50 protein-coding genes, 1 tRNA gene, 1 pseudogene and 1 riboswitch (2 of these 53 running past the window's edge) are annotated in these 57,671 nt (G+C 67.4%); of the genes and pseudogenes, 31 read left to right on the top strand and 21 right to left on the bottom strand.

Annotated features, from left to right (window positions below; translation table 11 throughout):
- From IPP91_08215 to IPP91_08235, 5 genes are all read right to left on the bottom strand, one after another.
- On the bottom strand, window positions 1-1,457 hold the 5' portion of the coding sequence (locus IPP91_08215) for a DUF3482 domain-containing protein (protein ID MBL0142052.1). Its footprint begins 67 nt before the window's first position; 1,457 of the gene's 1,524 nt are visible here — the first part of the coding sequence; the start codon lies at window positions 1,455-1,457; the stop codon falls past the left edge of the window.
- Window positions 1,458-1,461: 4 nt separating this feature from the next.
- Window positions 1,462-2,946, bottom strand: a complete 1,485-nt coding sequence (locus IPP91_08220; GenBank protein MBL0142053.1) for a DUF2868 domain-containing protein — start codon at window positions 2,944-2,946, stop codon at window positions 1,462-1,464.
- Between the two features lie 65 nt (window positions 2,947-3,011).
- Window positions 3,012-4,226 carry a multidrug effflux MFS transporter gene (locus IPP91_08225; protein MBL0142054.1) on the bottom strand — a complete coding sequence of 405 codons (1,215 nt, stop codon included), beginning with the start codon at window positions 4,224-4,226 and terminating at the stop codon, window positions 3,012-3,014.
- On the bottom strand, window positions 4,223-6,118 hold the full coding sequence (locus tag IPP91_08230; protein ID MBL0142055.1) for a hypothetical protein: 1,896 nt from the start codon (window positions 6,116-6,118) through the stop codon (window positions 4,223-4,225). The genes IPP91_08225 and IPP91_08230 overlap by 4 nt, the downstream gene beginning before the upstream one ends.
- A 10-nt stretch (window positions 6,119-6,128) precedes the next feature.
- Window positions 6,129-6,668, bottom strand: coding sequence for an ATP-binding protein (locus tag IPP91_08235; protein MBL0142056.1), 540 nt, complete (start codon window positions 6,666-6,668; stop codon window positions 6,129-6,131).
- On the opposite strand from IPP91_08235, the gene IPP91_08240 reads away from it, so the two are divergent.
- The 3 genes and pseudogenes from IPP91_08240 (at window position 6,619) to IPP91_08250 (ending at window position 8,534) form a co-directional block, all read left to right on the top strand.
- Window positions 6,619-7,044, top strand: coding sequence for a transcriptional regulator (locus IPP91_08240; GenBank protein MBL0142057.1), 426 nt, complete (start codon window positions 6,619-6,621; stop codon window positions 7,042-7,044). The genes IPP91_08235 and IPP91_08240 overlap by 50 nt on opposite strands.
- A gap of 26 nt (window positions 7,045-7,070) precedes the next feature.
- A pseudogene (locus IPP91_08245) lies at window positions 7,071-7,223 on the top strand (transposase).
- Window positions 7,224-7,280: 57 nt separating this feature from the next.
- Window positions 7,281-8,534, top strand: coding sequence for an IS256 family transposase (locus IPP91_08250; GenBank protein MBL0142058.1), 1,254 nt, complete (start codon window positions 7,281-7,283; stop codon window positions 8,532-8,534).
- A 380-nt stretch (window positions 8,535-8,914) separates the two neighbouring features.
- Here the strand turns inward: IPP91_08250 and IPP91_08255 are convergent, their stop codons facing one another.
- From IPP91_08255 to IPP91_08280, 6 genes are all read right to left on the bottom strand, one after another.
- Window positions 8,915-9,484, bottom strand: a complete 570-nt coding sequence (locus tag IPP91_08255) for a hypothetical protein (protein ID MBL0142059.1) — start codon at window positions 9,482-9,484, stop codon at window positions 8,915-8,917.
- A gap of 336 nt (window positions 9,485-9,820) precedes the next feature.
- Window positions 9,821-10,198 (bottom strand): discoidin domain-containing protein, encoded by a 378-nt coding sequence (locus IPP91_08260; protein ID MBL0142060.1) that lies wholly within the window; start codon window positions 10,196-10,198, stop codon window positions 9,821-9,823.
- 74 nt (window positions 10,199-10,272) lie between these two features.
- A protein-coding gene (locus IPP91_08265; protein MBL0142061.1) for an IS3 family transposase occupies window positions 10,273-11,438 on the bottom strand; the annotation gives its coding sequence in 2 pieces (ribosomal slippage) (window positions 10,273-11,168 and window positions 11,168-11,438; 1,167 coding nt in all).
- A gap of 111 nt (window positions 11,439-11,549) precedes the next feature.
- On the bottom strand, window positions 11,550-13,049 hold the full coding sequence (locus tag IPP91_08270; protein ID MBL0142062.1) for a YifB family Mg chelatase-like AAA ATPase: 1,500 nt from the start codon (window positions 13,047-13,049) through the stop codon (window positions 11,550-11,552).
- A gap of 296 nt (window positions 13,050-13,345) precedes the next feature.
- On the bottom strand, window positions 13,346-15,040 hold the full coding sequence (locus tag IPP91_08275) for an MCP four helix bundle domain-containing protein (protein ID MBL0142063.1): 1,695 nt from the start codon (window positions 15,038-15,040) through the stop codon (window positions 13,346-13,348).
- A 498-nt stretch (window positions 15,041-15,538) separates the two neighbouring features.
- Window positions 15,539-15,781, bottom strand: coding sequence for an accessory factor UbiK family protein (locus IPP91_08280; protein ID MBL0142064.1), 243 nt, complete (start codon window positions 15,779-15,781; stop codon window positions 15,539-15,541).
- A gap of 213 nt (window positions 15,782-15,994) precedes the next feature.
- Here IPP91_08280 and IPP91_08285 point away from each other — a divergent pair, with 213 nt between their 5' ends.
- The 9 genes from IPP91_08285 (at window position 15,995) to IPP91_08325 (ending at window position 25,158) form a co-directional block, all read left to right on the top strand.
- Window positions 15,995-16,819 (top strand): hypothetical protein, encoded by an 825-nt coding sequence (locus tag IPP91_08285; GenBank protein MBL0142065.1) that lies wholly within the window; start codon window positions 15,995-15,997, stop codon window positions 16,817-16,819.
- A 49-nt stretch (window positions 16,820-16,868) separates the two neighbouring features.
- Entirely contained in the window at window positions 16,869-17,207 is a 339-nt protein-coding gene (gene glnK / locus IPP91_08290; protein MBL0142066.1) for a P-II family nitrogen regulator, read from the top strand.
- A 19-nt stretch (window positions 17,208-17,226) separates the two neighbouring features.
- Complete coding sequence (gene amt / locus IPP91_08295) at window positions 17,227-18,768, top strand: ammonium transporter (GenBank protein MBL0142067.1); 1,542 nt, start codon at window positions 17,227-17,229, stop codon at window positions 18,766-18,768.
- Window positions 18,769-18,973: 205 nt separating this feature from the next.
- Entirely contained in the window at window positions 18,974-19,861 is an 888-nt protein-coding gene (gene hemC, locus IPP91_08300; GenBank protein ID MBL0142068.1) for a hydroxymethylbilane synthase, read from the top strand.
- Entirely contained in the window at window positions 19,858-20,628 is a 771-nt protein-coding gene (locus IPP91_08305) for a uroporphyrinogen-III synthase (protein MBL0142069.1), read from the top strand. The genes hemC and IPP91_08305 overlap by 4 nt, the downstream gene beginning before the upstream one ends.
- A complete protein-coding gene (locus IPP91_08310) occupies window positions 20,625-21,680 on the top strand; it encodes a uroporphyrinogen-III C-methyltransferase (protein MBL0142070.1) in 1,056 nt (351 codons plus the stop codon). Before IPP91_08305 ends, IPP91_08310 begins: the two co-directional genes overlap by 4 nt.
- Window positions 21,681-21,686: 6 nt before the next feature.
- Window positions 21,687-22,859, top strand: a complete 1,173-nt coding sequence (locus IPP91_08315) for a heme biosynthesis protein HemY (protein MBL0142071.1) — start codon at window positions 21,687-21,689, stop codon at window positions 22,857-22,859.
- A 44-nt stretch (window positions 22,860-22,903) separates the two neighbouring features.
- Complete coding sequence (locus tag IPP91_08320) at window positions 22,904-23,482, top strand: CBS domain-containing protein (protein MBL0142072.1); 579 nt, start codon at window positions 22,904-22,906, stop codon at window positions 23,480-23,482.
- Window positions 23,479-25,158, top strand: a complete 1,680-nt coding sequence (locus tag IPP91_08325; GenBank protein ID MBL0142073.1) for an AMP-binding protein — start codon at window positions 23,479-23,481, stop codon at window positions 25,156-25,158. Before IPP91_08320 ends, IPP91_08325 begins: the two co-directional genes overlap by 4 nt.
- Before the next feature lie 23 nt (window positions 25,159-25,181).
- Here the strand turns inward: IPP91_08325 and IPP91_08330 are convergent, their stop codons facing one another.
- Entirely contained in the window at window positions 25,182-26,225 is a 1,044-nt protein-coding gene (locus tag IPP91_08330) for a CDP-6-deoxy-delta-3,4-glucoseen reductase (GenBank protein MBL0142074.1), read from the bottom strand.
- 88 nt (window positions 26,226-26,313) lie between these two features.
- Complete coding sequence (locus IPP91_08335) at window positions 26,314-26,700, bottom strand: FxsA family protein (protein ID MBL0142075.1); 387 nt, start codon at window positions 26,698-26,700, stop codon at window positions 26,314-26,316.
- A gap of 71 nt (window positions 26,701-26,771) precedes the next feature.
- On the opposite strand from IPP91_08335, the gene IPP91_08340 reads away from it, so the two are divergent.
- The 8 genes from IPP91_08340 (at window position 26,772) to IPP91_08375 (ending at window position 32,539) form a co-directional block, all read left to right on the top strand.
- Window positions 26,772-27,101, top strand: coding sequence for a divalent-cation tolerance protein CutA (locus IPP91_08340; protein MBL0142076.1), 330 nt, complete (start codon window positions 26,772-26,774; stop codon window positions 27,099-27,101).
- 8 nt (window positions 27,102-27,109) lie between these two features.
- Window positions 27,110-27,631, top strand: a complete 522-nt coding sequence (locus tag IPP91_08345) for a protein-disulfide reductase DsbD N-terminal domain-containing protein (protein ID MBL0142077.1) — start codon at window positions 27,110-27,112, stop codon at window positions 27,629-27,631.
- Entirely contained in the window at window positions 27,628-28,173 is a 546-nt protein-coding gene (locus IPP91_08350; protein ID MBL0142078.1) for a TlpA family protein disulfide reductase, read from the top strand. The genes IPP91_08345 and IPP91_08350 overlap by 4 nt, the downstream gene beginning before the upstream one ends.
- Before the next feature lie 192 nt (window positions 28,174-28,365).
- Window positions 28,366-28,815, top strand: a complete 450-nt coding sequence (gene aroQ, locus IPP91_08355; protein MBL0142079.1) for a type II 3-dehydroquinate dehydratase — start codon at window positions 28,366-28,368, stop codon at window positions 28,813-28,815.
- Between the two features lie 24 nt (window positions 28,816-28,839).
- Complete coding sequence (locus IPP91_08360) at window positions 28,840-29,289, top strand: acetyl-CoA carboxylase biotin carboxyl carrier protein (GenBank protein MBL0142080.1); 450 nt, start codon at window positions 28,840-28,842, stop codon at window positions 29,287-29,289.
- Window positions 29,290-29,309: 20 nt separating this feature from the next.
- Complete coding sequence (gene accC / locus IPP91_08365) at window positions 29,310-30,674, top strand: acetyl-CoA carboxylase biotin carboxylase subunit (GenBank protein MBL0142081.1); 1,365 nt, start codon at window positions 29,310-29,312, stop codon at window positions 30,672-30,674.
- 12 nt (window positions 30,675-30,686) lie between these two features.
- On the top strand, window positions 30,687-31,583 hold the full coding sequence (gene prmA / locus IPP91_08370; GenBank protein ID MBL0142082.1) for a 50S ribosomal protein L11 methyltransferase: 897 nt from the start codon (window positions 30,687-30,689) through the stop codon (window positions 31,581-31,583).
- 2 nt (window positions 31,584-31,585) lie between these two features.
- Complete coding sequence (locus IPP91_08375; GenBank protein ID MBL0142083.1) at window positions 31,586-32,539, top strand: zinc-ribbon domain-containing protein; 954 nt, start codon at window positions 31,586-31,588, stop codon at window positions 32,537-32,539.
- Here the strand turns inward: IPP91_08375 and IPP91_08380 are convergent.
- Entirely contained in the window at window positions 32,536-34,725 is a 2,190-nt protein-coding gene (locus tag IPP91_08380; GenBank protein MBL0142084.1) for a DUF1631 domain-containing protein, read from the bottom strand. The genes IPP91_08375 and IPP91_08380 overlap by 4 nt on opposite strands.
- A 45-nt stretch (window positions 34,726-34,770) precedes the next feature.
- Window positions 34,771-34,865: riboswitch (cyclic di-GMP riboswitch) on the bottom strand.
- A 194-nt stretch (window positions 34,866-35,059) separates the two neighbouring features.
- Here IPP91_08380 and IPP91_08385 point away from each other — a divergent pair.
- Genes IPP91_08385 through IPP91_08395 form a run of 3 tightly spaced genes read left to right on the top strand, consistent with a single transcriptional unit; the run spans window position 35,060 to window position 37,345 of the window.
- Window positions 35,060-35,995, top strand: a complete 936-nt coding sequence (locus tag IPP91_08385; GenBank protein ID MBL0142085.1) for a carbohydrate kinase family protein — start codon at window positions 35,060-35,062, stop codon at window positions 35,993-35,995.
- A gap of 44 nt (window positions 35,996-36,039) precedes the next feature.
- A complete protein-coding gene (locus IPP91_08390) occupies window positions 36,040-36,501 on the top strand; it encodes a glycine zipper 2TM domain-containing protein (protein ID MBL0142086.1) in 462 nt (153 codons plus the stop codon).
- A gap of 34 nt (window positions 36,502-36,535) precedes the next feature.
- Complete coding sequence (locus IPP91_08395; GenBank protein ID MBL0142087.1) at window positions 36,536-37,345, top strand: 1-acyl-sn-glycerol-3-phosphate acyltransferase; 810 nt, start codon at window positions 36,536-36,538, stop codon at window positions 37,343-37,345.
- On the opposite strand, the gene IPP91_08400 is transcribed toward IPP91_08395, so the two are convergent.
- Together IPP91_08400 and IPP91_08405 are read right to left on the bottom strand one after the other, a co-directional pair.
- Window positions 37,272-38,093: a symmetrical bis(5'-nucleosyl)-tetraphosphatase gene (locus tag IPP91_08400; GenBank protein ID MBL0142088.1), complete on the bottom strand. Its 822-nt coding sequence runs from the start codon at window positions 38,091-38,093 to the stop codon at window positions 37,272-37,274. The two genes, IPP91_08395 and IPP91_08400, sit on opposite strands and share 74 nt — an antisense overlap.
- Window positions 38,094-38,157: 64 nt before the next feature.
- A complete protein-coding gene (locus IPP91_08405) occupies window positions 38,158-38,703 on the bottom strand; it encodes a cytochrome c5 family protein (protein MBL0142089.1) in 546 nt (181 codons plus the stop codon).
- Window positions 38,704-38,833: 130 nt separating this feature from the next.
- On the opposite strand from IPP91_08405, the gene IPP91_08410 reads away from it, so the two are divergent.
- The 3 genes from IPP91_08410 to IPP91_08420 all read left to right on the top strand — a co-directional run bounded on the left by IPP91_08410 (window position 38,834) and on the right by IPP91_08420 (window position 41,175).
- Window positions 38,834-38,910: transfer RNA gene (locus IPP91_08410), tRNA-Arg, on the top strand.
- A 37-nt stretch (window positions 38,911-38,947) separates the two neighbouring features.
- Complete coding sequence (locus IPP91_08415; GenBank protein MBL0142090.1) at window positions 38,948-40,171, top strand: O-antigen ligase family protein; 1,224 nt, start codon at window positions 38,948-38,950, stop codon at window positions 40,169-40,171.
- Window positions 40,168-41,175 carry a glycosyltransferase family 9 protein gene (locus IPP91_08420; GenBank protein MBL0142091.1) on the top strand — a complete coding sequence of 336 codons (1,008 nt, stop codon included), beginning with the start codon at window positions 40,168-40,170 and terminating at the stop codon, window positions 41,173-41,175. Before IPP91_08415 ends, IPP91_08420 begins: the two co-directional genes overlap by 4 nt.
- Here IPP91_08420 and IPP91_08425 read toward each other — a convergent pair.
- The 5 genes from IPP91_08425 to IPP91_08445 all read right to left on the bottom strand — a co-directional run bounded on the left by IPP91_08425 (window position 41,172) and on the right by IPP91_08445 (window position 47,970).
- Entirely contained in the window at window positions 41,172-43,040 is a 1,869-nt protein-coding gene (locus IPP91_08425) for a polysaccharide biosynthesis protein (GenBank protein ID MBL0142092.1), read from the bottom strand. The two genes, IPP91_08420 and IPP91_08425, sit on opposite strands and share 4 nt — an antisense overlap.
- 99 nt (window positions 43,041-43,139) lie before the next feature.
- Window positions 43,140-44,117, bottom strand: a complete 978-nt coding sequence (locus IPP91_08430) for a glycosyltransferase family 4 protein (GenBank protein MBL0142093.1) — start codon at window positions 44,115-44,117, stop codon at window positions 43,140-43,142.
- Entirely contained in the window at window positions 44,114-45,013 is a 900-nt protein-coding gene (locus IPP91_08435) for an NAD-dependent epimerase/dehydratase family protein (GenBank protein MBL0142094.1), read from the bottom strand. Before IPP91_08435 ends, IPP91_08430 begins: the two co-directional genes overlap by 4 nt.
- A gap of 72 nt (window positions 45,014-45,085) precedes the next feature.
- Complete coding sequence (locus IPP91_08440; protein MBL0142095.1) at window positions 45,086-46,420, bottom strand: hypothetical protein; 1,335 nt, start codon at window positions 46,418-46,420, stop codon at window positions 45,086-45,088.
- 179 nt (window positions 46,421-46,599) lie between these two features.
- Window positions 46,600-47,970 (bottom strand): hypothetical protein, encoded by a 1,371-nt coding sequence (locus IPP91_08445; GenBank protein ID MBL0142096.1) that lies wholly within the window; start codon window positions 47,968-47,970, stop codon window positions 46,600-46,602.
- A 328-nt stretch (window positions 47,971-48,298) separates the two neighbouring features.
- Here IPP91_08445 and gltB point away from each other — a divergent pair, with 328 nt between their 5' ends.
- The 5 genes from gltB to IPP91_08470 all read left to right on the top strand — a co-directional run.
- The gene (gene gltB, locus IPP91_08450; GenBank protein MBL0142097.1) at window positions 48,299-52,951 is read left to right on the top strand and encodes a glutamate synthase large subunit; all 4,653 of its coding nucleotides are present in this window, start codon (window positions 48,299-48,301) and stop codon (window positions 52,949-52,951) included.
- An 11-nt stretch (window positions 52,952-52,962) separates the two neighbouring features.
- The gene (locus IPP91_08455) at window positions 52,963-54,408 is read left to right on the top strand and encodes a glutamate synthase subunit beta (protein MBL0142098.1); all 1,446 of its coding nucleotides are present in this window, start codon (window positions 52,963-52,965) and stop codon (window positions 54,406-54,408) included.
- A 47-nt stretch (window positions 54,409-54,455) separates the two neighbouring features.
- On the top strand, window positions 54,456-55,265 hold the full coding sequence (locus IPP91_08460; protein MBL0142099.1) for an alpha/beta hydrolase: 810 nt from the start codon (window positions 54,456-54,458) through the stop codon (window positions 55,263-55,265).
- A 45-nt stretch (window positions 55,266-55,310) separates the two neighbouring features.
- Window positions 55,311-56,366 (top strand): uroporphyrinogen decarboxylase, encoded by a 1,056-nt coding sequence (locus IPP91_08465; protein MBL0142100.1) that lies wholly within the window; start codon window positions 55,311-55,313, stop codon window positions 56,364-56,366.
- 259 nt (window positions 56,367-56,625) lie between these two features.
- Window positions 56,626-57,671 carry the 5' portion of a primosomal protein N' gene (locus IPP91_08470; protein ID MBL0142101.1) on the top strand. The gene runs 940 nt beyond the window's last position, so the window shows 1,046 of its 1,986 coding nt (coding positions 1-1,046); the start codon lies at window positions 56,626-56,628; the stop codon falls past the right edge of the window.

Consider the following 57,671-nt stretch of genomic DNA (forward strand, 5'->3'; position numbering starts at 1 on the left):
AGCGCGCCGGGATAGAGCCTCTCGAGGATCCCGGCCGCCGCGTCCGACAGGAGCGAGCGCAGATCGGTCCGCACCTGGGCCTCGTCCGGCGAGGTGCGGGCGTTCTCCCAAAGCGCTTCGAACGCAGGACGGTGCGCGTCGAACGCGCGCGCCACCTCGTCCTTCCAGAAGGCAGGCGCTTCTGCCTGGGCATAGGCGCCCCGCCCGCGCCCGAAATGCGCGACCGCCAGGTAGCGCAGCAAGGCCGAACGCACGAGGCCGTTCAGGAACTCCGGGCTCCATGCAACCGACGTGCCCTCGATGCCCCGCACGAGATTGTGGCCCCTCGCGATGCCCGCGCCGCCCACGGCACCGGCGATCGCCCCGGCCACGATCCCGGCGCCGAGCGTGAGTCCGCCCGCGGCAAGATCGGCGACGAGCCCGGTGAGCGCGCCGGAAACGATGCCGCCGATAGCGGCCGCCTTGCCCTCGCTGGCCGGCGCCGTGACGGCGTAGTTTTCGCGAATCCGCTCGAGCACCGTCGATGCCGCTTCTCCGTGCAGTCCGTGCAATTCGATCAACCGTGTCGTGGCGGCGCGGATGTTTTCGTCAGCCCGCTCGGCCAGTGCGGCCATGGCCTGCTCGCGCTCGCCCTCGGCCACGTCGCGGCCGAATCCCAGCGCCCTCAGCACTCGCCCGGCGCGATCGGCGTGCGTCGCGGGACCCGCCGCCTCGCGATCGAAGAGCGCCGCCACGAGTTGCCCGGCGAGCACGTCCATCGACTGCCCGAACCGCTGCGCACCCCGCGCCTGCCACGCAGCGAGCAACCTGCCGAATGCCGCCTCCTTGTGGGGTGGAAGCAGCGGCGCGACACGGCGCAGCAGCGTGGCCTCCTGCACCCAGCAGCGGGCGAACGCGTCGAGGGTCAGCACATCGCGCACCACGGCGAACGGGGCAACGCTCGTGCGCCAGCGGTCCTCATCCGCCTTTTCCTCGCCGGCGGCGCGCGGCGGCCCCACCTGGTTCAGGAGCAGCATCACCGGCTTGCCGATCCACGTGAGGATCTGCATCTCGGGCGCGAAGTACCCGGCATCGCGCGGGTCCTCCGCTGCGTTGACGACGTAGAGCACCACGTCCGCGCAATCGCGCGCCACGCGAACCGCCTGCTGGCTGCACCAGAGCGGCCGGTTGCGGTAGCGATCCCACACCTCGCGCATCATCCAGCCGATCGGGTTGTCCGCCGCCCGCAGGCGCGCCGCGAGACGAACCGAATCCCCGAAGCCCGGCGTGTCCCACAGGCGCAGCACGTCGCCCTGCGGGGTCTCGAGCAGGACGTGTGCCTCGGCCACATCGGTGACATGCGGCGCGTCGCGCACCTCGCCCACGTCCCGGCCCAGGAGCGTGCGCGCGAGGGTGGTCTTTCCCGCGTTGGTGTGCGAGACGAGGCTCAGCTCGACGGTGGAGGCAAGCGTCGTCATGGCATCACGCGGACGATGCCGCCCCGGAGCGCAGGGAATCGAGATCGCGTTCCGCTGCCGCGAGATCGGGCGTCTCCAGGTCGACGAAGACGGCGCGCAACCCGCGCGTGGCCGCGAGCCCCGACCACGCCTGCCGCCGCTCTTCGAGCCGTGCCTTCGCCTCCTCGAGCTCGCCCAGCCGGCGGCGATAGGACGACTCGTCCACGATCATGGCCAGGGCGCCCTTCGTTCGCGCCTGCAGCGCCTCGAGGAAGACGCCGTGATTTTCCGTCTCCGGCGTGGCCGCCAGGTTGAAGAGCGCGATCACGAGATCCGGGGCCGGCGATTCGCCTTCCCCAGACGGCCAGGGCCCATCCTCCTCGCCGAACGCGATGGGCCGCACGGAATGTACCCGCGCGTCGTCGCCGTAAAGATGCGCCGCGAGGCACTGCAGGCCATCGGCGGCGGACTGGGCGGGCGTGTACCCGTAGGCCACGACGCGAATCCGCGCCGGCGACTCGCGCCAGCCCGCCAGCACGCGGCGGAAGTAGGGCTCGTCGAGGCTGACCGGAAAGCGCATCGAGAGCGAGCGCTCGCGCCACCATGCAGCGGCGGCCAGGAGGAGCCGCGGGGCGACAACGACCAGCGCGACGGTGACGGTGTAGAGAACGATCCATCGCCCGGCGTTCTCGCCGGCACCCACCCCGTCCCAGCGTAGCGCGGCGAGCTGCTCCACGTCCGGCAGCGGCAGGCCGACGAGCCACGCCGCGGGCCCGAGGAAGACCGCAAGGATCGCGTGCACCGCGTTCGCGTCGAGGAAGGTACTTTCCCAGCCGGCACGGTATTCGAACGCCAGGCCGCGCACATACAGCCCGGCGATCGCGCCGAGCGCGAGTAGGGCGGCGCAAAGATGCAGGACGCGCCCCGCGCGCGCCGAGACGAGGGGAGCGGCGCGTTGAACCCAATCGAGGGCGAATGCGGCGAGCGTGCCGCCGAGCGGACCCGGGACGCGGGCGGCGAGCGTCGTTCGCACCCCGGCCACGAGCTGGCGCAATCCCCCGGGGCTTGCGCCGGCACGGTGCGTTTCGCCCATCGCCCACCGGGCGAGTAGCCCGGCATAGACCGCCAGGTTCCAGGCGACGAGGCCGAGCAGCGGGAACGCGAGGATGTTCACGTGCCGCCTGTCGATGACATGTTCCATGGCAATCCCGAGGACGAGGGCCGCGAGCGGCAGCGCCACGCCGATCCACGGCCGCCAGCGCAGCGCAACGACGGCCCGGTGCGCGCGCGGCGAGCGCTCGGCGAGCCGGGCGGCGAGGAGCTCCGCGCGCTTGGCGAGGAACGCCTCCGCCGTGGGCCGCTCGCCCCGATCCGCCGCCTGCCAGCGCACGAGTTCGGCGGCGGCTCGCGCCGCATAGCCGCGATCCTCGGACGAGAGCGCCTGGCCCGCCGTGTCCGCGGCCTCGACGGCGCGGACGAACAGCACCTCCCGCGCGGCGGCTTCGTTCACGGCGGCTCCCGGGAGATGTCCGGCATCGTCATGCCACGATTATGTCCGACGCTCGCCGGGCGCGTTCAGGGCCGCTGTCGGCGCATGCCCGCGTAATACGCGCGCCAGCAGGCGAAGCCCGCCAGCATCATCACCGCCATCGCGACTGCCATCCAACGCGTGTCGTGGAAGACGGCCGGCGCGATGATCCCCGCCGTGATCGTGTTGATCATTCCCGAGACGAAGCCCTGCAATGAGACCGCCATGCCGCGCCGCGTGGGGAAGAGATCGAGCGTGGTGAGGGTGATCGTCGGCATCGCCATTGCCGAGCCGATCGCGTAGAAGAAGATCGGCATCACCGCCCACGGGATCGACGGTGCGAAGGCGAACGAATAGGCGACGTTCGCGGCCGCCGAGACCCCCATGAAGGTGTAGGCGCGGCGCAGCACCTGCGCGCGCGAAAGCTTGCCGGCGGCGCGCCCGGAGAGCTGCGAGCCCACCACGATGCCGGCAATCGACGGGATGAACAGCCACGCGTACTCGGTGGGCGCGAGGCCCAGGTGCGTCGAGAGGAACATCGGCGCCGAAAGGATGTAGAGAAAGAACGCGTTGAAGTTGAAGCCCATCGCGAGCGAAAGCAGCAGGAACGGCCGGCTTGCCCCGACTTCGCGGTAACCGTGCAACAACGCCCTCGGATGGAAGGAATGGCGGTACTCCTCGGCAAGCGTCTCCCGGAGAAACCGGGCAGCAACGAATGCCAGAATCGCGCCCACGGCGGCCAGGAACCAGAAGATCGACTGCCAGCCGAAGGCCGAAAACAGCAGGCCCCCGATGATGGGCGCGACCACGGGCGCGAGGCTGAAGAACACCGTCACCATCGACATGAGGCGCTGCGCGTCCTCGTCCTGGTAGACATCGCGAATCATGGCGCGGCCCACGACGATGCCTGCGCCCGTCGAGATGCCCTGCAGCATCCGCCAGCCGATGAGCGCTTGCACGCTGGTGGAGAGCGCGGCGCCGACGGAAGCGATCGTGAAGGCCGCGAGCCCGATCACGATCACCGGCTTGCGCCCGAAGCTGTCGGAGAGCGCGCCGTGGAAGAGGAACATGAAACCGAAGGCGAGCAGGTACGCCGAGAGCGTCTGCTGCATCTCGATCGGCGTCGCGGAGAGCGCCTTCTGCATGCCGCCGAACGCGGGCAGGTAGGTGTCCACGGCGAAGGGGCCGAGGGTGGCGAGCGCGCCCAGCATCGCCGCAAAGGCGATACGGAAGGATCGCGAATGGCGATCGGGATGACTCATCGCGACCACTCCGGAAGGGCGCAGCGGGCACTGCGGCGCGCAAGAACGGGCTCGAAGTCCGACGCGGCCTGTTTCATCATTTCCGAATCCTCCGCGTGGCAGGCGAGGCACGCGCCGACGGTGAGGATGCGCTTCTGTTCCTCGATGGAGAATGGTCGCGCCCCTTCGCGGGTCGAAACCATGCCGGTTCGCGCCTGCAGGAAGCCTGTCCACGCATCCTCGGGCAACCCGTCGTGCGCGGACGGCTTCTGCGCCGGCACGAACTGCCAGCGCCCGGTGTTGCCGGTTACCACGTACCGCAACGCGCCCTTTCCGAATCCCAGCGCCACGGAGTCGCTGTGGCACGACTTGCAGGACCGCACCTCGCGCCGGATGGTGTGCGCGAAGAGCTTCGCGTACAGGCGCCGGAAGAGGACATCGGGAGGCTTTCCGGCCTCCCGGTTGCGATCGAAGGTCATGATCATGCCCGGCACGAAGGTGTCGATCGCGCCTCGCGCGCGACCCTCGGCCAGCACGCCCAGCGTGGGCAGCGTCGCCTCGAAGGGTCCCGAAGTCTCGTTCCAGGTTCCCTTGACCCACTTCTGCGCAGCGTGATCGAAGCCTTCGTCTTTCGGGTCGAACGTCGTGTGGCACGAGGTGCAGCGCGGTGCCCAGGCCGCGTGGCAGCTCGCGCACGAGAGCCGCTCATGGCCCTTGTTCTCGGTGCAGGCGGCAAGCGGCGGCTTCAACTCGAGCGGCTGGCCGGTACGCTTGCGCAGCAGGCGCGCGCCCCCGCTTTCGTTCACGGCCAGGTTCACGATCGGGTCGCCGTCGCGCGTCGTGCCCATGCGGCTGCCTGGCGACAGCGTCCATTTCCTCAGCGCCATCAGCTTTCGCGATTCCGGGTCCATCGACTCCGCAGCCACCGACGCGTGCTTGCGGGCATGGCAGTCCTCGCAGCCGACGCGCAACTGCTGGCTCTTCCTCGCGACCACTGCGCCTGCCCCCATCACCTCGTTGGCCGTGTGGCAGTCGATGCACTCCATTCCGCGTTCGTGATGGATGTCCGGGACGATCTTCTCGACGAAGCGCCCGTCGGCGAGCTTGCGAAATAATGGGGACAGACCCCTGGGGTCTGTCCCCTTTATTCCTGTTGGCGCCTTGCCGTCCGGCGTGTGCCTCTCGTGCCAGCCCTCGTAACCCAGCGCGATGCGGCCGGAGCGGCTGTGGCAGCCGAAGCAGTGGTCGTTTCGCGGATTGAGCGTGAGGCCCGGGTGCGATGAGGGTGCCGCCACGCGCGACTGGCTCGGGATCTTCGCGTAGCCGGCAAGCGCTTTCGCAGCCTCGGCGCCGTATTCGAGGTGGCACGCGATGCAGCCGCCCCCCTGTGATTCCTCAGTAACCGGGCCCCAGTCCGTCTTCGCCTGGCCGAGGTGGCAGCCGACGCAAAGTTCGCGCAGGTGGCTGTCGGCAACGCCGTGCCCGAGGTTCTTCGCGTCCGGCAAGGGGGCGCCTTCCCGGGCGGACTCGCCAAGAACCGCGCGGTTGACCGCGATCACGCCGGACATCGTGGCCATGATCGAGCGCTCCACGCGCGGAACGATGGCTTCATGGCATCCGGCCTGCCCGCAGGTTCGCGCCGCATCGGCGAGGTTGCCGGGCACCAGCACCATCCCGGCGTGCGCGATCGCCTTGTCGAGCGTTCGCTTGTCGCCCGCATGGCACGACGCGCAGCCGATGGTCGCTGGTGCGTGCGGGCCTTCGAGGCCGGTCACGTTGCCATGGCAGATGATGCAGCCTTCGCCGAACCCGGGCGCAACGCCGATTCGCCCGGCATCGCCGCGCATCAGCAGGATCGTGCCTGCGACCATGCCCACGAGGGCGGCAATCAACAGGGAAGTCTTCAGGCGCACGGCTGCTAGTTTAGCGGGTCGGCCCCGTCGGGACCTGCCGCAGGCGGTACTGCAGCGCCTCGGCGACGTGGGCGGCCTCGAGGCGAGGTTCGGCAGCGAGGTCGGCAATCGTCCTCGACACCTTGAGCACGCGATGGAACGCGCGCGCCGAGAGGGATAGCCGCGACGCCGCGTCGCGAAGCAGTTTCCGCGCAGCCGGCTCCGGAACGCAGTGCCTCTCGATCTCGCCGCCGGACAGGAGCGCATTCGGCTTGCCCTGGCGATCGAGCTGCGCGGCCCGGGCTGCCCCCACCCGCGCGTACACAGGCGCCGACGATTCGCCGCACGGGGCATCCGCAAGTTCCCGCTCGCGAAGCGCCGGTACCTCGACGTGCAGGTCGATGCGGTCGAGGAGCGGCCCGGAGATCCGTGCGCGATAGCGCGCAATCCGGTCCGGCGTGCACGCGCATTGACCCGAGAAGTGGCCGAGATAGCCGCAGGGACAGGGAGGCGTTGCCTTTTTGCCATTTCTGCGAGTTTCGCTCAAGTGCCTGATACAAAAGGACTTCAACCCTGAGCCTCAGACACTCGGTCAGCACCTGCGGAAGCGACGCCAAGAACTCGGGCTCACCCAAGCGGAGGTTGCCTCCAAGCTCGGCGTGAGCCCGTTTACGGTCTTGAACCTCGAAAATGACCGCAGGAAACCAACCATCGCCGTCGTGGCCGCCCTTGTTCACTGGCTTGGATACGACCCGCTACCCGCCCCAACGACCCTCCGAGAGCGCATGCACGCCGCAAGGAGGGAGAACGGCTGGACCGTCCGCGAGGCTGCTATTCGGCTGGGCGTTGATCCCGCTACATGGGGCAGCTGGGAGCGGAGCAGCCGCGTTCCCTGGAAGAACTACGAGGATCGCCTCAAGGCCTTCCTCTCTGTGTACCAATCGTGAAGCCGGTTCGCAATCCAGTCTTCACGGCGGGCGGGCCGAGCGAGAACGCCTTCATCGAGAGCTTCAACGAGAAACTCCGCGACGAGTGCCTGAACGACCACTACTTTACGAATCTTGAGCACGCCCGGGCGGTGATCAGCGCCTGGCGCCGGGACTACAACGAGAACAGGCCCCACAGTTGAGCCTGTCAGGAATTTTGTGTGTGAGGCATGACATGGCGATCCAAAGGAGCCGTTATGCCGAGAAGGAAGAAGGAGTTGCCGGCGACGCCGGCTGTTGCGGTCAGCCCCGAGCTGCTTGACCAGCTGGTGACCGGGCCGATGAACCCGCAGGAGTTCGAGTCGCTGTTCCGGGGCCTGAAGAAGGCGATCGTCGAGCGGGCCTTGGGCGCGGAGCTGACCCATCACCTGGGCTACTCGAAGGGCGAGACGCCGCCCGCGGAGCAGGCCAACCATCGCAACGGGACCACGCTCAAGACGGTGCTCACCGACGAGGGGCCGCTGGACCTGGCCATTCCGCGCGACCGCGACGGGTCGTTCGAGCCGCAGCTCATCGCCAAGGGCGAGCGGCGCTTCACGGGCTTCGACGACAAGATCATCGCGATGTACGCGCGCGGCATGACGGTGCGCGAGATCCAGGGCTACCTGAAGGAGATGTACGCGGTGGAGGTCTCGCCGGACTTCATCAGCCAGGTGACCGAGGCGGTGATGGCCGAGGTCCTCGAGTGGCAGAGCCGGCCGCTGGAGCGGCTCTATCCGGTGGTGTTCTTCGATGCGCTGCGGGTCAAGATTCGCGACGAGGGAGTGGTTCGCAACAAGGCGATCTACCTGGCGCTCGGGGTGCTGCCCGACGGCACGCGCGACGTGCTGGGGCTGTGGATCGAGCAAACGGAGGGGGCGAAGTTCTGGATGAAGGTCGTGAACGACCTCAAGGGCCGCGGCGTCGAGGACATCCTGATCGCCGTGGTCGACGGCCTGAAGGGCTTCCCGGAGGCCATCGGCGCGGTCTTCCCGGCGACCACGATCCAGACCTGCATCGTGCACTTGATCCGCAACTCGCTCGACTACGCGAGCTGGAAGGACCGCAAGGCCGTCGCCGCGGCGCTGAAGACGGTCTACCAGGCTCCGAGCGAGGCGGCGGCGCGGGCGGCCCTGGACGAATTCGCCTCGGGTCCCTGGGGCGGGAAATACCCGCCCATCGCCGCGCTCTGGCGCCGGGCCTGGGAGCAGGTGATTCCGTTTTTCGCCTTCCCGCCCGAGGTTCGCCGCGTGATCTACACGACCAACGCGATCGAGAGCCTGCACATGCGGCTTCGCAAGATCATCAAGACGCGCGGACATTTCCCCTCGGACGAGGCAGCGTTGAAGCTCCTGTGGCTGGCGCTCAGGAACATCACCGCCGACTGGGGGCGTGCGGCCAAGGAATGGAAAGCGGCGATGAATCAATTCGCCATCCTGTACGCTGAGCGCTTCACAGCCCGGGCGGCGTGAAATGAGCAACGGTCGTCGCACGGCCATTCGCCAACGCGCGGCGACTGCAATCGCCTCACACACAGAAATTCGGACACGTCCCCACAGTTCGCTGGGGCGCATACCACCCGCTGAGTTCGCCGCGCTGCATCGGCTCAAAGAGCGCGAACGCCACGGGATCCTATAACCTTGCAACTTGGGCTTTACGAACTGCCGGCAGGTATCACCAAAAGGGGGCAGGTCACCGTACGAGCGCCCCCGTTTTGGGTCTGCCAATGTGGGGATTTGCACTCCCCCACGGCAGTCCAGTGCGCTCGCACCCAGATTCCTCGCGCGCTCGGACAACGTAGCCGGCCCGCATGCTGCGAAGCCTCAGAGCCATCGCGGCCGACCTTCTGCAGTCAGTAGGGCTGACGTTGGATAGCCTTCTGATACGTCTTCCCAGCAATTGTCAGGGAGAGCGATGCTTGATCCGGATCGGTATCGGAAAAGGTAAGTACGGCCGATCCTATGGGAGAAATGATGACACTGTGGGGGTCGAACGCGTCGAGCTGGGGTCCTCGCGTCTGATATATGGCACCATCAAATTCGGTGGTCGATTTCCAATTCCCCCCAGGCAGGACATACCAAGTGGCCGTGCCATTGTCGGCGTAGATGTTGAACACGCCGAAGATCATGCCGGACCCGTGCTGCACGATGCTGGCTCCCCATCCGGATTCTGATGGGTTCCACCACATGTCCGTGTGGTCCCAGAGTGGGCCGCATGGACCCACGCAACCCGCGGTTGCCTGAGTGGGTCTCGGTGATACGGTGAACTGAGTGCTGCCTAGGACGGTTTGCCCAAGCTGAACCTCGACCTGATAAGTGCCAGCCGGCAAGGGACCGACCGGCCAATTCAAAGGACGGTCATTCGGCGGCAGTGGGGCAAGATCAATTTCTCCGAGCGCGACCGAAATCTTGTTGGAAACCATGGAAACATTGGTTCCAGCGGCGTCATATCGCTTAGGAATCGAACTCGCTGGAAGTTGGATTCGAATCGTGTCAAGTGTGGTTGGCATCTGAGGTGATATGGACACCTGGCCAAAACAAGGCGCAGACGACACCAAGAACGCCAGAGCAACCAACGATTGCTTGATTGTCATAATACCTCCACGTCAATAGTCAACTGATAGCTTGCCAATCGACTGTAACAGGATCAACCAGTAGTGGCGCGGTAGCGCACTCACCGACCGGTAGCCTCACGCGCGTCCGGGAAACTTGGGACGTGTGAAAAAGGGGGCGCAACGCGTCCCCTTTTTCGTGGTACCTCAGTTGCCGAAAACTTCAACTTCGTAGTACGCGGCCCAAGAGGGGCTCGCACGGGTCACGATCTTCACGTAGCGAGCGGAATAACTGCTCAGGTTCAGCGACATCGTCTCGCCATCCATGAGGTCTCGCGAGACTGTACCGGCTAGCGTAGTTGGCGGGGAACTGGTTCCGACATAGATGTCGTGTGTCGAAGTCCCACTCGGACTTTGTGCCGGCATGAATCTCATCGAGTACAGCGACTTTGTTGCCCCGAGGTCGAGCTCGATATATGGCTGCGTCGACGGGTAGCTGGGCGTAACACCCGAGTTCCACTGAGTGGTGAGGTAGTTGCCATCCGTGGCGTTCGATCCAACATAGGTAGAGTAAGTGCTGCTCACTGTGACACTGGAAGGGGTCAGCTTTGTGGGTAGCGTAAACAGCGGCGACTGGAATTCCCCCGCTGCTCCGGACACTACGCTAAGCCCGCATGAGTACGTTCGAACTCCATCGGGCTGACCTGCCCAAGCGTCGAATGTCGGCGCCGGGAATTGTAGAACACTTCGATGTAGTCGAAGATGTCGGCGCGCGCGACTTCGCGCGTGGCGTACGTCCTGCGATAGACACGTTCCTTTTTGAGCGAGGCGAAGAAGCTCTCGACCGCGGAGTTGTCCCAACAGTCGCCGCGCTTGCTCATGCTGCAGGTGATGCCCTCGGCCGACAGCAGGCGCTGGAAGTCCTCGCTGGTGTATTGGCTGCCCTGGTCGGAATGGTGCAAAAGCTCCGAAGGCTTGCCGCGTCGCCACAGCGCCATTATCAACGCGTCCAGCACCAGTTGCGCGGTCATGGTGGGTTGCATAGACCAGCCGACCACGCGCCGGCTGAACAGATCCACCACAACGGCCAGGAACAACCAGCCCTCGCCCGTCCAGATGTAGGTGAAATCGGCTGCCCACTTCCGGTTCGGAGCAGCAGCGGCGAAGTCTCGCTCCAACACGTTCGGTGCGATGCTGTGTTCCGGACGCAATCCAATGTCGGTAGGCATGCGCCGCGGCTTGGGCTGCGCGCTCATGCCAGCCCCTCGCATCAGTCGCGCCACCCGATTCTCGCTGCAGGATTGGCCTGCGACGACCATGTCCTTCCAGACCCGCGGCGAGCCGTAGGTCTGGTGACTCAAGGCGAAGCTTTCCCGGATCAGCACCAGCAAGCCCGCGTTGGCGATCGAGCGCACGCTCGGCGAGCGTCCAAGCCACTCGTAGAACCCACTCGACGACACCTCGAGCAAACGGCACATCATCCGGGTCGGCCACACCGGCCGATAGCGGGCTACAAACACATACCTCACGTTGGTTCCTTCGCGAAGTAGCCCAGCGCTTTTTTTAGAATGTCGCGCTCCATTCGAACTTTCGCCAACTCTCGCCTAAGCTGCTCGTTCTCCAGCTGCTGCGCAGCCTTCAACGGCAATGCCCGGTCCTTCTCGTATCGACCTGCCGCGAAGTTGTCCACCCACCCCTTCAGGACCGAACGCTCCACGCCAAGCTCACGCGCAACCGCCGACACCGATCGTCCAGGTTGCTGCGTGAGCTTCACTCCCTCGCGCTTGAACTCGGCCGTAAACTTCCGTCTTTGCTTCGTTGCCATCGAACACCTCCAATTGCCAGTTTGGCATCATCAGATGTGTCCGGGGAAACGGGGGAATTCCAGTTTTTACTTTTGCGTTCATGGTCCCGCATGACCAAGACAGGAGACGGTCTATCGGATCGGTGTAGTGCCGCGATACTGAAGCGCTTCGGCCACGTCCCCAAAACGCACTTCAGCGCGTTGCTGCAAGTCCGCGATCGTACGCGCCACCTTGAGGATACGATGATGCGCTCGCGCAGATAGCCCAAGCCGTGAGAGGGCATAACGAAGATGTTTTTCTCCCTCCACGTCGAGCCGCACTCGCTCTTCGATCTCGCGTCCGGCAAGTTGAGCGTTCGGACATCCTTGACGGCGCAGTTGCATTCCATGCGCTTCCTCCACTCGTTCGCGAACAGCTTTCGAAGATTCTCCGAATGGCGCGGATACCAGATCCGTGTCCGGAAGCGCCGGCACCTCGACATGCAGGTCGATGCGGTCGAGCAGCGGCCCGGAAATGCGGCCGCGGTAGCGCGACACCTGGTCGGGCGTGCAGTGGCACCTGCCCGAGGGGTGCCCGAGGTAGCCGCAGGGGCACGGGTTCATGGCGGCGATCAACTGGAAACGCGCGGGAAAATCCGCCTGCTGCGCCGCGCGCGAGATGGTGATGCGACCGCTCTCCAGCGGCTCGCGCAGGACCTCCAGCACGTGGCGGCTGAATTCGGGCAGTTCGTCGAGGAACAGCACCCCGTGGTGCGCGATCGAGATCTCGCCGGGACGCGGGGGGGACCCCCCTCCCACGAGCGCCACGGCGGAGGCCGTGTGGTGCGGCGCGCGCCATTCGCGAATGCCGAAGCGATCGGCCCTGAACCCGCGCGTGGAAAGGCTCTGCACCGCCGCGGCCTCGAGCGCCTCGTCCTGCGACATGGCGGGAAGTATGCCGGGGAAGCGCTGCGCAAGCATCGTCTTGCCGGTGCCGGGCGGCCCGGTGAGCAAGATACTGTGCCCGCCCGCCGCCGCGATCTCGAGTGCGCGCCTGGCCTGCGCCTGGCCCTTCACGTCGGCGAGATCGGGCCATTGCGCTGCACTCGACCGGACCACACCTTCCGTGCGCGCGATTCGCTCGCGACCGGTGATGTGCGCGCACACGGCCGCGAGCGACGCGGCCGGATAGACGATCGCGCCGGGGACCAGGCCCGCTTCTCCCGCCGACGCTTCCGGCAGCACGAAGGCGCGGCCGTCCCGGTGCGCGGCGAGCGTCATGGCCAGCGCGCCGCGGATGGGGCGAAGCTCCCCGGAGAGCGCGAGTTCCCCGGCGAACTCCAGGCCCGCGAGCCCGGGCAACGGAAGCTGCTCCGTGGCGGCGAGAATGCCGAGCGCGATCGGCAGGTCGAAGCGCCCGCTTTCCTTCGGCAGGTCCGCCGGCGAGAGGTTGACGATGACGCGCCCGTCCGGAAACGCGAACCGGGCGGTGGCGAGCGCGGCGCGGACGCGATCCCGCGCTTCCATGACCTCCGTTTCCGGCAGGCCCACGACGTGCAGGCGCGGCAGCCCGCCGCCTACGTGTACTTCCACGCGCACGAGCGGCGCATGCATGCCCGCGAGCCCGCGGGTGAGGACGACGGCGAGTGACACGCGCAAGACTCCCCGGCCCGGAACGCCGGGCGGGGACGAGCCTCGCGCGCGCTTCCTTATGGGTTGGCGGAATGCCGCGCCACGAGCGCGGCGACTTTCGCTTCCAGCTCGCGCACCCGTTTGCGGGCGGCGGCTTCGGCGAAGCGGGCGGTGATTACGCCCGGGAGCATTTCGTCCAATTCAACGCCGTGCCTCGGGGCTCGGTTGACCGTCGGCTTTACATTCCATTTCCAGGTCATGAATAACCCGGGGATCCCGGGGGAGGTCACGTGCACAGAACTTCAGGAACCTCGACTTCAGAATTCCTTCCACTCCTCTTCGCGTAGGGCGGCCCGAGCCGATTCACGTCCCGGAACGACCGCCGTGTGCTTCGAAGACGCGGATGCGAGATGCCGAAGCTCAGGGGCCGCGTGCAGCACGGCAAGCTGCTCCGTTGCGCCGGCGCCCTCTTCCACGCGGAACTGCGCGACCGACCGCGTGAGGCCGGAGGCCTGATTGGCCATGCTGGTCGCGGCGGCGGTCGCCTCCTCCACCAGCGAGGCGTTCATCTGCACGACCGAGTCCATCTGCGTGATCGCCCTGTTGATCTGGTCGATGCCGGAGCTCTGCTCGCGGCTCGCGGAGGCGATCTCGACCATGATGCCGTCCACCTTCCTGACCGAGTCCACCAGTTCGCCCATGGTCTTGCCCGCCTGCTCGACGAGGCGCGCACCCGACTCGACCTTGCCCACGGAGGTTTCGATGAGACCGCGGATTTCCTTGGCCGAGGCAGCCGAACGCTGCGCCAGGCTGCGAACCTCGGAGGCGACCACGGCGAAGCCACGGCCCTGCTCGCCGGCTCTCGCGGCCTCGACCGCCGCGTTGAGCGCCAGGATGTTGGTCTGGAACGAGATCCCGTCGATCACCCCGATGATGTCCGAGATCCGCTTCGAGGAAACCGTCACTTCCTGCATCGTCGTGACGACCTTGCTCACCACTTCCCCGCCCTCTTGCGCGGTGGCCGAGGCCGACGCGGCGAACTGGCTCGCCTGCTTCGCGTGCTCGGCATTCTGCTTCACGGTCGTCGCGAATTCCTCCAGGGTCGAGGCGGTTTCCTCGAGCGAGCTCGCGTGCTCCTCGGTGCGGCTGGCAAGGCTCTGGTTTCCGGCGGCGACCTGCGCTGCGCCCACCGCGATCGATTCGGCACCGGACCGTATCTGGTTGACCATGCGGCCGAGGCTGTCGTTCATGTCGCGTAGGGCGGCAAGCAGTTCGGCCGGCTCGTCCCGCCCCTTCGGCTCGATTCGCGATGTGAGGTCGCCCGATGCGACCCGGCGGGCCACGGCGACGGCCTCGCGCAGAGGGGCGGTGACGCTGCTCACGATGAGCCAGCCGATCAGGGCCGCGACCAGCACCACGAACACCGCAGCGACGTAGACGATCATTGCCAGGCGGGCACCGGAGGCAGCCGCCTCTTCCAGCGCGGTCCGGCTGGATTTCGCCTGAATCTCGATCAGGCGGTCCAATTCGACCAGCGACTTCTGGATGACGGGTTCCAGCTGGGTCAAGAGCACCGCTGCCGCTTCCTCGTTGCGAAAGCTCGTCGACATCCCGAGCGCCTGCTGGAAGGGCTTGTCCATGTCCTTGTCGAGCGCGTCGAGCCTCTGGATGATCTCGCGCTCGGCCGGCTCCAGCGGCAGCTTCGACATCCTGCCGCGGGCCTCGTCGTAGGCCTTGCCGATCACCCGGGCACGGTCCTCGTCCGACTGCATCGAATTGATGTCGGCATGCAGCCCGATCTTGCGCATGACCGCGGACTGTTCGAGCGCAAGCGCCTTCATCCGTGAGGCGAGGCTTTCCTTGGTCCAGGTCGCCGTCAGGACAGCCGTGAGATCCTCGCGGCTCTTCCTCACGAGTGTGACGCCGCCTACCGCGCTGAACACGATCAGGCAGACGACAAGGGTGAACCCGGCCGTGAGCCGGGTGCCGATACTCACATCTCGCAGGTTCATGCGCGGATCTCTCGAGGTCCGGCGGCGCGGGCGGCTCGCCGGGTTCATGAATTTTCAGTCCTGCCAGCCCTTCGCGGCTGGGGTCTTCGACACCCTCTCGACGCGCTCCTTCACGAAGAACTTCGCGTCGTTGTCGCGAAAGTCGAACAGGCTCTTGCCGATCGTCCGTGGGATTTCCCCCACGGCATGCATTTTGTCGCAAGGGCCGCATCGCGACTTTGCCATTCGTCAGATGCTTCCATCCGGCGCGTTACCCCTGTAACCGCCTCGAAACGGTTTGGAGCCTCTCCCGCCTGCCTGCCCGAGGGGTGGATGGCACGCTTGGCGCAGGCGAGCATGGCGCGAAGGACATCGGCCCGCCGCAGCGGCCCGATACGACACGTGACAGCCGCTCAGGCAAGGTGGACGCGAGCCCGCCGGGGAGAACGACGGCGAGTGACGCGCGCAAGACTCCCCGGCTCGGAACGCCGGGCGGAGACGGGCCTCGCGCGCGGGTCCTTATGGGTTGGCGGAATACCGCGCCTCGAGCGCGGCGACTTTCGTCTCCAGCTCGGCAACGCGAATCCTGGCCCGGGCGAGCACTTCAGACTGGACGTCGAATTCCTCTCGCGTGACCAGGTCGAGCCGCGCGAAGGCCGCCGTGAGGACGGCACGCGCGTTCTTCTCCAGATCGCGCGCCGGGTTGGTGGCGGCAGCTTCGGCGAGACGGGCGGCGATTTCGCCCAGGAGCTTTTCGTTCATTTCAATTCCCTGCGGGAAAGGTTTGTCGACCGGAACCGCCAACGCACCGCGCTGGTGCGCGATGGCTCAATGCGGTGCCGCCATGCTGCAACGCGTCCAACACGCCAATAAAACTTCTTTGTGACCAATGGGTTGCAGTTCCTCTTTCAATGGCACGCTCCCTGCTTTTGCCTGATCGAAGCAACTTTTCTCCACGTCCACAAGGATACCAACATGCGAAACCTGCCCAAAGCCTTTGCACTTGCCGGACTCGCGACCGCGGCGCTCGCGTCGACGCTGGCTGCTGCCCAGACGCCAGCAGCGGCCGCCGCGCCCGCGCCCACCCCCGAGCACGTGCTGACCGCCAACGCCGGCCTGTTCAGCCAGTACATCTTCCGCGGCATTTCACAGACCGCCGGCGAGGCCGCAGTCCAGGGCGGCTTCGACTACGCGCACTCGAGCGGCCTCTACCTCGGCACCTGGGCATCGAACATCAGCTGGCTCCAGGACTTCGGCGCATACAGCCGCTCGAGCCTGGAATGGGACTTCTACGGCGGGTTCAAGAACAACTTCCCGGGAAGCGAGGATTGGACCTACGACGTGGGCGTCCTCTATTACTACTATCCGGGCAAGATCAATCCGGGCATCACCAACGCCAATACCGTCGAAGGATACGGCGCCGTTGGCTGGAAGTGGCTGAGCGTGAAGGCGAGCTACAACTTCCAGAACTACTTCGGTGCCAAGCCGATCGGCGAAAAGACAAACGGCACCTGGTACTTCGATTTATCGGCCGCCTATCCGGTCGGCGAATCCGGCGTCACCCTGCTTGGCCACTACGGGATCCTCGACGTGAGGCACGACGGCAGCGGCAGCAGCAAGGCGAGCTACGACGACTGGAAGATCGGCGCCTCCTACGTCATCCCTGAAGGCTTCATGAAGAGCGTGGAGGTCGGCGCCTACTACACGGGCAACAACGCCGAGGAGGGGTTCTACACCGACCTCACGGGCTACAACACCGCCAAGAACACCGGTGTCGTCTACATCAAGAAGACGTTCTGACGCGGCGGCGGCAACCCCCTTCGCGCGTACAAGCCATCACGAGGAAAACATGAAACTAGTCACCGCCATCATCAAGCCGTTCAAGCTGGACGAGGTGCGCGAGGCGCTCTCGGCCATCGGCGTCCAGGGCATCACCGTCACGGAGGTCAAGGGCTTCGGGCGCCAGAAGGGCCACACGGAGCTCTATCGCGGCGCGGAATACGTCGTCGACTTCCTGCCCAAGGTGAAGATCGAAGCGGCCATCAAGAGCGAGCTGCTCGACCAGGCGATCGAGGCGATCGAGAAAAGCGCCAACACCGGGAAGATCGGCGACGGGAAGATCTTCGTCTTCGAACTCGAGCAGGCCGTGCGCATCCGTACCGGCGAGTCCGGCGCGGACGCACTCTAGGACACAAGGGGAACCATCCATGAAACGCCTGTTGAGTCTCATCGCCATTTCCGCAGCGCTCGCTTTCGGCGGCATCGCCGTCGCGCAGGAAAAGAAGGCCGACGCTCCCGTGGCGGCTCCGGTTGCCGCTGCGCCGGCGGACGCCAAGCCCGCCGATGCGAAACCTGCCGAGGCCGCGCCCGCGGCGCCCGGCGCAGCCGCTCCTGCAGCGCCTGCCGCGGCTGCACCGACGCCCAACAAGGGCGACGTGGCGTGGATGCTCACGTCCACCGCGCTCGTGCTGCTCATGAGCCTGCCGGGCCTGGCCCTGTTCTATGGGGGCATGGTGCGCTCGAAGAACATGCTCTCGGTCCTGATGCAGGTCTTCGTGGTGTTCTCGCTCATCACGGTGCTGTGGTGCGTGTACGGCTACTCGCTCGCCTTCACGGAAGGCAACGCCTACATCGGCAGCCTCGACAGGCTCTTCCTCAAGGGCACGTTCGACGCGATGAAGGGCGAGTTCTCGATGGCCGCCACGTTCTCGAAGAACACGCCGCTGCCCGAGCTGATCTTCGTGGCCTTCCAGGCGACCTTCGCGGCGATCACCTGCTGCCTCATCCTGGGCGCCTTCGCGGAGCGCGTGAAGTTCTCGGCGATCCTGGTCTTCATGGTGCTGTGGTTCACATTCTCCTACGTACCGATCGCCCACATGGTGTGGTTCTGGGCCGGCCCGGACGCTTACACGGCCGCGAACGTGGTAGACGCCACGAATGCCAAGGCCGGGATGCTCTGGCAATGGGGCGCCCTCGATTTCGCGGGCGGCACGGTGGTGCACATCAACGCCGGTATCGCGGGCATCGTCGGTGCCTACCTGGTGGGCAAGCGCGTGGGCTTCGGCAAGGAGAAGATGACGCCGCACAACCTGCCCATGACGATGATCGGCGCCTCGCTGCTCTGGTTCGGCTGGTTCGGGTTCAACGCCGGCTCCGCCTACGAGGCCAACGCCGTTGCCGGACTCGCGTTCATGAACACGTTCCTCGCGACCGCCTGCGCCGTCCTTTCCTGGATCTTCGCGGAGTGGGTGTTCAAGGGCAAGCCCTCGATGCTGGGTGCGGCCTCGGGCGCGGTGGCGGGACTCGTGGCCATCACGCCGGCGGCCGGCAACGTCGGCATCCCGGGCGCGTTCGTGATCGGCACGGCGGCGGGCATCGTCTGTCTCTGGGGCGTCACCGGCCTGAAGAAGATGCTGGGCGCGGACGACTCGCTCGACGTCTTCGGCGTGCACGCCCTGGGCGGCATCCTGGGCGCGCTCCTCACCGGCATCTTCAATTCGCCGGCCCTGGGCGGGCCCAGCTACCCCGTCGACTGGTTCACGATGAAAGCCGTCACCGAGGCCGACTACTCGATCCTGTCGCAGTTCATCACGCAGGCGAAAGCCGTGGGCGTCACCGTCGTCTGGTCCGGCGTCGTGGCGTTCATCGCCTACAAGATCGCCGACCTGGTCGTCGGGCTGCGCGTGCCCGAGGAAGACGAGCGCGAGGGCCTGGACATCTCCGCCCACGGAGAGACCGCGTACAACTGATTTGCCAAGAGAGGCCAAATTCAACGGGCACTTGCGTGCCCGTTTTTTTTTACCCTGTAAAGGGACAGACCCTTGAGCCAAACGCTTAAGGGTCTGTCCCTTGACGATCTGCGTGGTAGCATTTCCGGCCTTCCGGACTCTGCGCTGCGCCACCGCCTTGAATCCCCAACGCCTCCGCATCGCTACCCGCGAAAGCCGCCTCGCGATGTGGCAGACCGAACATGTCGCCGCGCGCCTCGTGGAGCGCCACCCCGGCCTGGCCATCGAGATCGTCGGCATGACCACCAAGGGCGACCGTATCCTCGACCGGCCGCTCGCGCAGGTGGGCGGCAAGGGGCTCTTCATCAAGGAGCTGGAGATCGCGCTGGCCGACAACATCGCCGACATCGCGGTGCACTCCATGAAGGACGTGCCGATGGAGCTCCCCGAGGGCTACGCGATGCTGCCGTTCGGGCCGCGCGAGGACGCGCGCGATGCGTTCGTGTCGCTGAGGCACGCCTCGCTCGCCCGCCTGCCGCCTGGCGCGGTCGTGGGTACGTCGAGCCTCAGGCGCGAATGCCAGTTGCGCCGCGCCATGGCCCCGCTCGTCATCAAGCCCTTGCGCGGCAACGTGAACACGCGGCTCGCCAAGCTCGAGGCCGGCGAATTCGACGCCATCATCCTGGCGGCCGCGGGGCTCAAGCGCCTCGGGTTCGCAGACCGGATCCGCGAGCAGCTTCCCCTTTCCGTCGCCCTGCCCGCCATCGGCCAGGGCGTGCTCGCCATCGAGTTTCTCGCTGCCCGCGCGGATCTCGCGGAACTCCTCGCCCCGTTCGTGGACCCCGCTGTCTGCGCGGCCGTCGACGCGGAGCGAGCGCTCGGCCTCGTCGCCGAGGGCAGCTGTGAAGTGCCGCTTGGCGCACACGCCACGGTCACGGGCTCGTCGGTCGTCCTCGAGGGCTTCCTGGGCCTTCCGGACGGTTCGCGCCTCGTCCGCGAGCGCGCCGAAGGCACGACGGCCGATGCGGCGGCGCTGGGCCGGACGCTGGGCGAACGGATCCTCGCCCGGGGTGGGCGCGAAGTGCTGGACCTTCTCGCGCAATCCGGGAAATGACCTCCGCCGGCCCGCTGTCGGGCCTGGGCGTGGTGCTCACGCGCCCGCGCACGCAATGTGAAGCCCTGGCATCCGAACTGGAGGCGAAGGGCGCCCGCGTCTTGATCTTCCCGGCGATGGACATCGTTCGCGTCGAGCTGTCACCGGCAAGCCGCGCCACGCTTGAGTCACTGCCCTCGGCTTCGCTCGCCCTCTTCGTGAGCGCCAACGCCGCGGAACACGGCGTGGCGGCAGCCCTGAAATCGGGCCCGTGGCCCGCGTCCGTGGCTGTTGCAGGCGTCGGGGAGGCCACTGCCGCCCGCCTGCGTAGCGCCGGTTTCGGGCGGGTGATCACGCCGGCGACCGGATTCGACAGCGAATCCCTGCTCGCCTGCCCGGAGCTGCAGGACGTGAAGGACCGCCGGGTGATCGTCTTCCGCGGTGTCGGTGGACGCGAACACCTGCGCACGACGCTGGAGGCGCGCGGTGCCCAGGTCGGCTATGTCGAGTGCTACCGGCGCGAGCGCCCGGAAAGCGATCCTGCCGCGCTGATCGCCGCGCTGGGCCGCGGGCAGATCGATGCCGTCCATGCAATGAGCGCCGAAACAGTGGACAATTTCCTCGTGCTCGCGGGATCCGGGGCCTCCTGGTCGGGCGTGGCGCTGGTAGTGCCGCATCCGGCCATCGCGCGGCACGGCGCTTCGGCCTCCTTCGGGCGCACCGTGGTGTCGGGGCTCGGCATCGCGAGCCTCGTCGAGGCGCTCCACAACTTGCGAAAGGCGTCATGAGTTCCCCGTATCCCGAACCGACCTCGCTGCCGCCGCCGAGATCCGCGCGCGCCCCATCCGGGGTTTCCGATCGCGGCGCGCGCTGGGCAGTGGCTGCCGCCCTTGCCGCGGCGGCGGTGGCCATCGGGCTTGCCTGGAATTCGCAGCAGACGCTTTCCTCGCTTTCGCATACTGCCGGCGACAAGCTCGCGGACCTGGGCGCCGAACTGGCCCAGTCCAGGGCCTCGCTTGCCCAGGCGCAGGCGGCACTCAAGGATTCGCAGGCGCGAATCACCGAACTCGAATCGCGCGTGACGGATGCCCAGGAGAACCGGGTAGCCATCGAGGAGATGTACCGCGAGCTCTCCAGGAGCGCCGACGACCGCATGCTCGCGGAAGTGGAGCAACTCCTCATTCTCGCGAGCCAGCAGCTGCAGCTCGCCGGCAACGTGAAGGGCGCGCTCATCGCACTGCAGGCAGCCGACCAGCGTCTGGCTCGCGCCGACAAGCTCCAGGTCGCGAACCTGCGTCGCGCGCTCAATGGGGACATGGACCGGTTGAAGGCCCTGCCGCTCGTCGACACGGTCGGCATCGCGGTGAAGCTCGACGCCCTCGTGCAGCAGGCCGACACGCTGCCGCTCATCGTCGCCGAGACTCTGCCCGCGGCGCGCGCCGCCACGCGCGTGAAACCGGCCGAGGAGAACGCCTATCTGCGCGCTGCGCGCGACTTCTGGGAGGAGCTCAAGGCACTCGTCCGCATCCGCGAAATCGCGCCCTCCGAAGCCGCGCTGCTCTCCCCCGCGCAGGGCTATTTCCTTCGCGAGAACCTGAAGCTGCGGCTCCTCGCCGCGCGCGTGGCGCTGCTGGCGCGTGACGAAAGCTCCTTTCGCGACGACATCAAGGCCGCGCAGGCGTGGATCGGAAAATACTTCGACGCCAAGGCGCGCGTGAACGTGAACGCGCTGGCGACCCTCAAGCAGATCGGCGAGAGCCCGGTGTCGATCCATCCGCCCGACATCAACGCGAGCCTGGCGGCAACGCGCGCCGCGCGTGCCGCGAGAGAGAAGCGGTAGCCCGCCATGCGCTTCGCGCTCTGGTCCGTCGTGCTCGCCGTCGTGGCAGTCGGCATCGCGCTGCTCGCGCGCCAGTCGGACGGGTACGTGGTCATCGTGGCCGCGCCCTACCGCGTGGAGCTTTCGCTCAACCTCCTCGTGGTGCTGGTGTTCGCGGGCTATTTCGCCTTCCACCTGCTCGCAAGGCTCGTGGAGACGCTGGTCGCCATTCCGGCGCGCGTCCGGGCCTACCGCGCCGAGCGGGCGCGCACCCGTTCGCGGCACGCGCTGAACGATGCCCTCCTCGCGTTCTTCCAGGGCCGCTTCGCGAGCGCCGAGAAATCCGCCTCGGTCGCGCTCGAAGGCGACGAGAGCAGGCCGGTGGCGGCGATCATCGCGGCGCGAAGCGCCCACGAACTGGGCCGCTTCACCGAGCGCGAGGCCTTTCTCGAGCAGGCTCGCGGCAGTGCGCCCGAGGTGGACCAGGCCCGGCTCACGACCCTCGCCGACCTGCTCCTGTCGCAGGGCCGCCACGAAGAGGCCCTCGCCGTACTCAAGGATCTCTCCGGGCGCGACGCGAGGAACATCCGCCTGCTTCGCATGCGGCACACCGCGGAAATGGCGCTGCGCCGCTGGGACGACGTGCTCGCATCGACCCTCAAGCTGGCGAAACTGGGCGGGCTATCCGAGGCGGAAGCCTCCGCTTCCCGCCGCGCCGCGCACCTCGGCAACCTCAGCCGCAAGGCGCAGGATGCCCCGGCGCTCGCAGCCTACTGGAAGCAGCTTCCGTCGGAGCTTCGCGTCGATTCCGCCATCGCCGCAACGGCAGCGCGATACCACCTCGCGCTGGGCGGCGCGGCCGAGGCCCAGGCGATCGTCGAGTCCGCGCTCGAAGCGGGATGGGATGCCGCACTCGTCGCACTCTATGCGGATTGTGCCGGCACCTCCGCGCTGCCGCTCATCGAGCGCGGGGAGAAATGGCTGCGCGCTCATGCACGCGACCCGGCGCTCCTGCTCGCCCTTGGCAAGCTGTGCATGCGCCAGGAGCTCTGGGGCAAGGCGCAGAGCTACATCGAGGCGAGCCTCGCCCTCGAGCCGACGCACGACGGGCACATGACGCTTGCCTCGCTGATGGAAAAGCTCGGCAAGCCCCAGGAAGCCGTCCGCCATTTCCGCCGCAGCGCGGAACTAGCTGGTTAGCGGTCGCGTCCAACCCGAAGCCTCCTTTCCCGAAAGCAACTGCCATGACCCGCGAATACCACGCCCTCGCCCACAAATCCCTCTTGGCCGGTGCCCGGGTCGGCGCCCCGGCGCCGCTGTCCCGCCTCACGCCCGAGTCGCCGGCAATCGAAGCCATGACAGACCTGCGGCGGGTCCCGGCCGTCACCATCGCGCAGGAACGCAGCATCGCGGAATGCAACACGGTGATGATCGTGCGCGCGATCCGGCTTCTGTTCGTCGTGGACGCGCGGCAGGTCGTGGTGGGCGTCATCACGTCGACCGACCTGCTGGGCGAGAAGCCGGTGCGCTTCATGCGGGAGCGGGGCGTGCGCCATCACGAAATCCTGGTTTCCGACCTGATGACCCCCGCCTCCGGCCTCGAGGCCCTCGACCTGACGGACGTGGAGCATGCCCTTGTCGGCCAGGTGGTCGCGACGCTCAAGGACGTCGGACGCCAGCACACCTTCGTGACCGATGAGGGCGGCAAGCGCATCTGCGGCCTGTTCTCGGCCACCCATGTCGCGCGCCGCGTCGGCGTCGAGGTGCCGACCCACGAGATCGCCAGCACCTTCGCGCAGATCGAGGCCGCCCTGCACAAATGATCGACCGCCACGCGGAGGCCGTTCGCGCCTTCCGCTGGCAGGTCCCGGCGCGCTGCAACGTCGCCGAATCCGCGTGCCGCCGCTGGGCCGCCGACCGCTCGCGGTTCGCCCTGTACTGGGAAGATGAATCCGGCGCCAGGGCCGCGTTCACGTACTGGGACCTGCTCCAGGACGCCAACCGGCTGTCGAATGCGCTCGCGGCGCTCGGCGTTGCACGAGGCGAGCGCGTGGCGATCCTGCTCCCGCAACGCCCCGAGACGGTCATCGCGTATCTCGCGTGCTTCCAGATGGGAGCGATCGCGGTGCCGCTCTCCCACCTCTTCGGGCACGATGCGCTCGAGTACCGGCTGGCGAACAGCGGGGCGAAGGTCGCCATCGCCGATGGTGACACGCTTCCCGCCCTGTGGGCGGTGCGTGACCGGTTGCCGGATCTCGCGCACGTGATCGGCGTGGCGGGCGCCCGCGAATCCGCCGTGCATCCCTGGGAGACGCTTCTGGGGCGCGCCTCGCGGCGATTCGAATGCGTCGAGACGGGGCCTCGCGATCCGGCTGTCATCATCTACACGAGCGGCACGACGGGCCCGCCCAAGGGCGCCCTCATGCCGCAATCCACGCTCATCGGAAACCTCCCGGGATTCGAGTTTTCGCACGACGGCTTCCCGCAGGAAGGCGACCTCTTCTGGTCGCCGGCCGACTGGGCGTGGACGGGCGGCCTGTGGGACGCGCTCATGCCCACGCTTCACCACGGGCAGGCGATCCTCGGCTACCGCGGCCGCTTCGATCCCGCGAAGGCTTTCCACCTCCTCGACAAGTATGCGGTGAGGAATGCCTTCCTCTTCCCCACAGCGCTCAAGATGATGCGAAAAAGCGTCGATCGCCCGCGCGCGCGCTATGACCTGAACCTGCGCACGATGATGAGCGGGGGCGAGCCGGTGGGGGCCGCGCTCCTCGACTGGTGCCGCGAGGAGCTCGGAGTCACCGTGAACGAGATCTTCGGGCAGACCGAGATCAACTACATCGTCGGCAATTCCCACCGCGTCTGGCCCGTGAAGCCGGGGTCCATGGGCAGGCCGTATCCGGGGCACCGCATCGCGGTGATAGACGACGACGGGAACGAAGTGCCCGCCGGAACGGTGGGCGACGTGGCGGTGAACCGGCTCGGCACCGACGCAACCCGCGACCCGGTCTTCTTCCTCGAGTACTGGAAGAACCCCGAGGCCACGGCGGCCAAGTATTCCGGCGATTGGTGCCGCACGGGCGACCAGGCATTCGCGGACGCCGACGGCTACCTCTGGTACCAGGGCCGCGGCGACGACATGTTCAAGAGTGCGGGCTATCGCATCGGGCCGGCGGAGATCGAGAATTGCCTGGTGAAGCACGCGTCCGTGGCCAACGCCGCCGTCGTGGCCAGCCCGGACGAGACGCGCGGCAACGTGGTGAAGGCCTTCATCGTGCTTGCTCCGGGCATCGAGCCATCAGGGCCGCTGGAGGAGTCGATCCGCGAGCACGTGAAGTCGCACCTCGCCCCATGGCAGCAGCCCAGGCTCATCGAATTCGTGGGTGAATTCCCGATGACCACCACCGGTAAGGTTCAGCGACGCGTCCTGCGCGAACGCGAGGAAAGGAAAAGGGGACAGACCCCATTTATTTCTTCCGGGACGTCCGGGAGGAAATAAATGGGGTCAGTCCCCTTTTCCTCTCACGGCATCGGCGCGGAATAGGTGAAGGCGTCGCAGTAGAACTCGTCGTCGGGCAGCGCGCGCTCCTCGATGAACGTTTTCTTCGCCACGTCGGTCATCGCCGGTGCGCCGCAGGCGTACACCTGGTAGCCCGCCAGGCTCGGGAAATCGTCGAGCACCGCCTGGTGGACAAAACCCGTGCGGCCGATCCAATCCTCCTCCGGCTTCGGGTCGGAGAGCACCGGGATGAAGGTGAAATTGTCGTGCTCTTCCTGCCACGTCCCGGGGAGTTCCGGCATGTACAGGTCGGCGAGGGAACGCACGCCCCAGTAAAGCACCATCTGGCGGTCGATGCCCTTGTGGAAGGCGTGCTCGATCACCGCCTTCACCGGCGCGAACCCCGTGCCACCGGCCACCAGGATCATCGGCTTGTCCGAGTCCTCGCGCAGGTAGAAGGAACCCAGGGGACCTTCGAAGCGGATGATCGCGCGCTCCTTCATTTCCTCGAAGACGTGCTTCGAGAAGGTGCCGCCCGGCGTCCTGCGCACATGCAACTGCAGGTGCGTATCGTCGTGGGGAGCGTTGGCCATCGAGTAGCTGCGCCGGACGCCGCCCTTCATCAGGATGTCGATGTACTGCCCGGCGAGGAACTGCAGCCGCTCCGCGGCGGGAAGCTTGAGGTAGAGGACGGCAACATCCTCGGCGGGCTTCTCGATCCGCTCCACGCGCGCCGGCAACGTGCGAATGGTGAGGTCCTTGAGTCCCGCCAGCTCGCGGATCTCGAGGACCACATCGGAGTCGGGCTTCGTGCAGCAAGTAAGCGCCTTGCCCGCCGCCTTCTCCGCCTCGGTGATGGCGCGATCCTGATGGTCGCCATAGGTGAGGCTTCCCGATCTGAGCGTGCCCTTGCACGCCCCGCAGGCCCCGTTGCGGCAGCCGTAGGGCAGGCCCACGCCCTGGCGCAGCGCCGCTTCGAGCAGGGTCTCGCCGGGATTGACGGAAAAGGTGCGGCCGCTCGGTTCGAGTCGCACCTGGCGCGCGGCCGGGGCAGGGGATTGAGGCACGGGATTCTCTCTCGGGGATGGGGGCAAGGCGCAGGGCCGTGGCCAGCACGCCGAAAAACTCGCGGAATTCTACCCGATGGGACGCGCCCTAGCGCTCGCGGCGGAACTGGCCGTCGATCACGTTGCCGTGCGGCCGGGCGTGCACGTGTATGGGTTCGGGAACCCGGCGCGGCAGCAGCAGCAGGGTGAGCGCCATGAAGTCGGAGATGACGCCGGGAAAGATGAGCAGAAGCCCGGCGAGTACGGTTCGCCCGCTATCCACGAAAGCGGCAATCGAAAATTCGCCGGCCGCCAGTGCCGCGCCCAGCCTCGCCACGAGGGCGAAGCGCGCTTCCTTGAGGAGCGCCATGCCGGCAATCGCGCCGATCACGACCCACACGAGCACCCACCAGCCGTGCGTTTCGGCCAGGCGCGCGAGCACCACGATTTCCATCACGGGGAAACCCAGTAAGATTGCCAGCAGCAGAAGCCTCATCCGTTCCTTCCTCGATCGATTTCCTGATCGGCTCGTTCCTCGACTTTCCCCGATCGGTTCGTTTCTCGACCATGGGCGTCATCGCCGTCCTGACAAACCTACCCGACTCCGAGTCGGCTTTCAATCTTGCACGAATCCTGGTCCGCCGGCGCCTCGCGGCCTGCGTGAACGTCCTGGGCCCCGCCACGTCCTTCTACCGATGGGAAGGGCGGGAAGAGGAAGCCCGAGAAGTCCCCGTGATCATCAAGACCACTCGCGAACGCTATGCGGAACTCGAGCTCGCCGTCCGTGAACTGCACCCCTATGCGCTGCCGGAAATCATCGCGTTGCCCGTCGAGCAGGGCTTCGAGAACTATCTGGGGTGGGTGACGGACGAATGCAAGCTTCGACCCGATCCTTGACCAAGCCCATGAAGCGATTCATCCCGATCCTCGCGCTCGTCATCATGACGGGTGCGGCCGGCGCCGCTCCCTCCCTCACCGACGAGCCCCTGGACCCCGACAAGGCGTTCCGACCGCAGGCGCGCCTCGTGGCCGGGGAGCCCGCGCCCGGCGCCGGCATGGAGCGCCATGGCATCGACATCGAATACCGGATCGCCCCCGGCTACTACCTGTATCGAAGCCGCCTGCGCTTCGAGGTGTCGCCACCCACGCTCCTCACCGGCCCTGCCGAGCTTCCACCGGGCATTGAAGTTGATGATCAATTTCTTGGAAAATCGGCGATCTTCCGTGAAAGTGTGACTATCCACCTGCCATTTGTCGTAAGCGTCGTAAAGGCTGGGAGGTACAGGATCAGGATTACCGCGCAAGGGTGCGCAGAGGAGCGCATCTGCTATTCCCCGTTCCACCAGGAAGTGGAACTGAACATTCCGCCGGGATACCGCGTCACGGACGCCCCCGGGCCACCGCCTTCGCGAGACATGCCGCGGTGAGGCGCTGGCTGCCCTTCGCGGGGATCGGCCTGCTGGCGGCCCTGGCCGGCGTTTCCTTCTGGCTCGCCGACCGTAACGCTACGGCACCCGACATCCAGGCGGGCCCCGTGGACGCAAGCCCGGCGGCGATCCTGACCGCCCGGTTTACCGACGGGGAGGGCCGACCGCGAACGCTGGGGGAATTCTCGGGAAAGGTCGTGGTGGTCAACTTCTGGGCGACGTGGTGCACGCCCTGCCGGGAGGAAATGCCGGGGTTCGTGAAACTGCAGGCGCGCTGGCAGGGGCGAGGTGTCCAGTTCGTGGGGCTTGCCCAGGACGAGCCGGCCAAAGTCGCCGCTTTCGGCCGGGAGCTGGGCATCAACTACCCGCTATGGCTGGGGGAGGCGGAAGTGATGGGCCTGTCGCGCCGCCTCGGCAACCGGCTCGGCGTGCTGCCGCACACGGTCCTCCTCGATTCGCAGGGGCGCGTCGCCGAATCGCGCATCGGGATCTTTTCCGAGGCCCTGCTCGAGTCCCGTCTCTCAGCCATGACTGGAAAGTAGGCGTAAGTTCGCTTAAAAGTCTCGAACTCCCGCAAAACATCCACCATCACCGCCCGGCAGTTCAGCAATGCGTCGACACCAAGCGCGATCCATGCCGGAGACGCCCGGGCGCCAATCGGCCACTCCGCGAGCTTGACGCAAGTTCGCCGAAAGCTGGACATCGTGCGCCGACTTCCGGCAAACTCCCCAGTCATGTCCGGAATCCTGGTTCTTCACGGACCCAACCTCAACTTGCTGGGATCCCGCGAGCCCGACCTCTACGGCCGGGTGACCCTGGCTGATATCGACCGTCAGCTCGTCGAGCGCGGGCGGGCGGCCGGGGTAGTCGTCCTGACCTTCCAGAACAACGCGGAAGCCCCCCTTATCGAACGCATACATGCGGCGAAAAGCGACGAAACTGCCTTCATCATCATCAATCCTGCGGCATTTACCCATACCAGCGTTGCGTTGCGCGACGCCCTCGCGGCTGTGGCCATCCCGTTCATCGAGGTCCATCTCTCGAACGTCCACGCCCGCGAGCCTTTCCGGAAGCACTCCTATTTCACCGACCTCGCGGTCGGCGTGATTTCCGGACTGGGCGCGCAAGGCTATGAACTGGCATTGGAGGCCGCCCTCTCCCGCCTTGCTCCCACGAAGGGCTAGGACGCGAGGTCCCGGAGGACCCCGATGGATCTGAGAAAGCTGAAGAAACTGATCGACCTGGTGCAGGAATCCGGCATCGGAGAGCTTGAGATCACCGAAGGCGAGGAACGGGTGCGCATCAGCCGAGCCGGCGCCAATGCCCCGGTGGTGATGGCGTCCCAGGCCCCGATGGGCATGATTGCGGCCCCCGGTTCAACCGGCCCGTCCGCACCGGCCCCGGAGTTGCCGGCGGCCCCCACCGGGCACACGCTCAAGTCGCCGATGGTGGGCACCTTCTACCGCTCCGCTTCGCCCGGCGCACCTTCCTTCGTCGAAGTCGGCCAGGTGGTGATCAAGGGGCAGACGCTCTGCATCATCGAGGCGATGAAGCTCCTGAACGAGATCGAGAGCGACGCGGCCGGCACCGTGAAGGCAATCCTCGTCGAGAACGGCCAGCCTGTCGAATACGGACAGCCGCTCTTCCTGATCGAGTAGTGCCCGCACCTTCCCCCAAGATGTTCGAGAAGATCCTCATCGCCAACCGCGGCGAGATCGCGCTTCGCATCCAGCGGGCATGCCGCGAAATGGGCATCAAGACGGTGGCCATCCATTCCGAGGCCGACGCCGACGCCAAATACGTGATGCTCGCCGACGAGTCGGTCTGCATCGGGCCGCCGCCCGCGCGTGACAGCTACCTGAACATCCCCGCCATCATCAGCGCGGCGGAGGTCACCGACGCGCAGGCGATCCACCCCGGTTACGGGTTTCTTTCGGAAAATGCCGACTTCGCCGAGCGGGTCGAGAACTCGGGCTTCGTCTTCATCGGGCCGACCGCGGCGTCCATCCGGATGATGGGCGACAAGGTGGCGGCCAAGGTGGCCATGAAGCGCGTGGGAATCCCTTGCGTGCCCGGCTCCGACGGGCCGCTGCCCGAAGACCCGAAGGAAATCCGGCGCCTGGCGGCACTCGTCGGCTACCCCGTCATCGTCAAGGCGGCCGGCGGCGGCGGCGGGCGCGGCATGCGTGTCGTGCATACGGAGGCGGCGCTCGTGAACGCGGTGAACACCACCCGCACCGAGGCGCAGAACGCCTTCGGCAACCCCACCGTGTACCTCGAGAAGTTCCTCGAGAACCCGCGCCACGTCGAGATCCAGGTGATGGCCGATGAGCACCGCGCGGCGGTCTACCTGGGCGAGCGCGACTGCTCCATGCAGCGGCGCCACCAGAAGATCATCGAGGAGGCGCCGGCGCCCGGCATCAAGCCGCGACTCATCGAGCGCATCGGGGAGCGCTGTGCGGATGCCTGCCGCAAGCTCGGCTACCGCGGCGCCGGCACCTTCGAGTTTCTCTACGAGAGCGACGAGTTCTTCTTCATCGAGATGAACACGCGCGTGCAGGTCGAGCACCCCGTGACCGAGATGGTGACCGGCATCGACATCGTGCAGGAGCAGATCCGGGTCGCGGCCGGGATGAAGCTTCGCTACCGGCAGCGCGACATCGTGAAGCGCGGTCACGCGATCGAGTGCCGGATCAACGCCGAGAACCCGGTGACCTTCGTGCCCTCGCCGGGCCGAATCACGCAATACCATACGCCCGGCGGCCCCGGCATCCGCTACGACTCGCACGCCTACGCCAACTACTACGTGCCGCCGCACTACGACTCGCTCGTGGGCAAGCTCATCGCCCACGGCGACACGCGCGAGCAGGCGATCGCGCGCATGCGCATCGCCCTTTCCGAGATGGTGATCGAGGGGATCCAGACCAACATCCCCCTGCACCAGGAACTCATGAACGACGCCGCCTTCATACGCGGCGGCATGAGCATCCATTATCTCGAGGAAAAAATGGCCGCGCTCAAGTCGATCCTGCCGGAAGGCTGAGGGCCGCATCCGATGGCCTGGCGCCGCCTGAGCGTGGTGGTCCCCGGCGACCAAACCGGCGCCCTCGCCGACGCGCTCGAAGAGGCCGGCGCCGTCGCCATCGAGCTGGCCGATGCGGATGCCGGCACCGCCGATGAAAGCGCGATCTTCGCCGAGCCGGGCGCCGATGTCGGCGTCTGGCCCCGCTGTCGCCTGGTGGCCCTCCTGCCCGGTGACGCAGATGCCCGAGGCGTGCTCGATGCGGCCCTGCGGGAAGCCGGTTGCACGCCGCTGGATCCGCCGGCCCTCGACGACCTCCAGGACACCGACTGGGTGCGCGAGACGCAGCGCCAGTTCGTGCCCATCCGCGCCGGCGCGCGCCTGTGGATCGTGCCCACCTGGCACGAAGCGCCCGACGCCGGCGCGGTGAACATCGTTCTCGACCCCGGCGCCGCCTTCGGCACCGGCAGCCATCCCACGACGCGCCTCGTCCTGGCCTGGCTCGAGCGCGAGGTGCGCGGCGGCGACACGGTGCTCGACTACGGATGCGGCTCGGGCATTCTCGCGATCGCGGCGATGAAGCTCGGGGCCGCGCGTGCGGTCGGCGTCGACATCGACCCGCTCGCCCTCGAGGCGGCTCGCTATAATGCCTCGGCCAACGCGGTCGCCCTCGACGTGCGTCCGGCCCACTCGGCCCTCGCGATCGAAGCAGACCTCACCGTCGCCAACATCCTCGCCAACCCGCTGCGCATGCTGGCTCCCCTTCTCGCCTCCCACACGCGCCCCGGCGGGCGCATCGCACTCTCCGGCATTCTCGCGGCGCAGTCCGGCGAGGTCCTGGAGGCCTACGCGCCCTTCTTCGACATGGCGACGGCGGGAACGCAGGGCGACTGGGTGTGCCTCGCGGGCACGCGCGGGCGCGGAGCTTAGCGATGCTCGTCACCACATGCAAGAACTGCGGCGCGCGTTTTCGCGTGACGCCGGAGCAGCTGAACCTGCGGCAGGGGCAGGTGCGCTGCGGGCAATGCGAGGAGGTCTTCAACGGCTTCGAGTCGCTGGAGCGTTTCCCCGGCGACGATACCGGCGCGCGGCTGCTCGCCGTGCGCGCGGCGAAGGGAACCCATCCCGGTCCCGCCGCCGAACTGGCCAACCTCGACCTCGGCCAGCGCGCGCGCCCGGGGTCGCCTGCGCCCCAACCCTCGCAGCGGTTGCCGGCGCCGCCAGCGACCGTCGATTTGCGGGATATCCCGGACCTTCCCGACGTGCTGGACCTGCCGCTGGAACCCCATGCCGTCGTGGAGCCGGTGGCAAAAGGGCCGGCACCCGACAAGCCGACGCCGGTGGCGCCGACGCCGCTGTCGCGAATCCCGGACCTGTCGCCCGAGCCCTCCTCGCCACCGCCGCAGGCTCGCCCATCGCGTGCGTGGGCCTTCGGCGCCGTGTTCCTGTCGCTCCTGCTCGCCTTGCAGCTCGCCTATGCCTTCCGCGCGCCTCTTGCGCGGCAATACCCGGTGCTTCGCCCCTACCTCGAGTCCGCGTGCGCAACCGCGGGATGTACCGTGCCATGGATTAACGAGGAGGCGGCGCTCAAGCTCGAGGATTCGGAGCTCCTCGAGGTGCCCGGCAAGCCGGGCCAGATCGCGCTGCAGGCGCGCATCCGCAACCTCGCGCCGTCGGCGCAGGAGTTCCCGCACCTGGAGCTCACCCTCACCGACGTCACCGGCCAGACCGCGGTTCGCCGGGTGTTGCGGCCCGCGGATTACCTGGGCCGCGCGCCGGCGGTGGGCGAGGTGATGGCTCCTGGATCGGAGGCGCTCCTGAGCGTGCGGCTGGAGACCGGCCGCATCCGGCCCACCGGATACGAGCTGCTGCTCTTCTATCCCTAGGCGGCGCCCTCGCGAAGGCTTGCGAGCATCGAGTCCACGGCCCGGTCAACGAGGGGAGCATCGTCCACGATGCGCGCCTCGCCGCGTCGCATCTGTTCCGCGAGCGCTTCCGGAGAAACCGAGATCGCCGCACTCGAATTGGAGTTCGTGAAAAGGTAAACGCCCTTGGCGGGACTGATCCAGGTCAGCCTCGCCCGCAGTGACGGTGCGCCATCGCGTCGGAATTCGACCCAGGTGTGGCGCTTCACATGGGTCCAGATGCCAGTGCGCGTGAACACGTTGCGCACCGGAGGTTGCCCGCGCGGGCTGCGCAGGCGGATTTCCTCGACATGGATGTCACCGGCCGGGATGATCTCCCGCTCGATCGAGGGCACGGCCAGCGGGCGCGCAGGGGCGGGCTCTCCGGAACGCGGCTGCCCCGTGAGCCCCGTTCCGCGCAGCCCCGTTCTCACCGCATCGGCGTGGCAATCGACCAGCGCGCCAAGGAAGGCCTCGCGCATCGCCTCGTCGACGCCCGCAAGCGACATGCCCTCCTGCACCCTGCGCAGAAGCGCCGGAATCCCGGCGACGAGGCGGCGCCGATCCTCCGCTCGCGACTTGGGCTCCACGCTCCAGAGCAACTCGTCCACGGTTGCGAGCATGGCTTCCCACGGCGACGAGCCTTCGCCGTGCAGCACGTGCGTACCCACGAGCGCGCGGACCCACACGTCCTCGAGCATGGCCCGCACCGCTTCCGGCACCCATTCGCGCGCGGCGAGGCGGCGGTCCACCTCCTCCTCGGCGAGGACGCGCGCGATCTCGTGGCGCTCGCGCTCCTCGACCAGCCGCGCCGTGCGCCGGGCGATCGCGTCCTCCGCCTCGTCCTGCTGCGCGAGGAAGACTTCCATTTCGCCCGCGAGACTCGTGAAGAGCGCAGGATCGTCATCGAAGTCGCGCAGCACGTGGCCCACCACTTCATCCAGCTTGGCGAGCGTGGCTGCGCCGCGCGCGCTCGACTCGTCCAGCCCGATGGCGGCACGCGCCATCCGATCGAGCAGCTGGCGCGCCGGATGGGCGCGCGAGGAGAAGAACGCCCGGTCAAGCAGCGCCACCTTGAGCGTCGGGATCTGCAGGCGCCCCAGCATGGCCTTCACGGCCACCGGGATCTGGCGGTCCTCGAAGATGAAGTCGAAGAGCATCGCCACGATGTCGATCGTCATCGCGTCCATGCCGGCGAAGGAATCCGGGTCGCGCGTGGCCTTGATGTCGCGGATCACGTTGGAGAACTGCCCGGCCGCGGCTTGCGCCCCCGGGGCGCCTTGCTGCAGTCCGGTCAGCGACCGCACGAACCCGCGCGTCGCCGGCGAGACCGGTGACGCATCGGGCGAGGCCGCCGGGGACTGCGCGGGCCGGGACATCGCGCCCAGCAATTGCGCCAACGCGGCATACGGGTCGGAGGCGGCCGCGCCCGCCGGTGCCTCACGCGCCGGCAGGGACGGATTGCGCCGGAACGTGGGCCTGATTTCCGGCAGGATCCGGCGCTCGACGAGGTGGGCGTTCAGCTCGTGGTAAACGCGGCGAAGCTCCACCGCCACCTGGCCCTCGAGCACACGCAGGAGCGTGAGCCGTACCTTCCAACCGGCCTCGATCTCGTCGCACGCATCCTTGAGCGCGCCGCACACGGTCTCCGGGCTCATGGGATTGGATTCGTCCGCAAGCTCGGACCTTTCCAGCAGGAATCCGAAGCGCTGCGAGAGCGCGCCAAGCTCGCCTTCGCATGCCGCCTTGAGCCGGCCGGCCATTCCCTGGATCGCGAGCACCTGTTCGAGCTCCTCCTCGTCCACGAGGGCGAGCGCCACCGGGGCATTCGCGGCGGGCGCTTTATCCACGTCTCCCCGGACCTTCCGGTTGAAGAGCTCGAGGAACTGGCGGCGGAAGACGGCCTCGATGGAAGGGCGGCGGCTGCGCGCCTGCGAACGCGCGTCCAGGTAGAGGTTCTGCGCCTCGCGATCCTGCGCGCCCTCGGCCAGGTTGAAGAGTTCATCCTCGACGCGGTCGAGCACACCGGCCAGGGCCGGCACGATGCGCCGGAGCGCCAGGTCGCGGCAATCGGTGAGCAGACCCGCGGATTCCTGCGGCGTCGGACGCGCACGCGCGCGCGGATGCGCGTCGAGGGAAACGACGTTGTTCGGGGAGGTGCTCGCCATGGCGCCGCCTTTCGCGGGCCACCCACGGTCGAGGGGGGACGCTCTACTGGCAATTCCGCTGTCGTAGAGCCTTGGAAAGCTGGCCCCTTAGACCGGAAACTTTGCGTCCCCACCTTTCGATGGGTTTGCCCTGTTTCAGCATGCGTGCGCCGGATGGGTTCTCGACGGCGCCTGCAAACCACGCATGCGCCGAACCTGTTCTGGCTGTTCCCATGGTGGCCGTGGGCGGGATCGCCGTCAACGCCGCCCGTCGGGCAAACCCTGCCGCGCGTCATCCGGGGCGAGCGCTTCCCCGCCGGTATAATCGGGCCTCCTTCTTGCGGACTTTCACGGCATGTCGATCCTGGTATGCGGCTCAATCGCGTACGACACCATCATGGTGTTTCGCGACCAATTCAAGAACCACATCCTTCCGGACCAGATCCACATCCTGAACGTCGCCTTCCTGGTCCCCGACATGCGCCGCGAGTACGGCGGCTGCGCGGGCAACATCGCCTACGGACTGAAGCTCCTGGGCGAGGAGCCGCTCGTCATGGCGACGGTCGGGCACGACTTCGGTCCGTACGAGCGCCGGATGGATGCGCTGGGGCTTTCCAGGAAGCATGTTCGCCAGCTCGACGAGCACTTCACCGCGCAGGCCTTCATCACCACCGACATCAACGACAACCAGATCACGGCCTTTCACCCCGGCGCGATGTCGCATTCGCACGAAAATCACATTGCCGAAGCGGCCGGGGTGCGCCTGGCGATCGTCTCCCCGGATGGACGGCAGGGCATGGTCGAGCACGCCCGCGACCTCGCGCGCGCGAAGATCCCCTACGTGCTCGACCCGGGACAGGGCATTCCCATGTTCTCGGGTGAGGACCTCATCGAGATGCTCTCCGGCGCCCGCTGCCTCACGTTGAATGACTACGAGGCGCGGCTGGTCGAACAAAAAACCGGCCAGACGGTGGCGGAACTTTCGAAGCGGGTCGAGGCGGTGGTGGTGACCGGCGCGGCCGAGGGAGCCGATATCTTTTCCGGCGGTCAACAGATTCACGTTCCGGCCGTTAAGGCGGATAGCCTGGTCGATCCGACCGGGTGCGGGGATGCGTTTCGATCCGGCCTCCTGTACGGAATGGCGCGCGGATGGGATTGGCGCAAGTGCGGCCGGCTCGCTTCCGTGATGGGCTCGATCAAGATCGCCCACCGGGGGGGCCAGAACCACCGGCCTGCGCGGGAAGCGATCGAGCGCCTCTTTTCCGAGGCCTTCGACGAATCTCTGTCGTGAATGCGGGCTGGGCGGGCGCCGGCGCAAACCAGGGGGGAACCCGGATGAACGCGAAATCGATCTCGACGATACTTGCCGCAGCGGCAGCGATGGCGCTGGCCGGATGCGCTTATCCCGGCCGCGGCAGCGCCGACTACCGCGGCTACCAGACCCGGACCGAGCAGAGCGTGCGATTCGGCGTCGTCGAATCGGTGCGCCCGGTGCACATCGACGCGGCCGACACCGGCGTCGGTGCCGTCACCGGGGCGACCCTCGGTGGAATTGCCGGCAGCACGGTCGGTGGCGGCAGCGGCTCCGTGGCCGCCGCCGTCGCAGGCGCCGTGGTGGGCGGCATCATCGGCTACAACATCGAGAAGGACGCGAACGCCCGCGGCGGCATCGAGATCACGGTGCTCCTCGACGGCGGCCAGTACATCGCCGTCGTGCAGGAAGCCGACGAGAGCTTCCGCGTTGGCGACCGAGTGCGCATCCTCTCGGGCCAGGGAACCTCGCGCGTCGCGCACTGAACGCCCCGCGGCCGTCACTCGACCGTCGCGGATCTTGATCCCCAACCGAACCCCGCGGCTGCTGCGTGCCCTGCGCTGGACGCGGCTCGTCGTGCACCTGAGCGCGGCGTTCCTCACCCTGCGCTTCCTCTGGCCCCGCGCCGGCGCGCAACGCCGCCACGAACTCGCCGTCCGGTGGGCTCAGGATCTCCTTGCGATCCTCGCGATCCGGGTCCGCTGCGAAGGCGCCAGGGCGCCGCACGGCCGCACCGGCGCCATGATCGCGTCCAATCATGTCTCCTGGGCGGACATCTTCGTCATTGCCTCGGTCCGGCACACGCGGTTCATCGCGAAGAGCGAGATCCGCGACTGGCCCTTGGCCGGCTGGCTCGCGCAGCGGTCCGGCACCATCTTCGTCCGCCGCGCGCGCCGTCACGACACCGCGCGCATCATCGCGCTCGTCCACGACGCGCTGGACGAGGGGGAATGCGTGGCGCTCTTCCCGGAAGGCACGACGACGCAGGGAGACCGGCTCCTCAAGTTCCACAGCTCGCTCTTCGAGCCGGCGGTGGCCAACCGGGCGAGTGTCCACCCCGTGGCGGTGCGCTACGAGAGCCCCGATGGCGCATTGCTTCGCGCGGCGGCCTACGTGGGTGACCTTTCGTTCGTCCAGTCGCTCGGGCTCGTCATCCGCACGCGCGAAACGATCGCGCACCTGGCTTTCGCCGAGCCGATCGACACCGAAAACCTGTCGCGCCAGGACGTGGCTGCCGAAGCGCACCGTCGCGTGGCTAGTCTTCTGGGCCTGCCGACTCCGGACAATTCGCCTGGTAGAGCCGGCGGTCGCCCAGGCGAACGGCCGTAAGCTCGCGGCCCCAGACACAACCACTGTCGAGGGAAAGAACCTTGTCGCGCAGGCGCAGGCCCTGCACCGACCAGTGTCCGCAGACGATGGTGTGCGTGGCGCTTCGGCGCGCCGGCATGTCGAACCACGGGATGAGGTCGCGGTGCGCTTCCCCCGGCTCTCCCTGGAATGCGAGATCCATGGCCCCGTCCGCCGTGCACAGGCGAAGACGCGTCATCGAGTTGACGATCGCTCGCAGGCGATCGCCGCCCGAAAGCGTGTCGTCCCAGCGCGCGGGTTCGTTGCCGTAGAGGTTCGCGAGGAAGGGATGCCACTGCGGCCCCTGCAGCACGGCCTCGACCTCGCCCGCGAGCGAGCGAGCTTTCGTGATCGACCATTCAGGCACCAGGCCGGCGTGCACCATCGCGAAGGCGCCCTCGACATGCATGAGGGGACGATGGCGAAGCCAGTCCAGGAGCTCGTCGCGGTCCGGGGCGGCAAGCACGTCCTCGAGGGTGTCGCGCCGCCGGGGCTTCTGGATCCCCTCGGCGACGCAGAGCAGGTGAAAATCGTGGTTGCCAAGGACCGCGACGGCGGCCGGCCCCAGGCGTTTCACGAATCGGAGGCAGCCCAGCGAGTCGGGTCCGCGATTCACCAGATCGCCCACGAACCAGAGACGGTCGCGGGCGGGATCGAACGCCAGCGAATCCACGAGGCGCTCGAGGGGTTCGAGGCATCCTTGCAAGTCGCCGATCGCGTAAATGGCCATGGGAAAGGAAAAGCGGAAAAGGCGACCGAGGCCGCCCTTTGATGGAAGACGCCGGGGGCCGCGCCTACTTCGAGCCGGCGACCATGTAATCGACAGCGGCCTTCACTTCATCGTCGCCCAGCGAGGCATTGCCTCCCCTGGGCGGCATCGCGGCCTTGCCCTTGAGCGCGCTCGCGTAAAGCGCGTCGTTCCCGGTCTTGACGCGAGGGGCCCACGCGGCCTTGTCGCCAATTTTAGGCGCGCCGGCCACGCCGGTCGCGTGGCATACCATGCAGGTGGTGTCGTAAACCTTCTTGCCGTCGGCCTTGCCGCCCTTGGCCGGCGCCGCCACTACGGCGGCAACCTTGGGGCCCTGCGGGGCCGGGGCGATCGGGGAAGCGCCTTCGACCTGCAGCCTGGCTACAGGGGCGATTCGCCGTGCGAGTGCCTCGGGCGCCATGGCGGGATCGTTCTCCAGCGAGCGGTTGCCATACGCGCCGATCGCGAACTGCGCGACCAGGATGATGCCCACGATGAGCGAGACCGCGCCGAGGACCACCGAGATGGCGAGCTTCACAGGGTGCGATTCGGGGTTTGCGTCGGCGGTGTCGGAGTGATGGGCGTTGGACATGGTTTCCTCGGGTTTCGCGTGGCGGCCGCGCCGCGATTTCGCAGGCGGGGATTATAGCCCGGCCTTCCGGCGGAAATCACGGTTCCCGTTGGACGGGAGGTAACGAAGTCGTTTAGAATCCGACACCTACGCGCCCGTAGCTCAGTTGGATAGAGTACTGCCCTCCGAAGGCAGGGGTCGCACGTTCGAATCGTGTCGGGCGCGCCAACCGTTTCCTTCATCTCCGTCGATCCCGTCCTCCCGCGTGAATGCGACAGCCGCTGCCGGAGCGACCGCGAGCGAGCGAATTTGCGCGCTGGCGGCAGCCGCCTTTCTCGTCGTCGCGCCGGTCACGGCATCCTCGGGGCTACGCGTTGCCCTGCTGGCCGTCGCGGCGCTGGCTCTCGGGCATCTTGCGTTTCACCACGGGCGCGACCGCCTGGCACCGGCACCGCCCACGTTCGTCTCGATCCCGCTCGTCCTTTGGGCCGCACTCGCGACGGCGTCGCTCGCCTGGAGCGTCGATCCCGCCTACACCCGGTCGGAGCTGCGCGCGGAGATCGCCTACGGGGCGCTCGCGTTCTGCGTATTTTATTTCGCCGCCGACGGGAAAAACATCCGGCTATGGGCCGCAGCGCTGCTCGCCGGCACCGCTGTGCTCGCGGTCACCGACCTGGCCCGCGCATTCATTGCGCCGAACGCCGCTTCATTCAACTCGGGCGCCGGTAGATTCACCACGCATCTCGTGCTCGCGGCGCCCTTCTTCATGTTGCTGACCGTCGATCGCCCCGCGGGCTTCGGAAAGCGCCCCGCGATTCTCGCCGGCGGCATCGCGGTGTTCTTCGCTGCGGCACTCGCCTCGCAGAACCGCATCGTGTGGGGGGCCTTTCTCGTGTCGCTGGCCGTTCTCGGGGGGGCGCTGGTGCCCAGCGCGCCGCGCGAGTTCGGCCGCAAGGCGCTCGCGGCACTGGGGATCCTCGGGGCCGCGATCGTGATTCTCTTCGGCATATCGATGATGAAGAAGGTGGAGGTTTACACCACCGCCAGGAACGCCGGGGAGAGCCTCGAGAGGGACGTCCGGCCCAGGTTCTGGGCCATCGCGACGGGTGCGATCGCCGACCGGCCGCTTGCCGGCCACGGATTCGGCCGCGACATCATCGCGCCCCGCTTTCGCGCCGAGTTTGGCGACACCGAAGGCAGGGAGTTCGCCGCCCATGGTCACAACCTGTTCCTGAACGCGGCTGTGTCGCTGGGCGCGGCGGGACTCGCGGCGCTCACGATACTGATGGCCGCGCTTGCGTTGGCGCATGCGCGCAACCTCGCGCGGCCCGCCACGCGCATTGCCGGCGCGATCGGTCTCGCGCTGGTCGCAGGATTCCTCGTCAAGAATCTCACCGACGACTTCTTCAATCGCCACAACGCGCTCGTCTTCTGGGCGCTGAACGGCATGCTGATCGGGTTCGGCAAGCGCCCTGCAAGCGGCCCGTGAGGCTGCTCGTCGTCCGGCAGGACAACATCGGCGACCTGGTCGTGACCACGCCGGTGTTCGCTGCCCTGCGGTCCCGCTTCCCCCACGCTCGCATCGAGGCGCTCGTCAATGGCTACAGCGCGCCCATCCTCGCCCATCACCCCGACGTGGATGCCGTGCACGCCTATACGAAGGACAAGCACCTGGCCGCGGGCGAGTCGCGTCCGTCGAACTGGCTCGCGCGGATCTCGCTGTTGCTCACGCTTCGGCGCGCGAGGTTTGACATCGTGCTGCTCGCGTCCCCGGGCTATCGCCCGCGGCTGGTGACGATGGCCCGGATACTGTCGCCACGCAAGATCGCCTCGTTCGTGCCCAGGGGCAACCATCCCGCGGACATCGATTTCCCGGTCGATTTTCCCGGCCCTGCGGGGCTGCACCACCTGGAGGAGACCTTCCGCATCCTCGAACCTCTCGGGATCCCGGGACCGCCACCGGCGCCACGCCTGGGATTCGCGATTGCGCCACGCGATCCTGCCTTGCCCATCATCATCGGCATCCATGTGAGCGCAAGACGGCTCAGCCAGCGCTGGCCCGAGGCGCGATTTGTCGAGCTGATGCGCAACCTCCATGAAAGCACGGGCGCGAGCTTTCGCCTTTTCTGGGCGCCCGGTGCCGAGGACGATCCGCGCCATCCGGGCGATGACCACAAGGCGCAGCGGATCGTGCAGGCGGCTGCGGGCGTGCCGCTCGAGCCTGTCCCCACGCAGGTCCTGGGCAATCTGGCCGAAGGCATCGCCGGATGCGACGCGGTGGTTTGCTCCGACGGCGGCGCGATGCACATCGCGGCAGCGATGCGAAAGCCGGTCGTGTGCCTGTTCGGCGTGACCGATCCCGCGGAATGGGGGCCCTGGGGCGTCCCGAGCCGCGTGGTTCGACCCGCCTCGCGCGATGTTCGCGACGCGGGCGTCGCGCAGGTGCAGCAAGCCTTCCTCGACCTCGCACGCGAGGCCGGACTCCTGTCCTAGGCGGCGCGCGTTCCGGTCACGACCTTGAGCTTGGGCCGGACCTGCGACTGGAACTCCGGCACCCAGCGCTTCAGGTCGCGGCGCACCTCGGCGTCGGCGAAGACACGATCCTGCGCGACCCAGGCAAGCAGCTCTTCCAGCCAGTTGCGCGGCTGCGCTTCCCGCGCCTTGGCGACGCGAAGCTTCGGGTGCGGCGTGGGTCGCGTGTGCTCGTCGTCCGCGAGGAGCTCCTCGAAGAGCTTCTCGCCGGGCCTGAGTCCCGTGTAGACGATCTTGATCTCCTCCTCGGAGAGCTCCGACAAACGGATCATGTCGCGCGCGAGATCGACGACCTTCACCGGCTCGCCCATGTCCATCACGAAGATTTCCCCGCCCAGGCCCATGCACCCGGCCTGCAGCACGAGTTGCGCGGCCTCGGGGATGGACATGAAGTAACGCACCATTTCCGGGTGGGTGACGGTCACGGGACCGCCCTTGTCGATCTGCTCCTGGAAACGCGGGATGACGCTCCCGGCGCTGCCGAGCACGTTGCCGAAGCGCACCATCTCGAAACGCGTGGAGCTGCCGGCCTGGAGCGCCTGGCACACCATCTCCGCAAGGCGCTTGGAGGCGCCCATCACGTTGGTGGGGTTGACCGCCTTGTCCGTGGACACGAAGACGAACTTCTTCGCGCCGTAGTCGATGGCCGCGCGCGCCACCACGAAAGTGCCGAACACGTTGTTCTGCACCGCCTCCCAGGAGTTGAGCTCCTCCATCAGCGGCACGTGCTTGTAGGCCGCGGCGTGAAAGACGATCGAAGGCGAGTACTGGTGCATGACCTGGGTCACGCGAATCGTATTCTTGATGTCGCCCACGACGCTCGCAAGGGGCATCTCGGGAAACGCATCGCGCAGCTCCCCGTCTACCTTGTACATCGCGAACTCGCTCTGCTCGAAGAGCACCAGCATCGAGGGCTGGAAGGCCGCGATCTGGCGGCACAGCTCGCTTCCGATCGAGCCGCCCGCCCCCGTAACGAGGACGACCTTCCCGGTGAGGAGCTCGTGCAGGCCCGCATCGTCGAGCGTCACGGGCTCGCGCTTCATGAGGTCCTCGACCGCGACCTTCCGGATCTTCGGGACGGCGAGCTTTCCGCCGGCGACGTTGTCGAGCGACGGCACCGTCAGAACGGATACCTTGGCGCGCTTGCAGATCTCGATGACGCGCCGGCGCACCTTGTACGGCACGGAGGGCATGGCGATGATCGCGTGGCGAAGCTTCAGGCGCGTGGCCAGCCGCGGAAGATCCTCGATGCCGCCCATCACGCGAATGCCCTGCAGCAGGCGTCCCCGCTTCTGCGTGTCGTCGTCCAGAAGCCCGACCACGCGCCATTCCTGGCTGCGCGAGATTTCCTTGAGGAGCCCCACCGCCGCGTCGCCCGCGCCGAGCACGACAACGGGAATGCCCTCCGTGCCGCGACCGTAGAGGCTCCATTCCTTGAAGGAGCGAAGCGCCATGCGCGATCCGGACATGATCGACACGAGGATCAGCGGGTAGAGCGCGTACTCGCGGTAGCTCAGCACCTCGTCGAAGCCGGCGGAGCGGAAGAGAAACGCCAGCGCGACGGTGCCCGTGAGCACGGAAAAGACGATGCGCTGCACGTCGGGCAGGCTGGTATAGCGCCAGATGCCCTGATACACGCCGAACAGGTAGCTCACCAGGCCCTGGATCGGGATGGCCACGAGAAGGGCGGTCGTGACATCTCCGGGCACGGCGGGAGCCGCGTGGGAGCGAAGCAGCGCAAAGGAGAAGGCCCAGCTGAGCGTGAGCGCGACCGCATCGTGCGCCAGGGCGACGAGGGCCTGCGAATCGATCTGGAAGGGTTTCATGGCGTCGGGACGTGAGGCTGTCATTCTTCTTGGTTCACGAATGCGCGATTGTTGTTCTTCTCACCGCCGTGTCCCCGGCGGTTGCCTGCATACCGCCGTTCATGGTGGCCGGCGGGGGTTGGTTCGGTCGATCCGGGCCAAGAGCAGCAAATAGGCGATCGCCCAAAGGGAAATTATAGCGCCTTGCAGAGGGGCGCGCTGCTCCAGGGCGACGATGGCGCTCCCGGCCACGGCCCCCATGAGGGCCCACGCCGACGCCGCCAGACGCCGGTGGGTCCAGCCGCCAAGCACCAGCCGCTGGTAGTAGTGGGTGCGATGCGCCTGCAGGAAGCGTTCCCCCATGGCCATTCGCTTCGCCAGGGTCACCGTGGCGTCCACGATGAAGGGAGAGAACACCAGCACCGGGAACCACGCCGGCCAGAGGCCGCGCACCGCACCCAGCCAGCCGAGCGCGCCGGCCAGGAACCCGACGGGAACGGATCCCGCGTCTCCCATGAAGACACGGGCCGGCGGGAAGTTGAACGCCAGGAAGCCCGCGGCCGCACCGCTCATCGCCAGGGACGAATAGGCGATCGGGGCGTCTCCCGCGCGAAGCGCGACGACCGCGAAAGCCCCGAAGCCGATCATGGCCATTCCGCCCGCGAGGCCGTCGGCCCCGTCCATGAAATTGAAGAGGTTCGCCATCCAGGCGATGGCAACGCATCCCAGCGCGGCGAGCGCGATTGCAACGGGATCGGCGGCGCCGGGCCAGGCGACGCAGACGACCAGCAGGGCAGCACCGACGTGGCAAGGCAGGCGCACCGCGACCGGCAGGCTTTTCACATCGTCCACGGCGGAAACCGCTGCCAGCAGGGCAGCGCCACCGGCGATCCAGCGCAACGCCGGCGTGCCGTGGAAGAGAATCACCGGCAGCGCGCCAAGCATCAGGCCGATTCCGCCAAACCGCGGCGTCGCCGCCGCGTGCAACGACCGCTCGTTGGGGTGATCGAGAAGGCGCGCAGCCAGCGGGCTCGCGCGCAGGGCGGAAATCATCGCCATCGCCACGAGCGCAGGCAAGAGGAAAGCCAGCAGGCTCATCGTGCGCCGGCCTCGCGCCAGGCCGCGATGGTATCGGTCAACCCGGAGGCGAGCGGGATTCGTGGCGACCAGCCCAGGTCCGAGATGAGCGTCGCGGGATCGGCCTGCAGGGAGCGGGTGAGGCGGCGCATGCGCTCGCGCTCGCCTGCGATGGCCGCGCCCGCCTCGAGCGCCAGCGCGGGAATCGGGAAGAGCCGGGAAGGGCGGTGGAGGGCAGCACGCAGCGCCGTCATCAGCTCCGTCGTGGAGACGGGCTCGGGATGGGCCGCGATGAACGCGCGTCCTGGCGCCCGCGGATGGCTCGCGGCGAGAAGCAGGGCGTCGGTCAGATCCCGGACGTGCACGAAACTGCGCCGGTTGTGGAGGGCGGCGAGCGGAAGCCATGCCCCGGAATCGGCCAGGCGCAGGAGAGCGCGAAAATTGCCTCCGACACCCGGCCCGTAGGTCAGCGGGATGCGCACGATCACCACCGCGAGCCCGGTGCGCGAGGCGATCTCGCGAAGCGCTTCCTCGGCCCGCCACTTGGACCGCGCATAGCCACCCACCGGGGCTGGCGGCGAGTCCGGCCCGAACGGCACTCCGGAGGTCTCCTCGCCATGAACCTTGACGGTGCTCGCGAAGACGAAGCGGGCAGCCCCTGCTGCTGCCGCCGCTTCGGCGAGCGTCGCCGTCTTTTCCACGTTATCGCGATCGAAATCCGCGGCCTTGCCATGCCGTTCGTGGACACGTGCAGCCAGGTGAACCACGATGGCATCCCGGAAGTCCGCGCCCGCAATGGCTTCGCGCCAATGCGGACCGGCCATCGCCATTCGCGGGCAGGGACCGAGCCGCGACACCAGCGCGGAGCCCACGAAGCCGCCGGCGCCGGTGACGAGAACCCTCGAAGGGGCGACGATGACGGGATCCACGGGCTGAAAACGAAACGGGCATCCCGAAAGATGCCCGTTTGCGCGAGGCTGATCTCTACGTTACGGGCAGTTCGCCGGTACCGCCACAGTGATCGCGACCACGGAGGTGCCGTCCGTTACCGACACGGTACCCGCCACCGGGTAAACAGTCAGGCCGTCGCCATTCGCTCGCGTCATCGAGACCGTCGAACCGGAGATGCTCGCCGTCACGCGGGGGTGCGACGAATTTGCGGTGTAGCCACTGCCGGTTCCACCAACCACCGTGGCCGATCCCGACGTGCCGCACGTGAGTGTCACCGAGGCGGGTGACGCCGTGAGCGTCGGGAGGGTGCCCGTGCCCGGAGCGATGGTCACCGCCAGCGTGGCGAGCGCACCGCGGCTGTCGGCGACGATCACGCTCGTGCCTGCCGGGCAAGGCGGCGAAGTCAACCCTGCGGTGACGGAGAACTTGTCACCCGAGGCGGCAACCGTGGTCGGCGATACGCCGAGACCCGCCGAATAGGTGAGCGAATAGGGCGGCGTGCCGCCGAACACGAACACATCAGCCGTACCCGTCCCGCATCGCGTGGTGAGCGAGCCCGTGAAGGTGAGCGTGGTCGGCAAGAGGGTGGGGGGGTCGGCAGGGGCCTGCTGGACGATGGTGAACAGGGCGTCCGACGTGGTACCCGTTGCGACATCCGTCACCTTGTAGCTGGCAATCTGCGTCGATGCGCTGGCGTTCACGCGAGTGCGGACGAACGCCTTGCCCTGCAGGTCGGTCGAGACGCGGATCTGGCTCACGAGTTGCGGGGTGACGGCGGGATCCTCGACGACGAAGGAATAGTCGCCGCGCACGCGGTCGAACTGGTAAACGCGGTTGCCGTAGTGCCCGCCGTTCACGGTGGGGGCGAAGGAGATGATGGTGTCGGTGCCCGAGCAGGCCTGCGGCGGCCCGCTCGTGCCGGCGCTCGCGCACGTGTTCGAGTAGCTCTGGCCATAACCGGTGAAGAAGTTCTGCGCCACCTTGTAGGTGTTCGTGGACGCCGCGCCGTTGCTGTCGCGGACCTCGATGTTCACGGAACGGACAGGCAGCTCCTCGGGCGTCAGGCCTGAGTCGACCACACCCGGGTTGCGGGCGACGAAGGAAAACTGACCGCTATCGGAGGTGAAGTTGAGCTCGATGATCGTCGGTTCGCTCGACGTCACGAGGTAAGGTTTGCGCCCTCCCACGATATTCGCCGTGTAGGGAACGCCCGCGTAGATGGTGGCCGAACCGGGCAGGAGCTGGATGCTCCCGACGGAGGTTGGCGAGGACGTTGCGCCACCGCCGCCGCACGAGGCGAGGGCGAGAGCGACCGCCGCCAGGAAGGCAACGGAAAGCTTCGATTGGAGGCGACGCAGCTGGTCGGAATTCACGTTGGTTTCCCCTTTTTTGCTGGGACCCGCAATAAGATTTCTTCAAAATTAGCGGGTTATGCCCGTTTATTAAAGCGCAACTTGCAGTTGCTTGCAAGCAGAACTTTCGGGCGTCCCAGTATGGCGAGAAAGCGCGGCTGCGCCTCAATACCCCCCGGGTGCGCCCCCAATTCCTCCCACTAGGGGCATGGGGAGATCCCACCTGTAATGGTGACCTTGACCGACAAGGCCGAAATACCATCGGAGACGCTGGCGGTGAGGTCTACCGGAAGAGTCGCCGGAGTATTCGTGTTTGGTGTTCGCCTGAAGGAGGCCGTATTGCCCGACCATGTGGCCGTAATAAGCCCGCTTCCCGTCGTGGCGAAGTAGCTGCCCGTTCCACCCGCGAGACTCACGCTGGCAACGGCACTGCAGGAATCGAGCGAAACGCTATCCGGGGAAACCACGAAGGCGGGCAAGGCAGCGGTGGTCGGCTTGTTGGTCACCGGGACCTGGCGAGTCCGGCCTGCCGCATCGGTAACGATCAGGGTGGCGGCCACGCCATCGGAAGGGCAGGTGCCCCCGGTTGCGGAAATCGTGAATTTCCCCCCGGACGCCGAAACCACCACCGGGGAATCCGGCGTGAACGGAACCGGGAACGCCAGCCTGAACGAGGGCGACGTGCTCGCGACCGAATAAGGCGGCGTTCCGCCGAAGATGAAGAAGTCGACCGCTGCCGTCGCACAAACTCCCTGCTGCGGGCCAATGAGGTCAAGGCTTGCCGGCAGCGTGTAGAAGCTTGGATCCGCCTGCGTCACTTGGGCTATCGCAAAGCTCGTCTGGCGGTACGCGCCACTCACGACATCGGTGATCCGCAGGAGTGCGGTCTGGTTGGGGGCGAGCGCCGTCGCGCGAATGCGGGCGCGGGCGATGCCCGTCTCGTCGGTGGCGACGAGCTGGGAGGTCGCGAGTTGCTCGGGCGAGGTGCCCACCGGCGTGACGATATAGCGGAAGTCCCCGGAAATCACGTCAAACCGGATGCCGCGCGCGGCGAGCGGGACGCCGCCCTGCGAAATCGTCACCTTCACTTCTGCATCCCCGCCCGAGCAAAGGGCCGGCGAGCAGCTCGCCGTCTGCGTTGAACTCGGCGTGATGGTCACATTGTTGTTCACGGTGCCGGCGCGAACCGTTACGGTCGCCGTGACGACCGCAGCCGTGGCAGTGTCGCGCACCGAAAGCACGATGCCGCCCACTTCCGCGGCAGCGATCGGGCTCGGGATGATCGTGAAGGAATTGCCGATCACGCTGCCCGGGGAAGGAATCACCGCCTGGTTGTTCGAGGCGATGATGTAGCTGCCGTTACCGCCAGTTATGGATAACGTAGTCGGGAGCCCGGAGTAGGCGATGATCTGCGAAGTCGCGGATGACGCAGGAAGTATGACGATCGCCTGCTGGTTCGGCACGTTGGTTGACGGACCGACCGAGCCGCCGCAGGACGCAAGCACAAGCACGGCGAGGAAGGCAGCGGTACGGGCGATCAACTGGGGCAGGCGGGACGGGGCGAAAGTCACGGGTGAGCGGTCCTGGTCGGGGCGGCCCTCGAAACGGGTCCGCACGGTTTTCCGCGATTCTACTCACAACCCCCGCCCATGGCTCGGAAACCCCCTGCCCGGGCCCGGTGGATTTGTTGCGGTGCACTATGGCCGCCGCTATCATGGAGGGTCCCGCGCGATCTGCCGCCCCGGCGGCCCGGCCCGATGGTCCGGAGCCCCCACGGCTTCGGGCCAAAAGCCCGCCCTGGCCGCGATCCCGGGACTCGAGAGGCCGTATCGCATCGACGCACCGTCCGACCGTATCATCGCCCGCTTCACCCGGGTGTATTGCTGAAAGGAATCCGCAATGGAGATCCCGGTTGGGCTGCCGCGCGCCCAAGGCCTCTACGACCCCCGCCACGAACGCGATGCGTGCGGGGTGGGCTTCATCGCGCACATCAAGGGAAAGAAGTCCCACGACATCGTGTCGAACGGGCTCACCATCCTCAACAACCTCACGCACCGCGGCGCCACGGGCGCCGACCCGCTGCACGGCGACGGCGCGGGCATCCTGGTGCAGATTCCCGACGGCTTCTTCCGCGAGGAGATGGCCCGCCACAGCGTGAAGCTCCCGAAGGCCGGCGCCTACGGTGTGGGCATGGTGTTCCTGCCGCAGAACCCGGCGGCGCGCGCGGCTTGCGTGCGGGAAATCGAGCGCGCCATCGTGAACGAAGGCCAGGCGCTCCTCGGCTGGCGCGAAGTGCCCGTCGACCCCAGCTCCCTCGGCCATTCGGCCAAGAGCACGATGCCGGTGATCCGGCAGGTCTTCGTGGGCGCCGGCCGCGGCCAGCTCGACCGCGACGCCTTCGAGCGCAAGCTCTACATCATCCGCAAGGCCTCCGGCCACGCCATCCGCGCGCTGGGCCTCACGAACGCCGGCCAGTTCTACGTGCCCTCGTTCTCGCACCGGACCATCGTGTACAAGGGGATGCTGCTCGCCCACCAGGTAGGGGAGTTCTTCACCGACCTGCACGACAAGCGCTTCATCTCGGCCCTGGCGCTCGCGCACCAGCGCTTTTCCACCAACACCTTCCCCACCTGGGATCTCGCGCACCCGTTCCGCTTCATCGCGCACAACGGCGAGATCAACACGCTGCAGGGCAACCTCAACTGGATCCGCTCGCGCCAGGCGACCATCCACTCCAAGCTCCTCGGCACCGATCTGGACAAGATCTGGCCCCTCATCTACGAAGGCCAGTCCGACTCGGCGTCCTTCGACAATGCGCTGGAGCTCCTCGTGATGGGCGGCTATCCGATCGCCCACGCGATGATGCTGATGATTCCCGAGGCGTGGGCCGGCAACCCGCTCATGGACGCCAAGCGCCGCGCCTTCTACGAGTACCACGCCGCGCTCATGGAGCCGTGGGACGGCCCCGCGGCCGTCGCCTTCACCGACGGCAAGTTCATCGGCGCCACGCTCGACCGCAACGGCCTGCGCCCCGCGCGCTACTTCATCACCGACGACGATCTCATCATCATGTCCTCGGAAATGGGCGTGCTCGACATTCCCCAGTCGAAGATCGTCAAGAAGTGGCGCCTGCAGCCGGGCAAGATGCTGCTCGTCGATATCGAGCACGGCCACATCGTCTCCGACGAGGAGCTCAAGCGCGACCTCGCCGCCGAGCGCCCGTACCAGGACTGGCTCGACCGCACGCAGATGCGCCTGGAGGACCTGCCTTCTCCCGGCGCCATCCCGATGCCGGACATCGACAAGCTCCTGGACCGCCAGCAGGCCTTCGGCTACACGCAGGAAGACCTGAAGATGCTGCTCACGCCGATGGCGGTCGCGGGCGAGGAACCCGTGGGCTCCATGGGCGACGACACGCCGGTCGCGGTGCTCTCCAACCGCCCCAGGCAGCTCTACGCGTACTTCCGCCAGCTCTTCGCGCAGGTGACCAACCCGCCGATCGACCCGATCCGCGAGCAACTCGTGATGTCGCTCGTGTCCTTCATCGGCCCGCGCCCGAACCTGCTTTCGCCCGACTCGACCGAGCCGGTGATGCGCCTGGAGGTCTCGCAACCGATCCTCACCTTCGAGGACATGGAGAAGCTGCGCCGCGCCTCCGAGAGCACCAACGGCCACTTCGTGAGCGAAGTCCTCTCCATGTGCTTTCCCGCAGAGTGGGGCGCGGAGGGCATGGAGCCCGCGCTCGCCCGCCTGTGCGCCGATGCCGAGGACGCGGTGAGGAAGGGTGTGAATATCGTCATCCTCACGGACCGGGAGATTTCCGCCGCGCTCGTGTCCATCCCCGCGCTCCTGGCCACGGCCGCAGTGCATCATCATCTCGTCCGCGCGGGCCTGCGCACGCGTTCGGGCCTGGTGGTCGAGACCGGCAGCGCGCGCGAGGTGCAGCACTTCGCCTGCCTGGCCGGATTCGGGGCGGAGGCGATCCACCCCTACCTGGCGTTCGCCACGCTCTTCGACATCAAGGACGGCCTGCCGCAAAAGGTGGACAACAAGGAGCTGGTCAAGCGCTACATCAAGGCGATCGGCAAGGGGCTCCTCAAGGTGATGTCCAAGATGGGCATTTCCACCTACCAATCCTACTGCGGCGCGCAGATCTTCGAGGCCGTGGGGCTCAACACGAAGTTCGTCGAGAAGTACTTTACGGGCACGCCCTCGGCCGTGGAGGGCATCGGCCTCGAGGAAGTGGCCGAGGAAGCCGTGCGGCTGCATCGCCAGGCCTATTCGGATGCGCCGCTCTACCGCGACCGCCTCGACCCGGGCGGGGACTACGCCTACCGCATCCGCGGCGAGGCGCACGTGTGGACGCCGGACACGATCGCGAAGCTGCAACACGCCACGCGCTCCGGCAGCTTCTCGACGTACAAGGAATACGCGAAGCTCATCAACGAGCAGAGCGAGCGCCTGATGACGCTGCGCGGGCTCTTCGAGATCCGCATGGCGGCGACCCCCATCCCGATCGAGGAAGTGGAGCCTGCCAGGGACATCGTGAAGCGCTTCGCCACCGGCGCCATGTCGCTGGGCTCCATCTCGCACGAGGCGCACTCCACGCTCGCCATCGCCATGAACCGCATCGGCGGCAAGTCGAACACGGGCGAGGGCGGCGAGGATCCGATCCGCTACGTCCCGCTGCAGAACGGCGATTCCATGCGCTCGGCCATCAAGCAGGTGGCGGCGGGGCGCTTCGGCGTCACCACCGAGTACCTCGTCAATGCCGACGACCTGCAGATCAAGATGGCCCAGGGAGCCAAACCGGGGGAGGGCGGCCAGCTTCCCGGCCACAAGGTCTCCCGCTACATTGCCAAGGTGCGCCACACCGTGCCCGGCGTGGGCCTCATTTCCCCGCCGCCGCACCACGACATCTATTCGATCGAGGACCTGGCGCAGCTCATCCATGACCTGAAGAACGTGAACCCGAAGGCGCGCGTGTCCGTGAAGCTCGTGTCCGAGATCGGCGTGGGCACGATCGCCGCGGGCGTGGCCAAGGCCAAGGCCGACCATGTGACCATTTCCGGGCACGACGGCGGCACGGGCGCCTCCCCGCTCTCGTCGGTGAAGTACGCCGGCAGCCCCTGGGAGATCGGCCTGGCGGAAACCCAGCAGACGCTGGTGCTCAACAAGCTGCGCGGGCGCATCGCGGTGCAGGCCGACGGCCAGATGAAGACCGGCCGCGACGTGGTGATCGGCGCCCTCCTCGGCGCGGACGAGTTCGGCTTCGCCACCGCGCCCCTGGTCGTCGAGGGCTGCGTCATGATGAGGAAATGCCACCTCAACACGTGCCCGGTGGGCGTGGCCACGCAGGATCCTGAGCTCATCAAGAAATTCACCGGCAAGCCCGAGCACGTCATCAACTACTTCTTTTTCGTCGCCGAAGAAGTGCGCGAGTGGATGGCCCGAATGGGAATGCGCCGGTTCGAGGACATGATCGGCCGCGCCGACCTGCTCGACATGCGCCGCGGCATCGAGCACTGGAAGGCGAAGGGGCTCGATTTCACGCGCCTCTTCTACCGCCCGCCGGTCGATGCCTCCGTGTCCATCCGCTGGACGGACAGGCAGAACCACGCGCTCGACAAGGCGCTGGACCACACCCTGATCGAGAAAGTGCGTCCCGCCCTCGACTCGAAGCGGCCGGTGCAGGTGCAAAGCGCCATCTTCAACCGGAACCGCACGGTGGGCGCGATGCTCTCCGGCGAGGTGGCGCGCCGCTACGGGCACGCGGGGCTTCCCGAGAACACGATCCACGTGAAGTTCACGGGCACCGCGGGCCAGTCCTTCGGCGGCTGGCTGGCGCACGGCATCACCTTCGAGCTCGAGGGCGACGCGAACGACTACGTCGGCAAGGGCCTGTGCGGCGGGCGCATCGTCGTCTACCCCTCGAAGGACTGCCCCATCGTCCCCGAGGACAACATCATCGTCGGCAACACCGTGATGTACGGCGCGATCATGGGCGAGGCCTATTTCCGGGGGGTGGCCGGCGAGCGCTTCGCGGTGCGCAATTCCGGCGCCACGGCTGTCGTCGAAGGCGTGGGCGACCACGGCTGCGAATACATGACGGGCGGCACCGTGGTGGTGCTCGGCACGGCGGGACGCAACTTCGCCGCCGGCATGTCGGGCGGCATCGCGTACGTGCTGGACGAGGAGGGCGACTTCTCCCAGCGCTGCAACCTGGCGATGGTGGAGCTGGAGCCGATCCCGGACGAGGACCACGCAGCGGCCGACGCCGGTGCCAACCTCGAGCTCGAGTCGCACGGCAAGGTGAAGATCGACCACCTCGCCGGCAACGATGACGCCACGATCAAGGCCCTCATCCAGCGCCACCTGCTCTACACCGGCAGCGAACGCGCCCGGCGCATCCTCGAGAACTGGGCGGCGTACCTGCCGCGCTTCGTGAAGGTGATGCCGATCGAGTACAAGCGCGCCCTGGGCGAGATGGCGCAGGAGCAGGCGCGGCGAGGCGAAACCGTGAAGGCGGCGGAAGTTCGAGCGAACGACTGAGGCAAGAACCCATGGGAAAGATCACCGGCTTCATGGAAATCGCGCGCAAGGACCGAGGCTACGAGCCCGTTGCCGAGCGCATCAAGGTCTACAGGGAATTCACCCGCCCGCTCACCGATGCCGACATGAGCCAGCAGGGCGCGCGCTGCATGGATTGCGGGATCCCGTACTGCCAGACGGGCTGCCCGGTGAACAACGTGATCCCGGACTGGAACGACCTCGTCTACCGCGGGCACTGGCGCTCCGCGCTGGACGTGCTGCACTCGACCAACAATTTCCCGGAGTTCACGGGGCGCGTATGCCCGGCGCCCTGCGAGGCGGCGTGCACCCTCAACATCAACAACGACCCGGTCGCCATCAAGTCGATCGAGCAGGCCATCGTCGACAAGGGCTGGGCCGAGGGCTGGATCGTGCCGGAGGTTTCGGCCAGGAAGACGGAGCGCAAGGTGGCGGTGGTGGGTTCCGGCCCGGCGGGCCTTGCCTGCGCACAGCAACTCGCGCGCGCCGGCCACGACGTGACGCTCTTCGAGAAGAGCGATCGCGCGGGAGGACTGCTGCGCTACGGCATCCCCGACTTCAAGATGGAAAAGCACCTCATCGACAGGCGCCTGGAGCAGATGCGCGCGGAGGGCGTCACCATCCGCACCGGCATCAACGTGGGCGTGGACGTGAAGGCCGAGGAGCTGCTCGCGGGCTTCGACGCGGTCGTCCTCTCGGGCGGCTCGGAAAAGCCGCGCGACCTGCCGGTGCCGGGACGCGAGCTCTCCGGCATCCATTTTGCGATGGAATTCCTGCCGCTGCAGAACAAGGTCGTCGCGGGTGACAAGGTGCCGGGCCAGATACTCGCCACGGGCAGGAACGTCGTCGTGATCGGCGGCGGCGACACCGGCAGCGACTGCATCGGCACCTCGATCCGGCAAGGCGCGAAGTCGGTCATGAATTTCGAGCTGCTTCCCAAGCCCCCCGAGCAGGAGGACAAGCCGCTCACCTGGCCGTACTGGCCGCTCAAGCTGCGCACTTCCAGCTCCCACGACGAAGGCGCCAAGCGCGACTTCGCCGTGGCGACGAAGCGCTTCGAGGGAAAGAACGGCAAGGTCACGAGCCTCACCGCCTGCCACGTCGAATGGGTCAAGGACGAGAAGGGCGGCATGTCCATGAAGGAAGTGCCCGGCACCGAGTTCACGATTGCCGCCGATCTCGTGCTCCTCGCCATGGGCTACCTGCAGCCGGTGCACGAAGGCCTCGTGGCCGGCCTCGGCGTCGAAACGGACGCGCGCGGCAACGTGAAGGCCGCCACGGAAGGCAAGGGGTGCTACGCGACCTCGCAGGCCAAGGTCTTCGCCGCCGGCGACATGCGGCGCGGACAGTCGCTCGTCGTCTGGGCCATCCGCGAAGGCCGCCAGTGCGCCCGCGAGGTTGATGCCTTCCTCATGGGGACGTCGGACCTGCCTCGCTGAGGCGACCGTCCCCGACCCCGGCCCCGGAAGCGGGGCCCCTCGCCAAGGTGAAAGCCCTGCTCATCGCCGCCGTGCTCGCCTATGCGGGCATGGCCACGCTTCTCTGGTTCGCGCAGGAGCGCCTGCTGTTCTTTCCCCAGCCGCCGCGCGGCACGCCCGCGGGCCCTCCCGGCTGGACCCTCGAGAAAATCTCCATCTCCGCCGCCGATGGCACGCCGCTGGCCGGCGTGCTCCTGCTGCCGCCGCGTGAACCCGCCTCGCGAACTCCCGCGGTCCTCTACTTCGGAGGCAACGCGGAGGAAGTGACCGCCTACGCGGCCGATGCCGAGCGCCATTACGGCCGCCGCGCGGTGCTCCTGGTGAACTATCGCGGCTACGGCGATAGCGGCGGCCAACCGGGCGAGAAAGCCCTCGTGGCCGATGCGCTCGCCGTCCACGACTGGGCCGCACGCCGGGCCGACCTCGACTCCACGCGCCTGTGCGCCCATGGGCGCAGCCTCGGCTCCGGGGTGGCCGTGCAGCTCGCCGCCGCGCGAGGTCTGCACTGCGTCCTGCTCACCTCGCCCTACGACAGCCTCGTGGCCGTGGGCCGGTCGCACTATCCGTGGATGCCTGTGGAGCTGCTGCTGCGGCACCGATTCGATTCCCTCGCCCTCGCCTCCTCCTTGAAGATGCCCGTGCTCATGGCCTACGGCGCCGCGGACACGACCATCGCACCCGAGCATTCCGAGCGCCTCGCTGCCGCATGGGGCGGGCCGGTGGAGCGCCTGCGCATCGAGGGCCATGGGCACAACGACCTCGACCTCGACCCGCGCTACGCTCCCGCCATCACCGCCTTCCTGGACCGCCACCGTTGACGGTTGTCGCGGGCCCGCCGCCGGGCCGTGAGAGAATCGCACCCCATGAAAAACGACAACTTCCTTCGCGCCCTGCTCCGGCAGCCCACCGACTACACGCCCGTCTGGATCATGCGCCAGGCCGGCCGCTACCTTCCGGAATACAAAGCCACACGCCAGAGGGCCGGCAGCTTCCTCAAGCTCGCGAAGTCGCCGGAACTTGCCTGCGAGGTGACGCTGCAACCGCTGGACCGCTTCGCGCTCGACGCGGCCATCCTCTTCTCCGACATCCTCACCATTCCGGACGCGATGGGGCTGGGCCTGTATTTCGCCGACGGCGAGGGTCCGAAGTTCGAGCGCACGGTGCGAACCGAGGAGGACGTGAAACGCCTCGGTGCGGCGGACCTCGATTCGCTCAAGTATGTATTCGACGCGGTATCCCTCATCCGCAAGTCGCTCGATGGCCGCGTGCCGCTGATCGGGTTTTCCGGCAGCCCCTTCACGCTTGCCTGCTACATGGTGGAGGGAGGCGGCAGCGACGATTTCCGCCTCGTGAAGTCGATGCTCTACGCACGGCCCGACCTGCTGCACCGCATCCTGGAACTCAACGCGCAGTCCGTCACCGCGTATCTCAACGCGCAGATCGCCGCGGGCGCGCAGGCCGTGATGGTTTTCGATACCTGGGGAGGGGCGCTGTCCGACGCGGCCTACCACGAGTTCTCGCTCGCCTACGCGAAGAAGGTGTTCGCCGGCGTCACCCGCACCGCCGAGGGCCGCATCGTGCCGCGGATCTTCTTCACCAAGGGCGGCGGGCTCTGGCTCGAGTCGATGGCGGAAGCCGGCGTGGAGGCCCTCGGGCTCGACTGGACGATCGACATCGGCGCGGCGCGTGGGCGCGTGGGCGACAAGGTGGCGCTCCAGGGCAACATGGATCCGGCGGTGCTTTTCTCGTCGCCGGAGGCCATCGAGCGCGAGGCGAAGCGGATCCTGGAGGCCTTCGGGAAGGGTCCGGGGCACGTTTTCAACCTCGGCCACGGGGTCTCCCAGTTCACCCCGCCGGAGCACGTCCAGGCGCTCGTCGAGGCCGTCCATCGCCATAGCCTCGGGGCCGCGAAATCGTAGGCCGTGTCAAGAGGAAAATTTTCGCGGAAGTGATTGCCTATTCACATCTTGCGTGTTTTCGCTGCGACCTCGTACCCAACGGCTCCCGAAAATCAGCCAATTAAATAACATAATAATAATCAATTAGTTGCGAGATCATTCTCGCTGGAAATGTGAAGAATGAACCGCAAGTGCCGATTTTCCGCTGCGGCGGGCGAAAAAAAGCTCACAGAGTTATCCACAGGGCGAAAAGCCTCCTGAAGAGGGCGTTTCCGGCCCCATGAAAATCGCCCGCATCGCTCTCGACGTCCCCCTCGAGCAGGCCTTCGACTTCCTCGTTCCGGAGGGGCTCGATCCGGGTCGCGGCAGCCTCGTCGTCGTGCCTTTCGGTCGCGCATCCAAGGTGGGCGTGGTGGTGGCACGGACGGCCCGTTCGGATGTGCCCGCGGACCGGCTGCGCAGCCTCGAGAAGGGGATCGACGACGTCGCGCCCCTGACCGAACGCGACTTCGAACTGCTCGAATTCTGCGCGGGCTACTACCACCGCCCGCTGGGCGAGGTGATCCACGCGAGCCTGCCGCCGCGGCTTCGCCAGGCCAAGCGCCGCGCCATCAAGACGCCTGCGGCTGCCCCCTGCGCGACCGGCCCGTTTGCTTCCCCCGTCACGGCCACGCCGGCGCAGGAGGAGGCGCTGGCGCGCATCCGCGAAGGCTTCGGGCGGTTCCATCCCGTGCTCATCTCCGGCATCACCGGCAGCGGCAAGACGGAGGTGTACCTGCGGCTCATCGCGCAGACCCTGGCGCGAGGGCAGCAGGCGCTGTACCTCGTGCCGGAGATCGGCCTCACCCCGCAGCTCGAGTCACGCGTGCATGAACGCTTCCCCGGCGTGGCCATCGTCGCGGCCCACAGCCACCTGGGCGAAGGCGAGCGCGCCGCCGCGTGGCTTGCGGCACAGTCGGGGCGCGCGCGCATCGTGCTGGGCACGCGCCTGGCCGCGCTCTCCCCGATGCCGGAACTGGGGCTCATCATCGTGGACGAGGAGCACGACCCCTCCTACAAGCAGCACGAGGGCCTTCGCTACTCCGCGCGCGATGTGGCCGTTCGGCGCGCCCAGATGGCGGGGATTCCGGTGGTGCTGGGATCGGCCACGCCGTCGCTGGAGACGTGGGCCAACGCGAAGCAGGGGCGTTATGCGCTGGTGGAACTCAGGCAGCGGGCGCTGGCGACGGCGAGGCTGCCCTCGGTACGCATGGTCGACACGCGCGCCGACAAGCCCGTGGACGGCGTGACCGATGCGCTGCTGCGCGCGCTCAAGGCGCGAATCGC

It is taken from the genome of Betaproteobacteria bacterium, from assembly GCA_016720855.1.
Lineage (GTDB): Bacteria > Pseudomonadota > Gammaproteobacteria > Burkholderiales > Usitatibacteraceae > FEB-7.

Excerpts from the sequence above, each read along its gene's own strand:
- IPP91_08225 (MBL0142054.1), bottom strand. The coding sequence starts at position 4,226 with ATGAGTCATCCCGATCGCCATTCGCGATCCTTCCGTATCGCCTTTGCG.
- IPP91_08250 (MBL0142058.1), top strand. The coding sequence starts at position 7,281 with ATGCCGAGAAGGAAGAAGGAGTTGCCGGCGACGCCGGCTGTTGCGGTC.
- IPP91_08255 (MBL0142059.1), bottom strand. The coding sequence starts at position 9,484 with ATGGTTTCCAACAAGATTTCGGTCGCGCTCGGAGAAATTGATCTTGCC.
- IPP91_08275 (MBL0142063.1), bottom strand. The coding sequence starts at position 15,040 with ATGAACCTGCGAGATGTGAGTATCGGCACCCGGCTCACGGCCGGGTTC.
- IPP91_08280 (MBL0142064.1), bottom strand. The coding sequence starts at position 15,781 with ATGAACGAAAAGCTCCTGGGCGAAATCGCCGCCCGTCTCGCCGAAGCT.
- IPP91_08285 (MBL0142065.1), top strand. The coding sequence starts at position 15,995 with ATGCGAAACCTGCCCAAAGCCTTTGCACTTGCCGGACTCGCGACCGCG.
- glnK (MBL0142066.1), top strand. The coding sequence starts at position 16,869 with ATGAAACTAGTCACCGCCATCATCAAGCCGTTCAAGCTGGACGAGGTG.
- amt (MBL0142067.1), top strand. The coding sequence starts at position 17,227 with ATGAAACGCCTGTTGAGTCTCATCGCCATTTCCGCAGCGCTCGCTTTC.
- hemC (MBL0142068.1), top strand. The coding sequence starts at position 18,974 with ATGTGGCAGACCGAACATGTCGCCGCGCGCCTCGTGGAGCGCCACCCC.
- IPP91_08305 (MBL0142069.1), top strand. The coding sequence starts at position 19,858 with ATGACCTCCGCCGGCCCGCTGTCGGGCCTGGGCGTGGTGCTCACGCGC.
- IPP91_08310 (MBL0142070.1), top strand. The coding sequence starts at position 20,625 with ATGAGTTCCCCGTATCCCGAACCGACCTCGCTGCCGCCGCCGAGATCC.
- IPP91_08315 (MBL0142071.1), top strand. The coding sequence starts at position 21,687 with ATGCGCTTCGCGCTCTGGTCCGTCGTGCTCGCCGTCGTGGCAGTCGGC.
- IPP91_08320 (MBL0142072.1), top strand. The coding sequence starts at position 22,904 with ATGACCCGCGAATACCACGCCCTCGCCCACAAATCCCTCTTGGCCGGT.
- IPP91_08325 (MBL0142073.1), top strand. The coding sequence starts at position 23,479 with ATGATCGACCGCCACGCGGAGGCCGTTCGCGCCTTCCGCTGGCAGGTC.
- IPP91_08335 (MBL0142075.1), bottom strand. The coding sequence starts at position 26,700 with ATGAGGCTTCTGCTGCTGGCAATCTTACTGGGTTTCCCCGTGATGGAA.
- IPP91_08340 (MBL0142076.1), top strand. The coding sequence starts at position 26,772 with ATGGGCGTCATCGCCGTCCTGACAAACCTACCCGACTCCGAGTCGGCT.
- IPP91_08345 (MBL0142077.1), top strand. The coding sequence starts at position 27,110 with ATGAAGCGATTCATCCCGATCCTCGCGCTCGTCATCATGACGGGTGCG.
- aroQ (MBL0142079.1), top strand. The coding sequence starts at position 28,366 with ATGTCCGGAATCCTGGTTCTTCACGGACCCAACCTCAACTTGCTGGGA.
- IPP91_08360 (MBL0142080.1), top strand. The coding sequence starts at position 28,840 with ATGGATCTGAGAAAGCTGAAGAAACTGATCGACCTGGTGCAGGAATCC.
- accC (MBL0142081.1), top strand. The coding sequence starts at position 29,310 with ATGTTCGAGAAGATCCTCATCGCCAACCGCGGCGAGATCGCGCTTCGC.
- prmA (MBL0142082.1), top strand. The coding sequence starts at position 30,687 with ATGGCCTGGCGCCGCCTGAGCGTGGTGGTCCCCGGCGACCAAACCGGC.
- IPP91_08375 (MBL0142083.1), top strand. The coding sequence starts at position 31,586 with ATGCTCGTCACCACATGCAAGAACTGCGGCGCGCGTTTTCGCGTGACG.
- IPP91_08380 (MBL0142084.1), bottom strand. The coding sequence starts at position 34,725 with ATGGCGAGCACCTCCCCGAACAACGTCGTTTCCCTCGACGCGCATCCG.
- IPP91_08385 (MBL0142085.1), top strand. The coding sequence starts at position 35,060 with ATGTCGATCCTGGTATGCGGCTCAATCGCGTACGACACCATCATGGTG.
- IPP91_08390 (MBL0142086.1), top strand. The coding sequence starts at position 36,040 with ATGAACGCGAAATCGATCTCGACGATACTTGCCGCAGCGGCAGCGATG.
- IPP91_08400 (MBL0142088.1), bottom strand. The coding sequence starts at position 38,093 with ATGGCCATTTACGCGATCGGCGACTTGCAAGGATGCCTCGAACCCCTC.
- IPP91_08405 (MBL0142089.1), bottom strand. The coding sequence starts at position 38,703 with ATGTCCAACGCCCATCACTCCGACACCGCCGACGCAAACCCCGAATCG.
- IPP91_08425 (MBL0142092.1), bottom strand. The coding sequence starts at position 43,040 with ATGAAACCCTTCCAGATCGATTCGCAGGCCCTCGTCGCCCTGGCGCAC.
- IPP91_08430 (MBL0142093.1), bottom strand. The coding sequence starts at position 44,117 with ATGAGCCTGCTGGCTTTCCTCTTGCCTGCGCTCGTGGCGATGGCGATG.
- gltB (MBL0142097.1), top strand. The coding sequence starts at position 48,299 with ATGGAGATCCCGGTTGGGCTGCCGCGCGCCCAAGGCCTCTACGACCCC.
- IPP91_08455 (MBL0142098.1), top strand. The coding sequence starts at position 52,963 with ATGGGAAAGATCACCGGCTTCATGGAAATCGCGCGCAAGGACCGAGGC.
- IPP91_08465 (MBL0142100.1), top strand. The coding sequence starts at position 55,311 with ATGAAAAACGACAACTTCCTTCGCGCCCTGCTCCGGCAGCCCACCGAC.